At 61.4% G+C, this 57523-nt stretch carries 48 protein-coding genes, 2 tRNA genes and 2 riboswitches (2 of these 52 cut by a window edge); of the genes, 31 read left to right on the top strand and 19 right to left on the bottom strand.

What is annotated here, in order from left to right; translation table 11 throughout:
- Positions 1 to 613 carry the 3' portion of an alpha/beta fold hydrolase gene (locus tag Q9290_RS03905; protein ID WP_306078332.1) on the top strand. The gene continues 239 nt to the left of window position 1, outside the view, so only the last 613 of its 852 coding nucleotides appear in the window; the start codon falls outside the window, past its left edge; it ends in the stop codon at positions 611 to 613.
- A 30-nt stretch (positions 614 to 643) separates the two neighbouring features.
- Here Q9290_RS03905 and Q9290_RS03900 read toward each other — a convergent pair whose 3' ends face one another.
- The 3 genes from Q9290_RS03900 to Q9290_RS03890 all read right to left on the bottom strand — a co-directional run bounded on the left by Q9290_RS03900 (position 644) and on the right by Q9290_RS03890 (position 3625).
- The gene (locus Q9290_RS03900) at positions 644 to 904 is read right to left on the bottom strand and encodes a DUF1289 domain-containing protein (protein WP_306078331.1); all 261 of its coding nucleotides are present in this window, start codon (positions 902 to 904) and stop codon (positions 644 to 646) included.
- Between the two features lie 82 nt (positions 905 to 986).
- Positions 987 to 2261, bottom strand: a complete 1275-nt coding sequence (locus tag Q9290_RS03895) for an NAD(P)/FAD-dependent oxidoreductase (protein ID WP_306078330.1) — start codon at positions 2259 to 2261, stop codon at positions 987 to 989.
- A gap of 8 nt (positions 2262 to 2269) precedes the next feature.
- Positions 2270 to 3625: a glutamine synthetase family protein gene (locus Q9290_RS03890; protein WP_306078329.1), complete on the bottom strand. Its 1356-nt coding sequence runs from the start codon at positions 3623 to 3625 to the stop codon at positions 2270 to 2272.
- Between the two features lie 205 nt (positions 3626 to 3830).
- On the opposite strand from Q9290_RS03890, the gene Q9290_RS03885 reads away from it, so the two are divergent.
- The 7 genes from Q9290_RS03885 to Q9290_RS03855 all read left to right on the top strand — a co-directional run bounded on the left by Q9290_RS03885 (position 3831) and on the right by Q9290_RS03855 (position 11395).
- Positions 3831 to 5189 carry a glutamine synthetase family protein gene (locus Q9290_RS03885; RefSeq protein ID WP_371930891.1) on the top strand — a complete coding sequence of 453 codons (1359 nt, stop codon included), beginning with the start codon at positions 3831 to 3833 and terminating at the stop codon, positions 5187 to 5189.
- Positions 5190 to 5247: 58 nt separating this feature from the next.
- Complete coding sequence (locus Q9290_RS03880; protein ID WP_306078328.1) at positions 5248 to 6621, top strand: aspartate aminotransferase family protein; 1374 nt, start codon at positions 5248 to 5250, stop codon at positions 6619 to 6621.
- A gap of 1 nt (position 6622) precedes the next feature.
- Positions 6623 to 7729 (top strand): extracellular solute-binding protein, encoded by a 1107-nt coding sequence (locus Q9290_RS03875; protein WP_306078327.1) that lies wholly within the window; start codon positions 6623 to 6625, stop codon positions 7727 to 7729.
- A gap of 239 nt (positions 7730 to 7968) precedes the next feature.
- Positions 7969 to 9090 carry a putrescine ABC transporter ATP-binding subunit PotG gene (gene potG / locus Q9290_RS03870; RefSeq protein WP_306078326.1) on the top strand — a complete coding sequence of 374 codons (1122 nt, stop codon included), beginning with the start codon at positions 7969 to 7971 and terminating at the stop codon, positions 9088 to 9090.
- 9 nt (positions 9091 to 9099) lie between these two features.
- Entirely contained in the window at positions 9100 to 9993 is an 894-nt protein-coding gene (gene potH / locus Q9290_RS03865) for a putrescine ABC transporter permease PotH (RefSeq protein WP_306078325.1), read from the top strand.
- Positions 9994 to 9996: 3 nt separating this feature from the next.
- Positions 9997 to 10842, top strand: a complete 846-nt coding sequence (gene potI, locus Q9290_RS03860; protein WP_306078324.1) for a putrescine ABC transporter permease PotI — start codon at positions 9997 to 9999, stop codon at positions 10840 to 10842.
- 10 nt (positions 10843 to 10852) lie between these two features.
- Positions 10853 to 11395 carry a cupin domain-containing protein gene (locus Q9290_RS03855; RefSeq protein ID WP_306078323.1) on the top strand — a complete coding sequence of 181 codons (543 nt, stop codon included), beginning with the start codon at positions 10853 to 10855 and terminating at the stop codon, positions 11393 to 11395.
- Positions 11396 to 11398: 3 nt separating this feature from the next.
- On the opposite strand, the gene Q9290_RS03850 is transcribed toward Q9290_RS03855, so the two are convergent.
- Positions 11399 to 11947 (bottom strand): cupin domain-containing protein, encoded by a 549-nt coding sequence (locus Q9290_RS03850; protein ID WP_306078322.1) that lies wholly within the window; start codon positions 11945 to 11947, stop codon positions 11399 to 11401.
- A 161-nt stretch (positions 11948 to 12108) separates the two neighbouring features.
- Between Q9290_RS03850 and ald the strand changes: the two genes are divergently transcribed.
- Positions 12109 to 13251 (top strand): alanine dehydrogenase, encoded by a 1143-nt coding sequence (gene ald / locus Q9290_RS03845; protein ID WP_306078321.1) that lies wholly within the window; start codon positions 12109 to 12111, stop codon positions 13249 to 13251.
- A complete protein-coding gene (locus Q9290_RS03840) occupies positions 13248 to 14534 on the top strand; it encodes an MgtC/SapB family protein (RefSeq protein ID WP_306078320.1) in 1287 nt (428 codons plus the stop codon). The genes ald and Q9290_RS03840 overlap by 4 nt, the downstream gene beginning before the upstream one ends.
- Before the next feature lie 78 nt (positions 14535 to 14612).
- Here Q9290_RS03840 and lysC read toward each other — a convergent pair whose 3' ends face one another.
- Both lysC and argA read right to left on the bottom strand, forming a co-directional pair.
- Complete coding sequence (gene lysC, locus Q9290_RS03835) at positions 14613 to 15950, bottom strand: lysine-sensitive aspartokinase 3 (RefSeq protein WP_306078319.1); 1338 nt, start codon at positions 15948 to 15950, stop codon at positions 14613 to 14615.
- 67 nt (positions 15951 to 16017) lie between these two features.
- A riboswitch (Lysine riboswitch) is annotated at positions 16018 to 16189 on the bottom strand.
- Between the two features lie 77 nt (positions 16190 to 16266).
- The gene (gene argA, locus Q9290_RS03830) at positions 16267 to 17595 is read right to left on the bottom strand and encodes an amino-acid N-acetyltransferase (RefSeq protein ID WP_306078318.1); all 1329 of its coding nucleotides are present in this window, start codon (positions 17593 to 17595) and stop codon (positions 16267 to 16269) included.
- Positions 17596 to 17845: 250 nt separating this feature from the next.
- On the opposite strand from argA, the gene nhaD reads away from it, so the two are divergent.
- Positions 17846 to 19291, top strand: coding sequence for a sodium:proton antiporter NhaD (gene nhaD / locus Q9290_RS03825; RefSeq protein WP_306078317.1), 1446 nt, complete (start codon positions 17846 to 17848; stop codon positions 19289 to 19291).
- 52 nt (positions 19292 to 19343) lie between these two features.
- On the opposite strand, the gene Q9290_RS03820 is transcribed toward nhaD, so the two are convergent.
- The 5 genes from Q9290_RS03820 to nagB all read right to left on the bottom strand — a co-directional run bounded on the left by Q9290_RS03820 (position 19344) and on the right by nagB (position 23624).
- The gene (locus tag Q9290_RS03820) at positions 19344 to 19907 is read right to left on the bottom strand and encodes a TMEM165/GDT1 family protein (RefSeq protein WP_306078316.1); all 564 of its coding nucleotides are present in this window, start codon (positions 19905 to 19907) and stop codon (positions 19344 to 19346) included.
- Positions 19908 to 19929: 22 nt separating this feature from the next.
- Positions 19930 to 20103: riboswitch (yybP-ykoY riboswitch) on the bottom strand.
- Between the two features lie 46 nt (positions 20104 to 20149).
- Positions 20150 to 20467 (bottom strand): translation initiation factor, encoded by a 318-nt coding sequence (locus Q9290_RS03815; RefSeq protein ID WP_306078315.1) that lies wholly within the window; start codon positions 20465 to 20467, stop codon positions 20150 to 20152.
- Positions 20464 to 21678 carry an ROK family transcriptional regulator gene (locus Q9290_RS03810; RefSeq protein WP_306078314.1) on the bottom strand — a complete coding sequence of 405 codons (1215 nt, stop codon included), beginning with the start codon at positions 21676 to 21678 and terminating at the stop codon, positions 20464 to 20466. The genes Q9290_RS03815 and Q9290_RS03810 overlap by 4 nt, the downstream gene beginning before the upstream one ends.
- Positions 21675 to 22817 carry an N-acetylglucosamine-6-phosphate deacetylase gene (gene nagA, locus Q9290_RS03805; RefSeq protein ID WP_306078313.1) on the bottom strand — a complete coding sequence of 381 codons (1143 nt, stop codon included), beginning with the start codon at positions 22815 to 22817 and terminating at the stop codon, positions 21675 to 21677. Before nagA ends, Q9290_RS03810 begins: the two co-directional genes overlap by 4 nt.
- A 3-nt stretch (positions 22818 to 22820) precedes the next feature.
- Positions 22821 to 23624 (bottom strand): glucosamine-6-phosphate deaminase, encoded by an 804-nt coding sequence (nagB, locus tag Q9290_RS03800; protein ID WP_306078312.1) that lies wholly within the window; start codon positions 23622 to 23624, stop codon positions 22821 to 22823.
- 100 nt (positions 23625 to 23724) lie between these two features.
- Here nagB and nagE point away from each other — a divergent pair, with 100 nt between their 5' ends.
- Positions 23725 to 25221 carry an N-acetylglucosamine-specific PTS transporter subunit IIBC gene (gene nagE, locus Q9290_RS03795; protein WP_306078311.1) on the top strand — a complete coding sequence of 499 codons (1497 nt, stop codon included), beginning with the start codon at positions 23725 to 23727 and terminating at the stop codon, positions 25219 to 25221.
- Between the two features lie 480 nt (positions 25222 to 25701).
- Here nagE and Q9290_RS03790 read toward each other — a convergent pair.
- Positions 25702 to 25777 (bottom strand) — tRNA-Asn (locus Q9290_RS03790).
- A gap of 151 nt (positions 25778 to 25928) precedes the next feature.
- On the opposite strand from Q9290_RS03790, the gene uvrB reads away from it, so the two are divergent.
- On the top strand, positions 25929 to 27929 hold the full coding sequence (gene uvrB / locus Q9290_RS03785; protein WP_306078310.1) for an excinuclease ABC subunit UvrB: 2001 nt from the start codon (positions 25929 to 25931) through the stop codon (positions 27927 to 27929).
- A 251-nt stretch (positions 27930 to 28180) separates the two neighbouring features.
- Here uvrB and Q9290_RS03780 read toward each other — a convergent pair whose 3' ends face one another.
- Positions 28181 to 28648, bottom strand: a complete 468-nt coding sequence (locus tag Q9290_RS03780; protein WP_306078309.1) for a CreA family protein — start codon at positions 28646 to 28648, stop codon at positions 28181 to 28183.
- A 185-nt stretch (positions 28649 to 28833) separates the two neighbouring features.
- Between Q9290_RS03780 and nrdG the strand changes: the two genes are divergently transcribed.
- Both nrdG and nrdD read left to right on the top strand, forming a co-directional pair.
- Positions 28834 to 29289: an anaerobic ribonucleoside-triphosphate reductase activating protein gene (gene nrdG / locus Q9290_RS03775; protein WP_306078308.1), complete on the top strand. Its 456-nt coding sequence runs from the start codon at positions 28834 to 28836 to the stop codon at positions 29287 to 29289.
- The gene (nrdD, locus tag Q9290_RS03770; protein WP_306078307.1) at positions 29286 to 31058 is read left to right on the top strand and encodes an anaerobic ribonucleoside-triphosphate reductase; all 1773 of its coding nucleotides are present in this window, start codon (positions 29286 to 29288) and stop codon (positions 31056 to 31058) included. Before nrdG ends, nrdD begins: the two co-directional genes overlap by 4 nt.
- 86 nt (positions 31059 to 31144) lie before the next feature.
- On the opposite strand, the gene corA is transcribed toward nrdD, so the two are convergent.
- Positions 31145 to 32092 carry a magnesium/cobalt transporter CorA gene (gene corA, locus Q9290_RS03765; protein ID WP_306078306.1) on the bottom strand — a complete coding sequence of 316 codons (948 nt, stop codon included), beginning with the start codon at positions 32090 to 32092 and terminating at the stop codon, positions 31145 to 31147.
- A 180-nt stretch (positions 32093 to 32272) separates the two neighbouring features.
- Between corA and Q9290_RS03760 the strand changes: the two genes are divergently transcribed.
- A complete protein-coding gene (locus Q9290_RS03760; protein ID WP_306078305.1) occupies positions 32273 to 32770 on the top strand; it encodes a DUF922 domain-containing protein in 498 nt (165 codons plus the stop codon).
- A gap of 97 nt (positions 32771 to 32867) precedes the next feature.
- On the opposite strand, the gene mnmC is transcribed toward Q9290_RS03760, so the two are convergent.
- Positions 32868 to 34862 (bottom strand): bifunctional tRNA (5-methylaminomethyl-2-thiouridine)(34)-methyltransferase MnmC2/FAD-dependent 5-carboxymethylaminomethyl-2-thiouridine(34) oxidoreductase MnmC1, encoded by a 1995-nt coding sequence (mnmC, locus tag Q9290_RS03755; RefSeq protein ID WP_371930890.1) that lies wholly within the window; start codon positions 34860 to 34862, stop codon positions 32868 to 32870.
- 106 nt (positions 34863 to 34968) lie between these two features.
- On the opposite strand from mnmC, the gene fabB reads away from it, so the two are divergent.
- Positions 34969 to 36183: a beta-ketoacyl-ACP synthase I gene (gene fabB / locus Q9290_RS03750; protein ID WP_306078303.1), complete on the top strand. Its 1215-nt coding sequence runs from the start codon at positions 34969 to 34971 to the stop codon at positions 36181 to 36183.
- Positions 36184 to 36675: 492 nt separating this feature from the next.
- Here the strand turns inward: fabB and Q9290_RS03745 are convergent, their stop codons facing one another.
- Positions 36676 to 37416: a phosphatase PAP2 family protein gene (locus Q9290_RS03745; RefSeq protein ID WP_306078302.1), complete on the bottom strand. Its 741-nt coding sequence runs from the start codon at positions 37414 to 37416 to the stop codon at positions 36676 to 36678.
- 113 nt (positions 37417 to 37529) lie between these two features.
- Here Q9290_RS03745 and Q9290_RS03740 point away from each other — a divergent pair, with 113 nt between their 5' ends.
- The 6 genes from Q9290_RS03740 (at position 37530) to dedD (ending at position 44688) form a co-directional block, all read left to right on the top strand.
- A complete protein-coding gene (locus Q9290_RS03740; RefSeq protein ID WP_306078301.1) occupies positions 37530 to 38639 on the top strand; it encodes a 4-phosphoerythronate dehydrogenase in 1110 nt (369 codons plus the stop codon).
- 142 nt (positions 38640 to 38781) lie between these two features.
- The gene (locus Q9290_RS03735) at positions 38782 to 40971 is read left to right on the top strand and encodes a FimV/HubP family polar landmark protein (RefSeq protein ID WP_306078300.1); all 2190 of its coding nucleotides are present in this window, start codon (positions 38782 to 38784) and stop codon (positions 40969 to 40971) included.
- Positions 40972 to 41084: 113 nt separating this feature from the next.
- Positions 41085 to 41876, top strand: coding sequence for a tRNA pseudouridine(38-40) synthase TruA (gene truA / locus Q9290_RS03730; protein WP_306078299.1), 792 nt, complete (start codon positions 41085 to 41087; stop codon positions 41874 to 41876).
- 106 nt (positions 41877 to 41982) lie between these two features.
- Positions 41983 to 42846, top strand: coding sequence for an acetyl-CoA carboxylase, carboxyltransferase subunit beta (accD, locus tag Q9290_RS03725; RefSeq protein WP_306078298.1), 864 nt, complete (start codon positions 41983 to 41985; stop codon positions 42844 to 42846).
- Positions 42846 to 44099: a bifunctional tetrahydrofolate synthase/dihydrofolate synthase gene (gene folC / locus Q9290_RS03720; RefSeq protein ID WP_306078297.1), complete on the top strand. Its 1254-nt coding sequence runs from the start codon at positions 42846 to 42848 to the stop codon at positions 44097 to 44099. The genes accD and folC overlap by 1 nt, the downstream gene beginning before the upstream one ends.
- A gap of 1 nt (position 44100) precedes the next feature.
- A complete protein-coding gene (gene dedD, locus Q9290_RS03715) occupies positions 44101 to 44688 on the top strand; it encodes a cell division protein DedD (RefSeq protein WP_306078296.1) in 588 nt (195 codons plus the stop codon).
- Between the two features lie 31 nt (positions 44689 to 44719).
- Here dedD and Q9290_RS03710 read toward each other — a convergent pair whose 3' ends face one another.
- From Q9290_RS03710 to Q9290_RS03700, 3 genes are all read right to left on the bottom strand, one after another.
- The gene (locus Q9290_RS03710) at positions 44720 to 45049 is read right to left on the bottom strand and encodes a TusE/DsrC/DsvC family sulfur relay protein (protein ID WP_306078295.1); all 330 of its coding nucleotides are present in this window, start codon (positions 45047 to 45049) and stop codon (positions 44720 to 44722) included.
- Between the two features lie 26 nt (positions 45050 to 45075).
- Positions 45076 to 47208, bottom strand: a complete 2133-nt coding sequence (yccS, locus tag Q9290_RS03705) for a YccS family putative transporter (protein WP_306078294.1) — start codon at positions 47206 to 47208, stop codon at positions 45076 to 45078.
- A gap of 105 nt (positions 47209 to 47313) precedes the next feature.
- Positions 47314 to 47973: a Bax inhibitor-1/YccA family protein gene (locus Q9290_RS03700; protein ID WP_306078293.1), complete on the bottom strand. Its 660-nt coding sequence runs from the start codon at positions 47971 to 47973 to the stop codon at positions 47314 to 47316.
- Positions 47974 to 48168: 195 nt separating this feature from the next.
- Between Q9290_RS03700 and Q9290_RS03695 the strand changes: the two genes are divergently transcribed.
- The 8 genes from Q9290_RS03695 to hypF form a co-directional block, all read left to right on the top strand.
- Positions 48169 to 48259: transfer RNA gene (locus Q9290_RS03695), tRNA-Ser, on the top strand.
- Positions 48260 to 48337: 78 nt separating this feature from the next.
- Positions 48338 to 48985 (top strand): TIGR01621 family pseudouridine synthase, encoded by a 648-nt coding sequence (locus Q9290_RS03690; protein WP_306078292.1) that lies wholly within the window; start codon positions 48338 to 48340, stop codon positions 48983 to 48985.
- 182 nt (positions 48986 to 49167) lie between these two features.
- Positions 49168 to 49857, top strand: coding sequence for an SDR family NAD(P)-dependent oxidoreductase (locus Q9290_RS03685; RefSeq protein WP_306078291.1), 690 nt, complete (start codon positions 49168 to 49170; stop codon positions 49855 to 49857).
- A 251-nt stretch (positions 49858 to 50108) separates the two neighbouring features.
- The gene (ptsP, locus tag Q9290_RS03680) at positions 50109 to 52925 is read left to right on the top strand and encodes a phosphoenolpyruvate--protein phosphotransferase (RefSeq protein WP_371930889.1); all 2817 of its coding nucleotides are present in this window, start codon (positions 50109 to 50111) and stop codon (positions 52923 to 52925) included.
- The gene (gene pfkB / locus Q9290_RS03675) at positions 52922 to 53863 is read left to right on the top strand and encodes a 1-phosphofructokinase (RefSeq protein ID WP_306078289.1); all 942 of its coding nucleotides are present in this window, start codon (positions 52922 to 52924) and stop codon (positions 53861 to 53863) included. Before ptsP ends, pfkB begins: the two co-directional genes overlap by 4 nt.
- A gap of 4 nt (positions 53864 to 53867) precedes the next feature.
- Positions 53868 to 55607, top strand: coding sequence for a PTS fructose-like transporter subunit IIB (locus Q9290_RS03670; RefSeq protein WP_306078288.1), 1740 nt, complete (start codon positions 53868 to 53870; stop codon positions 55605 to 55607).
- A 167-nt stretch (positions 55608 to 55774) separates the two neighbouring features.
- The gene (locus tag Q9290_RS03665; RefSeq protein WP_306078287.1) at positions 55775 to 57076 is read left to right on the top strand and encodes a dicarboxylate/amino acid:cation symporter; all 1302 of its coding nucleotides are present in this window, start codon (positions 55775 to 55777) and stop codon (positions 57074 to 57076) included.
- 124 nt (positions 57077 to 57200) lie between these two features.
- Positions 57201 to 57523 carry the 5' end (the start) of a carbamoyltransferase HypF gene (hypF, locus tag Q9290_RS03660; protein WP_306078286.1) on the top strand. The gene runs 2488 nt beyond the window's last position, so the window shows 323 of its 2811 coding nt (coding positions 1–323); its start codon is at positions 57201 to 57203; its stop codon lies beyond the right edge, outside the window.

Genomic DNA, 57523 nt, shown 5'->3' with positions numbered 1-57523 from the left:
CGATGTGCTGGCCCTGCTGGATGCCCTTGAACTTGAACAGGTGGCTCTGCTCGGCCATTCCATGGGCGCCAGTGTCGCCACCCTGCTGGCGGGGGCTTTTCACGAGCGGGTCAGCCAGTTAATGCTGCTCGATGGTCTGGCGCCGCGCACTTATTCCGCCGACAGCCTGCCCGAGCAAATGGCGGCGGCGCTGAACAAGGGCAAGCGCATTCGCCGTCGCGGCTGGCGGCCCTATGCCAGCCTTGAGGATGCTCTGCAGGCGCGCATGGGCGGCCGTTATCCGGTGAGCCGGGAGGCGGCGGCCTGGTTGCTGGCCCGTAGCCTTGAAGAAACCGAGGATGGCTGGTGCTGGCGGCACGACATTGCGCTGTCCCAGCCTTCCGTGGTGCGCCTGTGCGATGAGCAGGTGGCGGCGTTTTTACAACGTTTGTCCATGCCGGTGCTGCTGATGATGGCCGAGCACGGCAATGAAATTGACGGCGTGCAGCCGCTGCTTGAGCTGGTGCCCGAGCTGACGCTGAAAGTGCTTGATGGCGGCCACCATATGCATCTTGAAAGTGCGCCGGCGGTGTTGATTGCCGGGCTGATCAGTGAAAGGCTGTCTGACGTCTGACGTCTGACGTCTGACGTCTGACGTTGGACGCTACAGCGGCAGGGTATCCTGAGGCGGGGTGTGTTGCTGTTCGAGCTCCAGTTCCAGTTGTTTCTTGCGGGCGGCGGCCAGCACCCGGCGCTTGCGATCCTGACACAGACGGATCACGTCCCGGCGCTGGGCAGGGGTAAACTTCAGCCAGTTAAAGCGTTCGTCCCGGCTGCGAAAGCAGCCCTTGCAGTAACCCCTGTTATTGACCTGACAGACGCCGATGCAGGGGCTGGGGACATCAAAAAACTCCAGTTGCTCCATAAAGCCGACTCCCACTCAATCCGAACTAAAGGCCAGTTCTACAGGCCTTTATGCCCTTCACTGGAGCATATCCTGCTTATTTTTACAACAGATCCCGCAGCCGGTACCAGGTCATGGCCAGTACCAGGGCCGGGGTTCGCAACAAGCGGCCACCGGGAAAGTCACGATGGGGAATGCGGGAAAACAGATCAAACTGTTCGGCACTGCCGGCGATGGCGTCCGCCATCAGGCTGCCGGCCATGCCGGTCAGCGCAATGCCGTGGCCGGAGAACCCCTGGGCAAAATACACATTGCCGTTGAGCCGGCCGAAGTGGGGGGCCCGGTTCATGGTGATGCCCACATAGCCGCCCCAGGTGTACTCTTGCTTGACGCCTTCCAGCTGGGGGAACACATGGCGCAGGCGCTTGCCCATGGACGCCGCCAGGTTCACCGGATCCAGCCCGGAGTAACTGACGCGGCCACCAAACAGCAGCCGGTGATCGGCGCTCAGGCGAAAATAGTCGAGCACAAAGTTGATGTCGGCCACCGCCATGTTGTTGGCAATCAGGGATTTTGCCCGTTCCTCACCCAGGGGCTCGGTGGCGGTAATGTAGGTGCCCACCGGCATGATCTTGCGTTCAATGTCCGGAGCAATGCCCTCCAGATAGGCGTTGCCGCACAGCAGCAGGTGGCGGCAGCGCACCACGCCGTGGGGAGTGTGCACCACCGGGTGTTCGCCCTGCTCAATGCGGGTGGCGGGAGTGTATTCAAAAAAACGCGCGCCGGCCCCGGCGGCGGCCCCGGCCAGCCCCAGGGTGTAATTAAGCGGATGCACATGGCCGCTGGCGGCGTCATACAGCCCCCCAAGATAGGCCTCGCTGCTCATCTGTTCACGTACCTGCTCCCGGCTCCACATCTCCAGTGAGTCGTAGCCGTAGTCCTGGCGCAGACTGTCGGCCCAGTGTTCCAGCTCCTTCATGTGCCTTGGCTTGACTGCCGCATGCAAATGACCGTTGGCAAGATCGCAGCGAATATCATGCTGGTCGATGCGCTGGCGCATTTGCTGTAGAGCTTCTACCGAAATATCCCACAATTGCCGGCTCAGCTTGTCGCCCACCAGTTTGGTCAGGGTGGGCTGCTCGCAGGCATAGCCGAAAATCATCTGGCCGCCGCTGCGCCCGGAAGCGCCCCAGCCCACTCGCCGGCTTTCCAGTACCGCCACCTTGTAGCCTTTTTCGGAAAGGGCGAGGGCGGCGGCACAGCCGGTGATGCCGGCGCCCACAATGCACACGTCCACCTCCAGGTTTTCGTGCAGGGCGGGGTGCTCCGGCGCCGGATTGGCGGACGCGGCGTAATAGGAATCGGCGTGTGGCTGCATAACGGCTCCTAAACCAGGTGTTGATACCACTGGTATTCCAGTGGTGTCACATGTTGATCGAATTCGGCCAGCTCAAAACGCTTGTTGATAAGGTAGGCCCGGTGAAATGCCTTGCCCAGATATTGCGACAGCCGGTGCGATTGGGCAAACCTGTCCAGGGCGTTTTGCCAGCGGTAGGGCAGCAGGGGCAGGTCCAGCTTGTTGGCGTCCCCCTGAATGGGCGCGGGCGGGTGCAGTTGCTCGGTCAGGCCGTGATCCACGGCGGCGAGAATGGCGGCCACCACCAGATAGGGATTGGCATCGGCGCCGGCGACCCTGTGCTCCAGCCGGGTGTTGGCCGGGTCGCCCGAGGGAATGCGCACCGCCACGGTGCGGTTGTCAAAACCCCAGCTGGCGTGCAGGGGCACGAACATATGGGGCTGCAGCCGGCGAAAGGAATTGGCATTGGGCGCGAACAGCGCCATGGACTCGGGCAGCATGCTGAGGGTACCGGCAATGGCCTGGCGCAACAGCTCGTGATCCTCGGCAAACACATTATTGCCCTCGTCGTCGAGCAGGCTCACATGAATATGCATGCCCGAGCCGGCCTGGCCGTTGTAGGGCTTGGCCATAAAGGTGGCGTACATGCCCTGTTTGATGGCGATGGCCTTGATCGCCCGCTTGAGCAAAATGGCCTGATCACAGGCGGCCACGGCATCGTGCTGGTGAGCCAGGTTGATTTCGAACTGGCCGGGGGCGTATTCGGCCACGGCATTGTCGGCGGGAATCTGCTGCAGTTTGCATACCTCGGCCACCTGCACCAGAAAATCCTCCCAGCTGTCGAGATCGTCGAGGGAATACACCTGGGTGTCATGCATGCGCTCATCGGTGCCGGGCAAAATGGGCGGTTGGGGCAGGCCGTCGGCGCCTTCCTTCTGATCCACCAGATAGAATTCCAGCTCCACCGCCACACAGGGGTGCAGGCCCTTGTCCTTGAGCCGGTCGATCACCTGTTGCAACACATGACGGGGATCGGCAAAAAACGGGCTGCCGTCGATGTCTTCCATGGTCATTAAAATCTGCCCGGACGGGGTCTTGTGCCAGGGCACGGGGGCCAGGGTGTGGGGCAGCAGCCGGCACACCCGATCGCTGTCGCCCTGGGCCAGGCCCATGCCGGTTTCTTCCACCGTCTGGCCGGTGATGTCGAGGGCGAACACCGAAGCGGGCAGGCTGATGCCCTGCTCCAGGGCCTTGGCAAAGGCGCTGGTCTGAATGCGCTTGCCGCGGATCACGCCATTGATGTCGCACAGCATGAGATCAATGGACTGAAAGGCCGACCAGGGCGCGTCGGCGGGGCTTTTTGCGGTATCACGGGCCTTGTGCATGGGGGCTTCCTTCAGGGCATGGTTCGGGGCATACCGTCGGGCCGGCTGTTTAATATCCACGAACTTTTGTTAAAAGTTAATGCCGTTTGGTTAACATACCTGATAGCGATGATTTTGCTTGCTCGTTGGCTATGTCTATGTCTAGCATACTTTTACACCAATATGGACTATGCTGACGAGTGTGTTTTTCACCCAGAGCTTCACTATGAGTGTTCAAGATCCTGAAAACCGCAACATGGAATGGCTGCGCCAGTGGATGCAGCAGCACGCCATTACCGAGGTGGAGTGTCTGTTGCCCGACTTTACCGGCAACGCCCGGGGCAAGATACTGCCCGCCAGCAAGTTTCTGAAAGAGGGCGGCATGCGCCTGCCCGACAATATCTTTTTGCAGACCGTGAACGGCGACTGGCCTGATGACGACAACATCGACTGGACCGAGCGCGACATGGAACTGCATGCCGACATCAATACGCCCCGGCTGGTGCCCTGGGCCAGCGAGCCCACCGCCCAGGTGATCCACGACTGTTTTGACGCCGACGGCGAGCCGGTGGAAATTGCGCCCCGCAGCGTACTGCGCCGGGTGCTGAAGCTCTATGAGCAGGAAGGCTGCCGCCCGGTGGTGGCGCCGGAGCTGGAGTTTTTTCTGGTCAAGAAAAACGAGGACTGGGATTACCCGCTGGAGCCGCCCATCGGCCGCAACGGCCGGCCCGAGACCGCACGGCAGTCGTTCAGCATAGACGCGGTCAACGAATTCGATCCCATCTTTGAGGAAATGTACGACTTCTGTGAGGCCCAGGAGCTGGAGGTGGACACCCTGATCCACGAGTCGGGGGCGGCCCAGATGGAGGTGAACTTTATTCACGGCGACGCCCTGGATCTGGCGGATCAGGTGTTTCTGTTCAAGCGCACCATGCGCGAGGCGGCCATGCGCCACCAGGTATACGCCACCTTTATGGCCAAACCGATGAAAAACGAGCCGGGCAGCTCCATGCACATTCACCAGAGCCTGGTGGATGCAGACGGCAACAACCTGTTTGCCAACCCCGATGGCAGCCACAGCGAGCGGTTTCTGCACTTTATCGGCGGCATGCAGCGCTACATTCCCAGCGCGGTGGCGCTGTTTGCCCCCAACGTCAATTCTTACCGCCGGCTGGCCTTTGGTGACTCGGCGCCGCGCAACATGGCCTGGGGGGAAGACAACCGTACCGTGGGCCTGCGGGTGCCGCGTTCCGGGCTGGCCGACCGGCGCATAGAAAACCGCTTTGCCGGCGCCGATGCCAACCCCTACCTGGCGCTGGCGGCCAGTCTGGCCTGTGGTTATCTTGGCATGAAACACCGTATTGCGCCTACCGAGCAGGTGGAAGGCAGCGCCTACGACATGCCCTTTGGCCTGGCCCGCAGCCTGGAAGAAGCACTGCTGGAGCTGGAGCAGTGCGAGGAGCTGCGCGAGATCCTGGGGCCGCATTTTGTGCGCGCCTTTATCGCGGTCAAGCGCAAGGAATACGAGGCCTTTTTCACGGTGATCAGCGCCTGGGAACGGGAGTTTTTACTGCTGAACGTGTAACAGTCTGCATATGGACTCCCGCCTTCGCGGGAGTGACGGTATCGACAGGGAGTTGAGCATGCCGGAGTTTGATAAGGAGTCATTGCAACAGCTGGATGCGAGTCATCACCTGCACCCGTTCACCGACCCCCACGCCTTGCAGCAAAAGGGGACCCGGGTGATTGAGCGGGGTGAAGGGGTCTATCTGTGGGATGCAGACGGCCACCGTCTTCTCGACGGCATGGCCGGGCTCTGGTGTGTGAACCTGGGCTACGGCCGGGAAGAGCTGATCGAGGCGGCCAATGCCCAGCTGCGCCGGCTGCCCTATTACAATCTGTTTTTTCAGACCACCCACCCGCCGGCCGCCGAGCTTGCCGCCACCCTGGCGGGCATTCTGCCCGGCGACATGCAGCACCTGTTTTTTACCGGCTCCGGCTCCGAGTGTAACGACACAGTCGTGCGCATGGTGCGCCATTTCTGGGCCGAGCAGGGCCAGCTCGAACGTACAGTTATTATCAGCCGCCACAATGCCTACCATGGCTCCACCCTGGCCGGCGCCTCTCTTGGCGGTATGAAGCCCATGCACAGTCAGGGCGGACTGCCGTTGCCCGACATGGTGCACATTGACCAGCCTTATCATTTTGATGAAGGGCAGGGCACCGACCCCCATGCCTTTGGTCTGGAGCGGGCTCGGCAGTTGGAGCAAAAAATTCTCGAGCTCGGCCCCGAGCGGGTGGCGGCCTTTATCGGCGAGCCCATTCAGGGCGCCGGCGGCGTGATTATTCCCCCCGACAGTTACTGGCCGGAAATTCAGCGCATCTGCCGCCAGTACGACATTTTGCTGGTGGTGGACGAGGTGATCTGCGGCTTTGGCCGCACCGGCCACTGGTTTGCCTGTGAGCACTACGGCCTTGAGCCGGATCTGTTGTGCATGGCCAAGGGCATTACCTCCGGCTATATCCCCCTGGGCGCGGTGGCGGTGGGGGCCAGAGTGGCCAGGGGGCTGATTGCCGGCGGCGAGTTCTTTCACGGCTTTACCTATTCCGGTCACCCGGTGGCCTGTGCCGTGGCCCAGGCCGCCATTGAGGTGATGAAAAACGAGCACATCGTCGAACGGGTACATGACGATATCGGCCCTTACCTGCAACGGCGCTGGGCCAGTCTGAGTGATCACCCCCTGGTGGGGGAAACCCGGGGCCTGGGGCTGGTGGCTGCGCTGGAGCTGGTGGCGGACAAAACCACTCATGCCCGCTACCCGGAAGACGCCGGCGCCGGCTTGGTGTGCCGGGAGCACAGCCTGAATGTCGGCCTGGTGATGCGGGCGGTGGGCGACACCATGATCATCTCGCCGCCCTTGGTGATTACCCACAAGCAGGTGGACGAGCTGGTGGACAAGGCCCGTCAGGCCCTTGATTTGACCCTTCACACTCTGAGCAACCAACAAGGAAAGTAGCATGATGCATAACCGTGTTTTTCAGACCGGCCTGCTGGCCGCCGGTATTACGCTGGCGCTCCATGCCCAGGCCCAGGAGCCGGCCCAGGTCAATTTCTACAACTGGTCTGACTATATTGCCGAAGACACCCTGGCCAGTTTCACCAAAGAGACCGGCATTGACGTCACCTACGATGTGTTCGACTCCAACGAGGTGCTGGAAGCCAAGCTGCTGGCGGGCAACACCGGTTTTGATGTGGTGGTGCCCACCGGTGACTTTATGGGGCGGCAAATTCAGGCCGGCGCCTTTTTGCCATTGGACAAGGCCAAGCTGACCCATTACGAGAACCTGGACCCGCGCATCATGGCGCTGCTGGAGGAAAAGGATCCGGGCAACCAGTATGGCGTGCCCTACCTGTGGGGCACCACCGGCATTGGCTTTAATGTCGACAAGGTGAAGGAAGTACTGGGCGAGGACGCCCCGGTGGACTCCTGGGATCTGGTAATGAAGCCCGAGAACCTGGAAAAACTCAGACAGTGCGGCGTGGCCTTCCTCGACGCACCCACCGAGATCTTTGCCGCCGCCCTCAACTATCAGGGAATGGATCCGAACAGCACCAATGTCAGCGACTACAAGGGCCCGGCCACCGAGCTGATGATGCAGCTTCGGCCCCATATCACCTATTTCCATTCCTCCAAGTACATCAACGATCTGGCCAACGGTGATATCTGTGTGGCGGTGGGCTGGTCCGGCGATATCCTGCAGGCGCGGGATCGGGCCGACGAGGCGGACAGAGGCGTGACCGTGGCCTACCGCATCCCCAGGGAAGGCGCCCTGATGTGGGTGGACATGCTCACCATTCCCAGGGACGCCAGGCACCCGGACAACGCCCACAAGCTGATTAACTACCTGCTGAGGCCGGAAGTGATCGGCGAGATTTCCAATTACGTGGCCTACGCCAACCCCAATAAAAAAGCGAATGAGTTTGTGGATGCGGACATCCTTAATGATCCGGGCATTTACCCCAGCCAGGAAACAGCGGAAAAGCTGTACACCGCCAAGCTGTTGCCGCAAAAGGTGAACCGGGCCATTACCCGCGCCTGGACTAGGGTCAAGACCGGCAGGTAAGCAGCTTTGAAGTGACAAGGCAGGCGCAGGAATGTCTACCCTCGTCTGCCCGTATTTTTCCTCGTCATGCCCGCGAAGTGAGTATCCAGTAGCAGACGGCACCCGGATGATAGTCTGAGTTGTGTGCTGAATGGACTCCCGCCTGCGCGGGAGTGACGGGAGTATAGCTTTGGTGTCACTCCCGCGTAGGCGGGAGTCCAGTGCAGAAAGCGCAGGATCTTCATTACACGGAGGTAAGCATGCCGGAACAGCAACAACCGGTGAGCACGGAGCAGGCGCCCTTTCTTGATATTCGCGGGGTCAGCAAGTTGTACGACGGCCAGCCGGCGGTGGATGATGTCAGCCTGCGTGTACAGCGGGGGGAAATTTTTGCCCTGCTCGGTGCCTCGGGCTGCGGCAAGTCAACCCTGCTGCGTATGCTGGCCGGCTTTGAGCCGCCCAGCCGGGGCGAGATTTTTCTCGATGGCGTCGATATCGCCGAGGTGCCGCCCTATGACAGACCCATCAACATGATGTTTCAGTCCTACGCGCTGTTTCCCCACATGACGGTGGAAGCCAACATCGCCTTTGGACTGAAACAGGACAAGCTGCCTAGGGATGAGGTTGCCGGCAGGGTGGCGGAGATGCTCAAACTGGTGCACATGGAAGACTATGCCAAACGCAAGCCCCATCAGCTGTCCGGTGGCCAGCGCCAGCGGGTGGCGCTGGCGCGCAGCCTGGCCAAACGGCCCAAGTTGCTGCTGCTCGACGAGCCCATGGGGGCGCTCGACAAAAAGCTGCGGGAAGAGATGCAGCTGGAGCTGGTCAACATCATTGAAGAGGTGGGCGTGACCTGTGTAATGGTGACCCACGATCAGGAAGAAGCCATGACCATGGCCGGGCGCATCGCCATCATGAACAAGGGCCGGCTGGTGCAGGTGGGGGAACCGCTGGATGTATACGAGTACCCCAACTGCCGTTTCAGCGCCGAGTTTATCGGCTCGGTCAATGTGTTTGAAGGCGAGCTCGAAAGCAACGAAGCCGACAGTGCGCTGATCCGCTGCGGCGATCTGGACCGCCCGTTGCAGATAAACCATGGTGTGTCCATTGGCGAGGGGCTGCCCATCATGATAGCGGTACGCCCGGAAAAGATGCACCTGTCGGTACAGGAGCCCGAGCAGAACGCCAACCGGCTGCAAGGCACGGTGGACGAAATTGCTTATCTTGGCGATGTGTCCATTTACCATGTGCGCCTGCCCTCGGGTAAACGCATTCTGGCCACCCTGCCCAATGTGGATCGGCACAGACGCAACAGCCCCACCTGGGGCGACCAGGTGCATCTGCGCTGGGACGCGGACAGCTGCGCCGTGCTGCTGATCTAGGAGGTGACGATGAAGGCAAAGGCTCGAACCGCCACCGGCCAGCGGCTGGTGATCGCGCTGCCCTATACCTGGCTGCTGCTGTTTTTCCTGGTGCCCTTTCTGATCGTGTTCAAGATCAGCCTGTCGGAAGCGGCGCTGGCCATTCCGCCCTACAGCCAGGTGCTGAGTTTTGCCGACGAGCAGCTGCAAATCGTGCTCAATTTCGGCAATTACCTGTTTCTGCTGAGCGACAGTCTTTATATTCAGTCCTACCTGCAGTCGCTGCAGGTGGCGACCGTTTCCACCTTGTTGTGCCTGTTGATTGGCTTTCCCATGGCCTGGGCCATTGTTCACTCGAAACCGTCTACCCGTAATGTGCTGCTGATGCTGGTGATTTTGCCGTCCTGGACCTCGTTTCTTATTCGGGTGTACGCCTGGATGGGCATTCTCGGCAACACCGGCTTTCTTAATAATGCCCTGATCTGGCTGGGGGCCATCGACGAGCCACTGCAGATCCTCAATACCAACACCGCCGTCTATATCGGCATTGTCTACGCCTACCTGCCCTTTATGGTGCTGCCCCTGTATACCGCCCTGATGCGGCTGGATTATTCCCTGGTGGAAGCGGCGGCGGATCTGGGGGCGCGGCCCTTCACCACCCTGTTTACGGTGATCGTGCCCCTGGTGAAGGGCGGCATCATTGCCGGCGCCATGCTGGTGTTTATTCCGGCGGTGGGCGAGTTCGTGATCCCCGAGCTGCTGGGCGGCCCGGATACCCTGCTGATCGGCCGGGTGCTGTGGCAGGAGTTCTTCAATAACCGGGACTGGCCGGTGGCGGCGGCGGTGGCCAGCGTCATGCTGTTGCTGCTGATGGTGCCCATCATGTGGTTCCACCGCATTCAGCGCAGAGAAATGGAGGGCTGAGCCATGAACAATATTCCCGTCAGTCGCTCCTGGGCACGCCCGCTGATTCTGTGGCTGGGGTTTGGCTTTCTTTATGCCCCCATGCTGTTGCTGATCATTTACTCCTTTAACAGCTCCCGGCTGGTGACGGTATGGGCCGGCTGGTCCACCAAGTGGTATGGCGAGCTGCTGGCCGACGACATGATGATGCAGGCGGTGGGGCTCAGCCTGACCATCGCCTTCTTTGCCGCCAGCACCGCCGTGGTGCTGGGCACGGTGGCGGGCTTTGTGCTCACCCGCATTGGCCGGTTTCGCGGCGAAAGCGGCTTTGCCTTTATGATCACCGCCCCCCTGGTGATGCCCGAGGTGATCACCGGCTTGTCGTTGCTGCTGTTGTTTGTGGCCATGGGCGATTTGCTGGGCTGGCCGGCCCAGCGGGGTATGAGCACCATCTGGATTGCCCACGTCACCTTCTGTACCGCCTATGTGGCGGTGGTGGTGAGCTCCCGGCTGCGGGAGCTGGACCGCTCCCTGGAAGAAGCCGCCATGGATTTGGGCGCGCGGCCGCTCAGGGTGTTTTTTGTGATCACCCTGCCGATCATCGCGCCGGCCATTATCGCCGGCTGGCTGCTGGCCTTTACCCTGTCGCTGGACGATTTGGTGATCGCCAGTTTTGTGTCCGGACCCAACGCCACCACCCTGCCCATGGTGGTGTTTTCCAGCGTGCGTCTGGGGGTGAGCCCCAAAATCAACGCCCTGGCCACCATCATTATTGTGATTGTGTCATTGGTGACCTTTGTGGGCTGGTGGCTGATGGCCCGGGCCGAGAAGCGCCGGGCTCAGGAAGCCGCCGCCGCCCGGGCCGGCTGAGGAGCGCGCCATGGACTTGCCCGAGCGCCTGAAGTGGCTTCGACACCAGCATGGCCTGACCCAGCGGGAGCTGGCTCGTCGCGCAGGGGTCAGCAACAGTCTGATTTCGCAGATTGAGCAGGCCGCGGTGAACCCGTCGGTGGCTACCCTCAAGCGGGTGCTGGACGGCTTTCCCATCTCCATGGGCGCCTTTTTCAGCCTGGAGAATGACGCCGGCCGGCGTGTGTTTTTTCGTGCCGACGAGCTGGTGGAATTTGGCAGCAATGGCGTCACCATGTGGCTGGTGGGGCCGCTTGGTGGCGATCGCAAGCTGGCGCTGCTTCGGGAGTGCTACCCGCCCGGTGCCGACACCGGCCCGGAAATGCTCAGTAACGAAGCGGAAGAAGCGGGTCTGGTGCTGAGCGGTGAAATCGAAATTACCGTGGGGGAGGAGTCTCGAGTACTGCGTGCCGGCGATGGCTATTATTTCGATACCCGCCAGCCCCACCGTTTTCGCAACCTGAGTACCGAGGTGTGCGAGCTGGTGTCGGCGGCGACACCGCCAACGTTTTGAGGCTTACATCGTCTGGGGCTGGCTGGCGGAGACGATGTGCAGTTCATCGTCGCCGATATTCACAAAGCGGTGGGGCTCGGTGCTGTCAAAGTAGTAGCCGTCACCCGGGCCCAGTTCAAAGCGGCGCTCGCCCACGATCAGCAAGAGTTGTCCTTCTATTACCACGCCACATTCCTGGCCCGGGTGGTTCAGCATGTCGGGGCCGGTATCGGCGCCGGCGGGCATGGTTTCCCGCAGCAGGGTGATATTGCGATCGGGAAAGCGGCTGCCAATCAGGCGATAGCTGATGTCGCCGGTGCCTCGCTCGGGTTGATCCTCGGCCCGGTATACCACCGGCTTGGTGGCTTCGCAGTTTTCTTCTTCGGCAAAGAATTCCGCCAGGGTCATGGGAAAGCCGTCCAGCAGCTTTTTGAGTGAGCCGATGGACGGACTGACCTGGTTTTTTTCGACCTGGGAAATAAAGCCGTTGGTCACACCGGAGCGCTTGGCCAGCTCGCGCTGGGACAGTTTGGCTTGCAGGCGAATGGTTTTGAGGCGAAGGCCTATGTCCATAACGGCGATTTTCTCCCTGGTTTCAATTGAATCTTTATGGGCGCGCAAGCAGAATACCGCTCCAGCTTCTATAACAGAAGAAGTGGCACTCATTTTAATACCAGCGGCCGTGTTGTGAGCTGCATTCTACTCTAAAACACCAAGGCACACAGGGGTTGAACATGGATATCGCAGTACCCAAGGAAATCAAGAACAACGAATACCGGGTGGGCATGACGCCCGCCGGTGTGCGCGAACTGATCCGGGCCGGACACCGAGTACGGGTGCAAACCGGAGCGGGCGAGGGCGTGGGCTTTTGTGACGACCAGTATGCCGCCGCCGGTGCCGAGCTGGTGGCGGACGTAGCGGCCCTGTTTGCCGGAGCGGAGCTGATCGTCAAGGTCAAGGAGCCCCAGCCCGAGGAATACCGTCGGCTTAAGCCCGGCCAGGTGTTGTTTACCTACCTGCACCTCGCTCCGGATGAAGCTCAGACCAAGGGGTTGCTGGCCTCGGGCTGCACCGCCATTGCCTATGAAACCGTCACCGACGCTCACGGCGGCCTGCCGTTGCTGGCGCCCATGAGTGAGGTGGCCGGGCGCATGGCGGTGCAGGCCGGTGCCCATTGCCTGGAGAAAGCTCAAGGGGGGCGGGGTGTGTTGCTGGGGGGCGTGCCCGGCGTAGCCCCGGCCCGGGTGCTGGTGCTGGGGGGCGGTGTGGTCGGCATCAACGCCGCGCGCATGGCCATGGGGCTGGGCGCCGATGTCACCATTTTCGACAAGTCACTGCCCCGGCTCACCCAGCTCGATGCCATCTATGGTCCGGGGATCAAGACCCAGTATTCCACCGCCGATGCCATCGAGGCCGAGCTGCCCCACGCCGATCTGGTGATTGGCGCCGTGCTCATCCCCGGCGCATCGGCGCCCAAGCTGGTCACCCGGGAGATGCTGAAAAAGCTGCCTCAGGGCGCCGTGCTGGTGGATGTGGCCATCGATCAGGGCGGCTGCTTTGAAACCAGCAAGCCCACGACTCATCAGCAGCCTACCTTTGAAGTGGATGGGGTGGTGCACTACTGCGTGGCCAACATGCCCGGCGGTGTGGCCCGAACGTCCACCCTGGCGCTGACCAACGCCACCTTGCCCTTTGTGCAGGCCCTGGCCAACAAGGGCTGGCGCGGTGCGCTGAACGACGATGCCCACCTGGCCCGTGGTCTTAACGTGCATAATGGCAAGGTGGTGTACCAGGCGGTGGCCGAGGCCCATGGTCTGGAGCATGAGCCTCTGGAGCGAGTACTGAAAGGCGGGGTTGAGGGTGGCAGCGATATATGAGTGAGCTGGCCGCCGAACTCTGGAGTGGCCATCAGACCCTGGTGCGTCTGGGCATTGCCCTCTTGCTGGGGGCGCTTATCGGCATTCAGCGTGGCTGGCAATGGCGGGATGCCGAGTCCGGCCAGCGCATTGCCGGCATTCGCACCCATGCCCTGGTAGGGCTGCTGGGGGGCCTGATCGCCCTGCTGGGTTTTACCGTGGGGCACTGGCTGATTGCCGTGGGCCTGCTGGGGGTGGTGGCCATCAATCTGGTGGCCTACCGGGCGCAGGCCCGAACCCTTAACGACTTCAGCATTACCGGCAGCATTGGCCTGCTGCTGACGTTCTGTTTTGGCGCCCTGGCGGTGGTCGACAGCCCGGCCATTGCCGCCACCGCCGCGGTGATCACCGCCTTTATTCTCGACAACAAGCGGGAAATTCACGGCCTGTTGCGCAAGCTTCGGGAGCACGAGCTGGATGCCGGCCTCAAGCTGTTGCTGATCACTGTGGTGATGCTGCCGTTATTGCCCAACCAGCAAATGGGCCCGGGGGGCGTGGTCAACCCGTTCGAGATCTGGTGGATGGTAGTGTTGATCGCCTCCATTTCCTTTCTGGGTTATTTCGCCATTCGCGTGGGCGGTACCGAAAAGGGCATTCTGTTTACCAGCCTGTTTGCCGGACTGAGTTCATCCACCGCTCTGACCCTGCATTACTCCCGACTGTCAAAGGAGTCGCCGGTGCTGTCGCCGCTGCTGGCCGCCGGTGTGCTGCTGGCCTGCGGCACCATGTTTCCCCGCATACTGGTGTATTGCGCCCTGATCAATCCGGCCTTGTTGGCCACGCTCTGGTGGCCGGTGCTGGTGATGACGCTGCTGCTCTATGGCCCCGCTGCCATCATCTGGCGCCGGCACCGGGCCGGTGGCTGTGTGGAGCAGCCCAGCCTTAACATGAACCCGCTGGATCTCAAGTCAGCGCTGCTGTTTGGTGGGCTGATATTGTTGATCATGGTAGTGGGGGAGTGGCTCAAGCAGGCGATGGGCAATGCCGGTGTGCTGCTGCTGGCGCTGGCGTCCGGGGTGACCGATGTGGATGCCATTACCCTGTCGTTAACCCGTATGTCCCAGGGTAGTCTGGCACCTGGCACGGCGGTGCTGGGCATAGTGCTGGCGGCCTCGGTCAACAACCTGGTAAAGGCGGGCATGGCGGTCAGCCTGGGGGACAGGGCGCTGGGCCGGCGCGTGGCCTGGGCCATGGGCATCTCCCTGCTGGCGGGGTTGTTCACCGCCTGGCTTCTGAACGGCTAGTCGGCGAGTTCCATCTACCTAAAATAAAAAACGGCGCTGTATTCCACAGCGCCGTTATCATTTGCTTCCAGCTGATTTTTACGCCGGCAGCAGTTCCTTGTGCAGATCGGCAATCACCTGATTGGCATTGCCTTCATCCACCAGGAAGCAGAAGTTGTGGGGGCTGGCGCCGTAGCAGATCATGCGAATATTTACTTCATCAATGGCCTGGAACACCCGGGTGGCGGTACCGCCGGCCTCACTCATGCGGTTGCCGATCAGCGCCACCAGTGCCAGGCCGTCTTCCACCTTGAGATGGCAGTGTTTGGCCAGCTCGTCCTGTACTTCCTGGGTCAGCAACTCGGCACCGGCGTCCAGAGTCAGGGACACGCTGATCTCGGAGGTGGTGATGAGATCCACCGAAATCTTGTGCTTGGCCAGAATACCAAACACCTCGGCCAGAAAACCGTGGGCCTGAAACATGCTCTGGCTGGTCAGGGTCAGCAGCACCTGGTTACGGCGCAGGGCCAGGGCCCGGAATAGCGGCTGGCTGGGAGTGGTGTTGCGAATCCAGGTGCCCCCTTCTTCCGGTGCCCGGCTGGAGCCGACAAACACCGGGATCTGGCAGCGTACCGCCGGCTGCAGGGTGGCCGGGTGCAGCACCTTGGCACCAAAGGTGGCCATTTCGGACGCTTCGCTGAAGCTGATTTCGGGAATGGCGCGGGCCTCGCTCACCAGGCGCGGATCCGTGGTGTAAATGCCGGGCACATCGGTCCAGATTTCCACCGCGGCCGCGCTCAGCGCCTCGCCCAGCAGGGCGGCGGAGTAATCGCTGCCGCCTCGTCCCAGCGTGGTGGTACGGCCGTCGGGGGCACCGCCAATAAAGCCCTGAGTGACCACCAGCTGCTTGTCGCACAGGGGCTTGAGCTCCTTTTCCACTTCCGCCTTGAGGCTGGCCAGATCCGGGGTGGCACGACCGAAGCGATCGTCGGTGCGCATCACCTTGCGTACGTCAAACCAGACCGCGTCGGTGCCACGGCGGCGCAGCAGCTCCACGAACAGCCGGGTCGACATCAGCTCGCCTTGAGCCACGATTTCGTCGGCAATGGCCTTGGTGGGGCTGATCGCGGCGCTGTCGGCCAGTTCACGAATATGACCGAGAATGTCTTCGATGTGCCGGGTCAGCATCTCCGGGCGTTCTAGGCTGTCGAGAATGCCGTGCTCAATGGCGGCCAGCTTCTGCAGCAGCTCTTCCCGCTCTTCGGGGCCATGGGCGCCCGAGGCCAGCGCTACCAGCAGGTTGGTGACGCCGGAGCTGGCGCTCAGTACCGCCAGCCGGGTACCGGGGTTTTGTTCGAGAATGGCGGCGCAACGGCTCATGGCATCGGCGTCGGCAACACTGGTTCCACCGAATTTGGCTACAACGGGTTGGTTCAAGGCAAGCTCCTTGCTTTGCTAGGTAAATTCAAATTACGGGGGGAACGACTGCGAAGACATGGAAAGGTCATCAGGAAGCACTCCACCCAACAGGTGACAGCCCGAAGGATTCAGCCTTCGCAGCCGACAACGACCGTTATGCCACCGGTCGTCGTCTCGGCGTTGTTCCCCTGACCGGCGATCATCGGAGTGGCGACTCCTGCTGCCGGCTGCCTGAACAACGCGCCTCTTCTCGTTGTCTCAGCACATTGTACTGAGGCGGCCCTATAACTACTGGCTTAAGACACAACTGTCAATGGTGACGTGGTGAAATCGTTCAGTTGAGCTCTTTAATCATGATTCGGGAACGACGCTGAAAGTTATAGAGCTTTTGTTTGCCCATGGGCAGGGCGTTGACGTCGTCCGGTTTGAACCCCCGCTCCTGGAACCAGTGAATGGAGCGGGTGGTGAGAATGAACAGCCGGCTCATACCACGCTTGCGGGCCTGCTCTTCGATCTTGTTCAGCAACATGTCACCCCGGCTGCCCTTGCGGTAGTCCGGATGAATGGCCACACAGGCCATTTCGGCCATGCCTTCCTCGGGAAAGGGGTAGAGGGCGGCGCAGCCGATAATGGCGCCGTCTTTCTCGATGATGGTGAACTGATCGATTTCCATTTCCAGCTGCTCCCGGGAGCGGCGCACCAGCACGCCTTCTTCTTCCATGGGCCGGATCAGATCCAGAATACCGCCAATGTCGTCGATGTGGGCCTGACGGGCCTGCTCGGCGCTCAGGCTGACGATCTGGGTGCCCAGGCCGTCACGGGTAAACAGCTCCTGGATCAGGGCGCCGTCTTCCTTGTAGCTCACCAGGTGGCTGCGGGGCACGCCGCCCCGGCAGCTGGAGATGGCCGCGCGCAGGTAACGGGCGGTGCCCGACAGGCTTTCGCCTTCTTCCAGCAGCTTTTGCAGGTGTTCTTCCGCCTGCTCGGGAAACAGCTCGGCAATGGCCACGCCGTTTTCGTTGAGCACGCCGCGCTGAGAACAAAAGCCGATCAGCTTGTCGGCCTTGAGTTCAATGGCCAGCCGCCGGGCCAGCTCTTCCGACGACAGGTTGAAACTCTCGCCGGTGACCGAAAAGCCGATGGGAGAGATCAGCACGGTGGCACCGTTGGCGAGCTGGTGATGAATGGTGTCGGTATGAATGCGGCGAACCCGGCCCGAGTGAACATAGTCGACGCCGTCGTCCACGCCCAGGGGTTGGGCAATCACGAAGTTGCCGGTGACCACGTTGATGCGGGCATTCTGCATGGGGGTATTAATCAGCCCCATGGACAGCCGGGCGGTAATGTCCATCTGCAGACCGCCGCAGACGTCCTTGATCACGCGAAAGCTGGGCTCGTCGGTGACCCGGGTATGTTTGTGAAACACGCCGGAGAGGCCGGCTTCGGTCAGTCCGCGGTCAATCTGGGGGCGGGCGCCGAACACGATGACCAGCCGCACGCCCAGACTGGTAAGCAGCGCGATGTCGCTGATGATGTTGGGAAAGTTTTCCTGATCGATGGCTTCGCCACCCAGCATGATGACAAAGGTGGAGCCGCGATGCAGATTCACATAGGGGCTGGATTGACGAAACGCCTTGACCAGGGCGGCATCATTTTCGCGCACGGGCTTGTCCTTGATAGCCAGAAAAACACCGGCTTATCATCATGAAAATTAATGCAAAAAACAAGACTAAATATTTATTTTGTTTTTGGCCTGCCCTCTGGCCCGGTTACCTGCATTTATCAAAATTGAGAGCCGCGTCGGGAAACCGACCTGCGGGTGCCACCGGCTTTGTGATAGCCTTTTCAAGGGCTTTGCCCGTACGCGGGAAAAGCCGGTAACTATAGCCAAAACAATAAAAGCGAGAATAACAATGACAAGGAAACTGTGCCTGTTAATGGGCGGCCTGGCGGCGTTATCAAGCGCGCCAGCGCTGGCAGCCACCACCGGACAACTGGACCTCACCGCCACCGGGGTGGGCGTGTTTGCGGTGGCCATCTTTGTGGTCGCCTACCTGCTGGTGATGGGAGAAGAATACCTGCACCTGCGCAAGTCCAAACCCGTGCTGATCGCCGCCGGTATTATCTGGACCGCCATTGGCTGGACCTACATGAATAACGGCATACCCGGCGTGACGGAAGAAGCGTTTCGCCTAAATCTGCTTGAATATGCAGAATTGCTGCTGTTCCTGCTGGTGGCCATGACCTACATCAACGCCATGGAAGAGCGGCGGCTGTTCGATGCTCTGCGGGCCTGGATGATTCGCCGGGGCTTCAGTTACAAGTCACTGTTCTGGCTCACCGGCTTTCTGGCCTTTTTTATCTCGCCCATCGCCGACAACCTGACCACGGCCCTGCTGATGTGCGCCGTGGTCACCAAGGTGGCGGAAGGCGACAACCGCTTTATCAACCTCTGTTGTGTCAATATCGTGATTGCCGCCAACGCCGGCGGTGCCTTCAGTCCCTTTGGCGATATCACCACCCTTATGGTATGGCAGGCGGGCATCGTCAAGTTCAACGAATTCTTCATTCTGTTTATTCCGTCGCTGGTCAACTACCTGGTGCCGGCATTGGCGATGAACTTCTTTATCGAAAATCGCAAGCCCGCCGCCCAGTATGAAGAGGTGGAGCTCAAGCGCGGTGCCATTCGCATTGTGATGCTATTTTTGCTGACCATCGCCTCCGCCGTGGCCTGCCACAGCCTGCTGCACCTGCCGCCGGTACTGGGCATGATGACCGGTCTGGGCTATCTGCAATTCTTTGGCTATTACCTGCGTCAGACCCTGCCGGGGTCACTGGCACGCAAACGGGCCATGGCCCGCAAGCGGGGCGATGACGAAGCCCTGAAGCGCCTCGGCAGCGTGGTGCCCTTTGATGTATTTAACCGGGTGGCGCGGGCCGAGTGGGATACCCTGCTGTTCTTCTACGGCGTGGTGATGTGCGTGGGGGGCCTGGGCTACATGGGCTACCTGGCGCTGGTCTCCGATCTGCTTTACACCAGCTGGGATGCGGTTTACGCCAACATTACCCTCGGGGTGCTGTCGGCCATCGTCGATAACATTCCGGTGATGTTCGCGGTGCTGACCATGCAGCCGGAAATGTCTCACGGCAACTGGCTGCTGATCACCCTGACTGCCGGTGTGGGCGGCAGCCTGTTGTCCATCGGCTCCGCCGCCGGGGTTGCCCTGATGGGCCAGGCCAGAGGCATGTATACCTTTGCCGGCCACCTTAAGTGGGCCCCGGTGATCGCCCTGGGCTACGTGGCCAGCATCATGGTGCACCTGTGGCTGAACGCAGAGAGCTTTAATATCTACGGGTGATGGAAAAGGGCCCCGCAATGCGGGGCCTTTTTCATTGCTGTCAAAGTACCGCTTAAATCGGCCACCACAGGGTGGTGATGCCCAGTGCCACAAAAATAATGGCACTGACGCCATGCACCCAGTGCATGGGAATACGTCCTGCACCCTTGTGCCCCACCAGTACCGCGGGCAGGTTGGCCACCATCATGCCGAGGGTGGTGCCGGCCACCACCAGCCAGAACTCATCCACAAAGCGCGCCGCCAGCAGGGTGGTGGCGATTTGGGTCTTGTCTCCGATTTCCGCCAGGAAAAACAGCACAAAGGTGGCCACAAAGGGGCCCAGGCGGTAAAAACGGCTGTCTTCGTCATCGGCCTTGTCGGGGATCATCATCCAGGCTGCCATGGCGAAGAAGGATACCGCCAACAGCCAGCGCAGCCATTGTGGATCAAGCCAGGACTGGATCCAGAGACCTACCGAGCCGGCCAGGGCATGATTGAGAATGGTGGCGAAAAAAATACCCAGCACAATGGGCATGGGCTTTCTGAACCGGCAGGCCAGCAGCAGGGCCAGCAGTTGCGTTTTATCGCCGATTTCGGCGATGGAAACCGCCAGGGTAGAGGTGGTGAGTGCTTCCAAGAGTCATACCAAAGGGGACAGGGTTATTGTTACCAATGAACAGACGCCTGCCGCCCGTCCCCGGTATCGGCACTCGTCTGTCAAAGGTCTCGTCAAACCCCTAAAGGTCACGGCCACCATGGTGATTTTGCACCAACTATGTTGACGACCGTCTTCGGAATGGCTCCGATAGCGACTACTCCCCCTTGAGCAGGGAAAGCGGTATTTTATTCATTTGGCTCGCAAGTTCAAGGCCCTTGTGCTCAGCCACCCACCTGCTTCACGGTAAAGCCGGCTTTTTCCAGCCATTGCCTGATCTGCTCGAGGCGATCACCCTGAATTTCGATTACGCCCTTTTTCACGGCACCACCGGTACCCAGCTGCTTCTTGAGCTTCTTGGCTACCTCGCCGACCCGGTCGGAGCCGATGCCATACACGCAAATGACACCGGCACCCTTGCGGCCCTTGGTTTCCCGGCGCAGGCGCACAATGCCATCGTCGGGAAACAGCCCTGAGTCTGACTGGCCGCCGTTTTGCTGCGGTTGCCAGTCGGGATCGGTACTGAAAACGATATTGCTCATGATTTTGGCTCCATAATGCGTTGCAACAGCTCGCCTTCCAGCAGGGCGCGCTTGACCAGGGCCAGACCGCCAATGGTCTGATCATCCTGAAAGCGAGCACGAATAATGGGCTGACCCTGATGAAAGCCGGGCAGGGACTGATGGGTAATGGCCCGGTTGATGATGGGGAATACGATCTCCTCGGCCTCACACAGGGCGCCGCTCAGCAGCACCTGTTGCGGGTTGAACAGGTTCACCACTATGGCCACCGCCTGTCCCAGGCGCTCGGCGGCCCGGCGCAGAATGGTGAGCGCCAGCCGGTCGTCGGCCAGCGCCGCCTGGCACAGTGCGCTCATGGTCAGCGCCTGGCCGGCCAGGCTGCTGTCGTAGCCCTGGGCCAGCATGCGGCTGGCCTGATGCAACAGGGCGGCATCGGCCACCATGGTTTCCAGGCAGCCGACATTGCCGCAATCGCAGCGATCCCCCAATGGGTCCATGTGAATATGGCCGATTTCCGCCACGTCCCGGCCCTGACTCTTGAAGATGCGGCCTTCGGTAATGATGCCGGCCCCCACGCCGTGATGCACGCTCACCAGCACCGAATCCAGACTGTCTTTTGAGGCGCCGTAATAATGCTCGGCCAGGGCCTGAGCGCGAATGTCGTTGCCGATAAATACCGGCAGCCCCAGGGCATCGCCAAGGGCCTGGGCCAGCGGTACGCCGGCCAGCGGGTAGCTGGGGTGGTGGATCACCCGGCCGGCCTGGGCGTCGGTGAGCCCGGGCATGATCACGGCCACGGCCATCAGCCGGTGAGTGCCGGCATGGCGCTGCATAAAGTCGGCAATGTGCCGGTGCAGGGCGGCCAGCAGCACGTCGCGCTCCCGGCGGGGAAAAGGCAGTACCTGATGGGCATGGTGCTGACCGGCCAGATCGTACAGGGTCAGTTGCAGCTCCTCCCGGCCCAGCTTGACCGACACCAGATAAAAATCCCGGGTCACCGTCGTCAGCGAGATGGCGCGCCGGCCGCCGGTGGAGGCCTGATGCTCAAGCTCCTGGATCAGTCCCTGCTCCAGCAGGGCGCGGGTGATCTTGGTCACGCTGGCCGGCGCCAGATGACTGAGCTCGGCGATGCGTACCCGGGAAATGGGGCCCCTGCTGTCGATAAGCCGATACACGGCCGAGCTGTTGACCTGTTTGACCAGATCGACGTTGGCGATTTGTCCGTGGGTCATGATGAAAATTGTCCGTTGACGACAGTGGTAACCACATTGAAATGTGCGTCGAATGCTACCAGATTGGCGACCCGGCCGGGAGAGGCCATGCCGATATGCCGTTCCAGCCCAAGCACCCGGGCCGGGTTGCGGCTGGCCATGGCGAGTGCATTTTCCAGGCTCAGGCCCGCCTGCTGCACCAGGTTTTTCACCCCCTCGATCATGGTCAGCGCCGAGCCGCCCAAGGTGCCGTGTTCATCCACGCACTTGCCGTCGCGCAGAAACACGGTGGCGCCGCAAAAGTCGAAGTGCGTAAAGCCCGCCGGTGCGCCGGCGGCGGCGGTGGCGTCGGTCACCAGGCACAGCCTTTTCCCCAGCACTCGGTGGGCCAGGCGCACATTGGCGTAATGCACATGATGGCCGTCGACGATAATGCCGGCGCCCACATTGGGGGCGTCAAACACCGCGCCCACGGCGCCGGGCTGGCGGCCGTTGGCGGTGGGCGTCATGGCATTGTAGAGATGAGTGGCAAAGCCGATGCCGGCCTCAAAGCCCGCCATGGCCTGGTCGTAGTCGGCGCCGGTGTGACCCATGGCCAGCCGAATGCCGGCGGCCTTCAGCCGTGCCAGATGGCCTGAATCGTTCACCTCGGGCGCCAGGGTCAGCATGGCAATGGTGGCGGCGTGGTCACACAAAAATGCCAGCATGTCTGTGTCGAGCGCCCGGATCTGTGCCGCCGGATGAATGCCTCGCCGGGCCAGATTGGTGTAGGGGCCTTCCAGGTGCAGGCCTGGCACCCGGTCAGGGTGGCGCGTCATGTAGTCTCGCACCACGGCCACCGCCCGGCGCATATGGTCGTCGGGGCAGGTAATAAGGGTCGGCAGAAAGGTGGTGGTGCCCGCCTTGAGGTTGGCGGCGTGCATGGTGTCGAGGGTGTCGGCGCTGATGTCGCTGTTGAACATGACGCCGCCGCAGCCGTTGAGCTGCAGATCAATAAAGCCGGCGCTGAGCACGGCACCGTGCAGGCTGATTTGCTCAAGCTCGGTATCCAGTTGCTCTTCGGGCACCAGGGCGGCAATGCGCTCCCCCTCGATCACCAGGGCGGTGTTGCTGTGCAGGCGATTACCATCAAACAGGGTGCAGTGGGTCAGGGCGTACATGGCTTACTCCGGGCAGCAAAGCCGCTCGGCTTCGCGTTGCTGAAAATGGCGCAGGGTGTTGGGGTGAAGCGCGGACGTGGCATCGGCATCACAGAAAATCAGGGTATTGGGGTGGCGTTGCAGTGCCGACACCGGCCATTGCGGGCTTGCCGGACCCTCTGTCACTGCCTGCAGGGCGCGCGCCTTGTGGGCACCGGTGATCAGTAACACGATTTCCTCGGCATCCAGCAGGGTGCCCAGGCCCACGGTCAGGGCCCGGGCAGGCACGAGCGCCGGGTCGTCGTCAAAAAAGCGGGCATTGGCCCGGCGGGTGTCCTCGGTGAGCTCAACCACCCGGGTGCGCGAGGTCGGTGAGGAGCCGGGCTCGTTAAAGGCCAGATGGCCATTGCTTCCCACGCCCGCCAGAAACAGCCGTACCGGACCGTATTGCGCGAGCCGGGCTTCGTAGCGGTGGCATTCGGCCTGCAGATCGCCGGCCATGCCCTCGGGCAGATGAATGTGATCCGCAGGAATATCAATGTGGCTGAACAGCTGTTCGTGCATAAAGGCACGGTAGCGTTGAGGGTGCGTTTGGGGCAGACCCACGTATTCATCCATATTAAAGGTCACCACGTAACGAAAGCTGAGCTCGCCCGCCTGGTATAACCGGATCAGGGCCCGGTAGGTTGGCAGGGGCGTGCTGCCGGTGGGCAGGCCGAGTACAAAGGGGCGTTTTGCGCTGGGCGCGAACACCCGAATACGGCTGGCAATGTGGCGGGCGGCCCGTCGGCCAACCTGTTCGGCGTCGGCCAGGGGGAGCAGGCGCATGTCTGAAACCTTTAGGGGCAATGTTGTTTTTTATAATAAAAAAAGTGTCGTTTTCTTACCATGGGCCAGCGGACTGGCTCGCCAGCACAGGGAGAACACCGTGAACCTGTTGGGATACCTGCAAACCCTGGGCAAGGCCCTGATGCTGCCCATTGCCACCCTGCCGGTGGCGGCCCTGTTGTTGCGTCTCGGGCAGCCGGATCTGCTCAGTATACCTTTTATGGCGGCGGCGGGGGCCGCCATTTTCGATCAACTGCCACTGCTGTTTGCCCTTGGCATTGCCGTGGGGCTGGCCAGGGACGATGCGGGGGCGGCGGCCCTGGCCGGCGCTGTGGGCTATCTGGTGCTGACCGGCGCCGTGGTTACCCTGAATGCCGGTATTGAGCTGTCGTTTTTTGGCGGCATTATCGCCGGCATCATCGCCGGTCACAGCTACAACCGCTTTCACGCCGTGCGGCTGCCCGACTATCTCGGCTTCTTCGGCGGCAAACGGCTGGTGCCGATCATGACCGGGCTGTTTTGCCTGCTGGCGGCCGTGGTGGTGGGGCTGGTATGGCCGGCCATACAGCAGGCCATCGACGCCTTTGGCCAGGCCGTGGCCAGCTCCGGCTCATGGGGGCAGTTTGCCTATGGTGTGCTTAACCGGGCGCTGATCCCGGTGGGGCTGCACCATGTGCTCAATTCCCTGTTCTGGTTTGGTCTGGGCGAGTGTATCAAGGTGAGTTATGAAGCGGCGGGTCTGTTGCAGAATATCTGCCTGTCACCGGCGCTGGCAGGTACCCTCAGCCCGGGCGGGGCCGTGCCCGGGGTGGACGGCGCCAGCATTACCCGGATTGCCGACGAGGTGACCCGGGGGGATCTGAACCGGTTTTTTGCCGGCGATCCCACCGCCGGGGCCTTTATGGCGGGCTTTTTTCCGGTGATGATGTTTGGGCTGCCGGCAGCGGCGCTGGCCATGGTATTGGCGGCACCCAAAGGCCGGCGTGCCGGGGTAGGCGGTTTGTTGCTGTCGGTGGCGCTGACCTCCTTGCTTACCGGCATTACCGAGCCGCTGGAATTCACCTTTATGTTTCTGGCGCCGCTGTTGTACGTGCTGCATGCCCTGCTGACCGGGCTGACGCTGGTGGCGGCCAACGGTCTGGGCGTGCTGCACGGTTTTGGCTTTTCCGCCGGCCTGTTTGATCTGGTGCTGAACTGGGGGCTGGCCACTCACCCCTGGCGGCTGGTGGGGCTGGGTCTGGTGGTGGCCTCGATTTATTTCACGGTATTTTATGGCCTGATCCGCGTCCTGAATCTGCCCACGCCCGGCCGGGATGCCGAGGCCAGCGTGAAGAAAGAGACCGGTAGCGCCGAAGGGAATGCCGATGCCTTTATTGCCGCCCTGGGGGGAGCCGGCAACATCGAACACATAGATGCCTGTATTACCCGGTTGCGGCTTGTTCTGAAAAATACCGCCCTGGCAGACGACGCCCGGCTCAGAACGCTGGGCGCTAGGGGAGTGGTACGCCTGGGTGAACGCCACCTGCAGGTAGTGCTGGGTGCCCGCGCCGAGGCGGTGGCCAGGGCCATGCGTGCGCGGCAAGCGTCATCACAATGAGGCTTTTCACGCTTTGGTGATGTATTCAGTGCCAAAGGGAATAAAAAACACATCGAGTGAGCCCTTTTCATGGCTTTGCCGCCATTCTGTCTGTAATCATTCGATCAAATCCGGGGCCTGAAAACATACCGGTCGTTTGGTGTTTCGTTCGGCACTTAAACTGCTCCCGGTTATACACAGCCGCCGAAAGCCTTGTTGGGAAAGGGGTGGGGCAGGTTATCCACCATTTCTGTGGATAAGGGTGTGGATTGCGTGAGCGGAACCGGTGAGAAGCCAGACAGGGCGCGGCTTTCAATTAAGGCGGTAAAAAAACAGCCAATAAATAAACCCTGAAAAATCAGTTATTTATAAATTGCAACGAAAAAATCCCGCTCGGTTTATGAACACCGGCGAGGGATGGAGCAAAAGCACTAACTTGTGAATTTTTGCTGAATGAAATTGTTGACGAAGTGGATAAGTCAAGGGCCGAAAGGCGAAAAGTGGCTCCCCCTGCTGGACTCGAACCAGCGACATACGGATTAACAGTCCGCCGTTCTACCGACTGAACTAAGGGGGAATCTCGTGAAGAGGCCGCGAATAATACGTGCCTTGCTCAGGCGGGTCAAGCCCCAAATGGCTTTTCATTAACTAAAGCCATCCGCGTCGTTTTTTGCCTAAAAACACCGGTCGGGGGTACACTGGCTTCGCATAGCGAGGAGGCAGGGTACATGAGCAAAACGTTTGAACTGGTGAGCGATTATCAACCCGGCGGCGATCAGCCCACCGCCATTGCGCAGTTGCTGGACGGTATAGAATCCGGGCTGGCGCACCAGACCCTGCTGGGGGTGACCGGCTCGGGCAAGACCTTCACCATGGCCAACGTCATTGCCACCCTTGACCGGCCCACCATGGTGCTGGCGCCCAACAAGACGCTGGCGGCCCAGCTTTATGGCGAGATGAAGGAATTCTTTCCCCATAACGCGGTGGAATATTTCGTTTCCTACTACGACTATTACCAGCCCGAAGCCTATGTACCCACCACCGATACCTTTATTGAAAAGGATGCCTCCATCAACGATCACATCGAGCAGATGCGACTGTCGGCCACCAAGGCGCTGATGGAGCGGCGTGATGTGATTATTGTGGCATCGGTGTCGGCCATCTATGGCCTGGGGGATCCCCAGTCCTACCTCAGCATGATGCTGCACCTGCGCACCGGTGATGTGCTGGAGCAGCGGGACATGCTGCGCCGGCTGGCGGAGCTACAATACACCCGCAATGACGCTGCCTTTCAGCGTGGTACCTTTCGCGTGCGCGGCGAGGTGATCGATATCTTTCCCGCCGAATCGGATGATCAGGCGGTGCGGGTGGAGTTGTTCGACGATGAAATCGAGCGCCTCAGCCTGTTCGACCCGCTGACCGGCGCCGTGCTGCAAACCCTGGCGCGCTTTACCATCTACCCCAAGACTCACTATGTGACCCCGCGGGAAACCCTGATGGAGGCCATTGAGCACATTAAAGTGGAGCTTCAGGAGCGCAAGGCCCAGCTGCTCTCGGCCAACAAGCTGCTGGAAGAGCAGCGCATCAGCCAGCGCACCCAGTTCGACATCGAGATGATCCAGGAGCTGGGTTATTGCTCCGGCATTGAAAACTACTCCCGCTACCTTTCCGGCCGGGCGGAAGGTGAGCCGCCGCCCACCCTGTTTGACTACCTGCCTGGCGATGGTCTGCTGATCATCGACGAATCCCACGTCACCGTGCCCCAGATAGGGGGCATGTACAAGGGCGACCGTTCGCGCAAGGAAACCCTGGTGGAATACGGATTCCGCCTGCCCTCGGCGCTCGATAACAGACCCCTGCGCTTTGAGGAGTTCGAGGCGCTGATGCCGCAGACGGTGTTTGTGTCGGCCACCCCCGGCCCTTATGAGCTCGACAAATCCGGTGACGACATCGCCGAGCAGGTGGTGCGCCCCACCGGCCTGCTCGATCCGGAACTGGAAGTGCGGCCGGTGGCCACCCAGGTGGACGATCTGTTGTCGGAAGCCAGGCTGCGAGTGGAGAAAGGCGAGCGGGTACTGGTAACCACGCTCACCAAGCGCATGGCGGAGGATCTGACCGAGTACCTCAACGAGCACGGCGTCAAGGTGCGCTATCTGCACTCCGACATCGACACCGTGGAACGCATGGAGATCATTCGCGATCTGCGCCTGGGCGAGTTTGATGTGCTGGTGGGCATCAACCTGCTGCGGGAAGGCCTGGACATGCCGGAAGTGTCCCTGGTGGCCATTCTCGATGCCGACAAGGAAGGCTTTTTGCGCTCCGAGCGTTCGCTGATCCAGACCATTGGCCGGGCGGCGCGAAACCTTAACGGCAAGGCCATTCTCTACGCCGACCGGGTGACCCGCTCCATGGCCGCCGCCATGGGGGAAACCGAAAGGCGCCGGGCCAAACAGCAGGCCTTTAACGAGGAGCACGGCATAGTGCCGCGCGGCCTTAACAAGCGCATTACCGATGTGATGGATCTGGACGGCACCAAACGAGTGGGTTCAAAACGGGCCAAGGAGAAAACGCCGCTGCCGGAACACCTGCCCAGCGCCAAAGAGCTCAGCCATCAGATTGACGAGCTGGAGCAACAAATGCTGGCCCACGCCCAGAACCTGGAATTCGAGCAGGCCGCCGAGGTGCGGGACCGCATTCATGCCCTCAGGGAGCAACTGATCCGCAGTTGATGCACAGGGAGCGCGGGCAGCCTGCCCGCAACTTGCCGCGCAGCGGCAATCTGTCTGCCTGTCTCGTAGTCAGAAGTCGACAGAAAGGACGCAACGCGAAGCATCAGCGCAGTTGCACTCCGCCGACACGCTTCGAGTACTTCCTTGTAACGCTCGAAAATGCCATCCATGGCATTTTATGGTCGGCTCCGGCAATCCCCACTGCTGCTTCGGGCAACACCGGCGTTGTCTGCTTGCTGTCTGCCTTAGACTCAGGGCTTGCCTGGTGCCTGATAGGCCGCCGTGCCCCACAAGGGTACCGTCGACATGGAGTGTTTGTAGCTGCCGCTGGTTTCCTTGGTGCTGTAGGCGATATAGAGCAGGCTCTGACTGGTTTCATCAAAGATGCGCCGAATTTTCAGGCTCTTGAGAAAGATGCTCTTGGATTTTTTGAACACGATGTCGCCGCTTTTGGAACGGTCGATGTGAGCCAGCATGGCCGGGGTGATCTCGCCGGTCTGGCGACAGCTGATGGACATGTCGGACGGATCGGCCAGATCCAGATCCGCCACTATGTTGGACATGTGGCAGGTCACGCCGGGCACCTCCGGATCCGTCAGTACCTCGATTTTGATGTCCTTGGTGGTGAACAGCCCCAGGGATACATCACCCACCTCATTGTTATCGCAGCCGGCCAGCCCCAGGGCTGCCAGCAGCACCGCCATGCACTTGTTTTTCATGCCATTCCTTGTTGGTGAAGTTACCGGTTGTGATAACACAAAGCCGGCCCCGAGGCCAATTGCAGCGACCGTTACACAAAGCTGATCCAGATCAGTGAAAGCGCAAATCACCCAACCACACCGTTACAATATGTTGTGTATCGATCTAGCATATACACACAACATATAGTGATTCGAGTGTCGTTATGCTGAATGCCTTTGACCCCCGTGTGGTGTTGCAGGAAGTGCCGGGAGAAGTCAGTCTGGCCTGGCTGATCACCGGTTGTCCCCTGGCCTGCCCGGGTTGCCACAGCCAGGACAGCTGGAACCCGAATGCGGGCACGCCACTGACCGAAGCGCGGCTGGAACAATGGTTGGCACACTATAACGGGCTGGTGAGCTGTGTGTTGTTTTTTGGTGGAGAATGGGATCGCCACGGCCTGCTGGCGCTGCTGCGCCACTGCCGCAGGCGGGGTCTGAAAACCTGTCTTTATACCGGCCGCGAACGGATTCCGGGCCTGCTGATGGCGGAGCTGGATTACCTGAAAACCGGCCCCTGGCGGGCGAACCTCGGCGGACTCGATTCTCCTCATACTAACCAGCGACTGCGCTGCCTGAGCACCGGCGAGTCGCTTAACCACCATTTTCGGAGAGCACCATGATTCGTCTGCACCCGGAGCAGCTGACTGCTAAGCTGGACAGTTTTCATCGCTACATGATGGCAGCCAATGCCGCCGATGGCTCCAGTATGGATCCCAACGCTAACGTCACCCACAAGAACATCGCCACCGCCGAAGCCGAACTGATGAAGGATTTCTTTGTGCAGGTGAACCGGGGCTTGGTGAAAAACAAGATTGCCGAACTGTTCGGTGACGCGCTGGCGGCGGAGTATGAACGCCAGATTGAGGCCCACGAAATTTATGTGCATGACGAAACCAGCCTCAAGCCCTATTGCGTGTCCATGACCATGTATCCGTTTCTGCTGGACGGCCTCACCCGGCTGGGCGGAGAGAGCCGGGCGCCCCGACATCTGGAATCCTTCTGCGGTGCCTTCGTCAATCTGGTGTTTGCGGTCAGCAGCCAGTTCGCCGGCGCCGTGGCCACGGTGGAGTTTCTGACCTACTTCGATTATTTCGCCCGGCGGGATTACGGCGATGACTACCTGACCACCCAGGCTGAAGCCATTAACAATCATCTGCAGCACGTGGTATATGCCATTAACCAGCCGGCGGCGGCCCGGGGCTATCAGAGCGTGTTCTGGAATATCTCCCTGTTTGACCGGGACTATTTTGCCAGCCTGTTCGAGCACTTTGTGTTTCCCGATGGCAGTGCGCCCAAAGCCGACTCGGTACGCCTGCTGCAGGCACACTTTCTCAACTGGTTTAACGAAGAGCGGCGCAAGGCGGTGCTGACCTTTCCGGTGGTGACCGCCGCCATGCTCACCAAAAACGGTGCCCCCGCCGATGACGACTTTGCCGCCCTGTGCGCCGGGGAAATGAGCCGGGGCAACAGCTTTTTTGTGTATATGTCGGACAGCGCCGACTCCTTGGCGTCCTGCTGCCGGCTGCGCAACGAAATGACCGACAATACCTTTTCCTACACCCTGGGGGCCGGGGGCGTGGCCACCGGCTCCATCAACGTGATCACCCTGAACATGAACCGGCTGGAGCAGGATGGCCGGGATCTGCGTACCGAGGTGCAAAAAATTCAGCGCTATCAGGTGGCCTACCGCCGGCTGATGGAGGAGTTTCAGCAACAGGGGCTGCTGACCGTGTACGACGCCGGCTTTATCAGCCTCGACAAGCAATTTCTGACCATTGGAGTGAACGGCATGGTGGAAGCGGCGGAATCCCGGGGCATTTGCGCCGGTAACAACGCCGATTACCGGGCCTTTGTGCGGGCGCGGCTGAAAGTGATTTATGACGCCAACCGGGAAGCACGACAGGAATACGGCTATTTGTTCAATACCGAGTTTGTGCCCGCTGAGAACCTGGGAGTGAAAAACGCCAAGTGGGACAGAGCCGAGGGCTATGCGGTGCCGCGGGACTGTTACAACTCCTACTTTTATGTGGTGGAAGACGACGACACTCAGATGCTCGACAAGTTTGTGCTGCACGGCAGCGAGCTGGTGCAATATCTGGACGGCGGCTCGGCCCTGCACCTGAATCTGGATGAGCACCTGTCGGCGGCGGGGTATTTACAGCTTTATCGCATCGCTGCCCAAACCGGCTGTCATTACTTTACCGTGAATGTACGCAGCACCCTGTGTAACGACTGCGGCCATATCAGCAAGCACACCGACTGGCAGTGCATGGAGTGCGGCAGTGAAAATATCGATCATGCCACCCGCGTGATCGGCTATCTCAAACGGGTATCGGCGTTCAGCGCCGGCCGCCGCCACGAGCACGGCCGCCGTTTTTACCACGGTTAACGATAGGGAGTTGGGAATGGGGAATGGGGATTCGAGGAGCCGTATTAAGCTCTTCCCCCTAATCCCTAATCCCTAATCCCTCAAGCTCACAGCCAGCCTTTTCGCTTAAAGAAGTAATAGGTGCCGCAGGCGGACAACAGCATCAGCACCAGCGACATTGGATAGCCATATTTCAGCGCCAGTTCGGGCATAAAGGCAAAGTTCATGCCGTAGATACTGGCGATAAGGGTCGGGGGCAGGAACACCACGGCGGCCACCGAGAAGATCTTGATCACCTTGCTCTGCTCCAGGCTGGTAAAGCCCATGGCCGCTTCCAGCTGAAAGTTGATCTTGTCGAACAGAAACTGGGTGTGAGGCAGCAGCGACTCGATGTCGTACAGCAACTCGTCAATCCATTTGCGCTGCTCGTCAGTGGCCTGTTTGCGCAGGGTCCGGCGCATAAAGCGCAGGGCCCGACGGGTATCGTACAGGGCCAGGCGCACATGGCCGTTGCCGTCTTCCTGGTGCATCAGGTTCGACATGGTCTCGCGCAGGTCTTCCACCTGCAGCACTTCCTTGGCGGTGTCTTCCAGGGTCTTGTAGCCGTCTTCAATCAGATCCGAGATGTATTCGATCTTGAGCTGAAAGATTTCCAGCAGCAGATCCGGGGCATCTTCCACTTCCAGCCGGTCCTGACGCATGTAATGGCGCAGCAGCCGCATCAGGCCGAGATCGTCTTCCCTGAAACTGATCAGCATGTTGTTGCGCAGGGTGAACAGCACGTTGATGCCGTCGATCTCCTTGCCCATGCGCTGGGGAAACAGGGAATGAATGTGCAGGCCGTCCTTGTCCCGGTAAAAGCGGGCCGAGGCCTCGATGTCGTCCAGCTCATCGAGCTCGGGCACCTCTTCCACGAACAGTTGCTTCATCCAGCTCTGTTCCTGCTCGTCGGGCTTGTGTATGTCCAGCCACAGGGTGTTGTCGGGAATCTTGTCGCTCAGGCTAAGGGGATGAATGTCGAGTGATTTTCCGTTCAGGGTATAGGCTGTGATCATGCAGCGCTCCAACCAGTCATGCTTGATTGCACTATATAGAGCCGCGGTGTGCTTGTCAGGCGGGTGAAGGCGCGATCACCGCCAATTGCGGGCTTTTCGACCATAGACTCAAATGACTTGAGGCGGCGGCGGGTTTATAATCAGGGCATAGCGCCAGGCGCCGTTACCGGGAGATAAGTTGTGAAAGTGGTTTCTTGTGCGTTGCTTACATTGCTGGCCATGCCGGCCTTTGGCGCCATGGAGCTGAAGGCCCGGCAAACGGTAGACGTGTACGGCTCGTCGGCGCTGCAGCCCAACCTGGCGGATGTGGATTACCGCATGTCGTGGCAGCTGAGCGGCGAGCTGGTGGAAGACGGTTGTGTGCCATCCCAGGTGCTGGTGTCACTGACCGCCACCGTGACCGAGCCGCTGGAATGGCCGCAAACCCCCGAATGGCAGAACTACCGGCTGGCGCTCACCGCCTATGAGCGGCTGGTGCGTGAGCGCGCCCTGCTGGCCGCCGACTGGCTGGAGCGCTCCCTGTTTGACATCGCCCCCCAGGCCGATTGTCTGCAACTGCACCGGGTGGCCGACAACGTGGGCTACCACCAGCTCGGTATTGCTCAGACCCTGCTGAAAGACTTCCAGCGCGAGCAGGACTTCGGCCGCCAGCTCGGTCTTATTCGCCCCGCGCAATAGCCCGTGTAGGCCCTGTTTTAACGCGGTTGCAAACGGGGCAAATTTCATTGTGATTCACCTTTTCCCGGTTAAAACCGGGCCCACAAAATTTCCAGCTTTAAGTTGCGGGTTTTCCCTTCAGTAATTTACGCAGCCAGTGGCGGTTGGGGTTCAGCGCATCCAGCACATCACGACCCAGAGGCAGGGGCTCATTCAGCAGCTGGGAAGCCAGCAGCTCCGCCAGCAGGGGGGCCGAGCACATGCCCCGGGAGCCCAGTCCCGACAGTACATACAGGCCGGCATGATCGTCGGCCAGGGGAAAGGCCTGGCCGGCCCGCTTTGGCATGTCGGTGTAATCGGCCAGCTGAGAGGCTCTGTCGGGGGCGGCGCCGGCCAGGGGCAGGTGGTCCCGGCAGGCGGCGCGAATGCCCACCCGGCCTTCGCCCGGGCTGGCGTTCAGCTCCCCCAGCGCGGGCAGGGTAGCCTGCAGCTTGGCCAGATTATCGGTTTCGTCTGCTTCACGGTAGTCGAGCTGGTCGTCGCGCCGGTCGTAGCTGGCACCCACGCAATGCAGCCCCTGCCAGGCGGGGGTGAGGTAGCCTTCATAACAGACCACGGTGTTGAGGTATTCCAGTGCCGGCGTGGTGGGCTGGTGATTGACCTGGCCACGTACCGGATAGAGTGCCAGCCCCTGAGTTTGTTCAAGGGCGGTCAGGGCATGGCCATTGGCCAGTACCACATGGTCGGCGGCCAATTCCCGCTCACCGGTTTCGCTCCGTGCCTGTACACGCCAGCCTTCAGGGTGGCGTGCCAGGCCGGTGACGGTGGTATTGAAATGGCACTCAATATCACCGGCGTCCGCCAGCAGGGCGGCGGTGAGCTCAAAGGGGCAGACCCAGCCCCCCAGGGGGTAGGCCACGCCGCTCAGGTTGGCCTCAATGCCGGTTGTGTCATTCACTTCCTCGTCAGACAACGGCTGCACCAGCTCGGACGGAAAGGCGCCGGCAACCAGCTTGTCGATTTTGTTGCCGCTTTTGTCGTCGTGGGCCAGCTGCACCACCCCGCACCAGTCATGGGCAAAGGGCTGGCGCTGTACCAGCTGCTCCAGCTCGCGCCGGCCATACAGAAAGGCGGGCAGGTAAAACTGGCTGAGGATGTCGTGATCGCCGTTCAGCAGCGGGTAAATGGCGCCCTGGCGATTGCCGGAGGCTCCCCGGGCGGGAGCGCCTTGCTGTTCCACCAGGGTCACTCGCTGGCCACGGCGGGCAAGGGTGCGGGCCAGGGCGGCGCCGGCCACCCCGGCGCCGACGATCAGGGTATGTTTACCCTGGCCCGGCCGGCGCCAGTACCAGGGCGCCGGGCAGGGGGCACGGGTATCGGTGCGGCGGAAACCGGCCAGCATTTCCCGCTTGCGGCCAAAGCCCTTGACCCGTTTCACATCAAAGCCCGCTTCAATCAGCCCCCGGCGGACGAAACCGGCAGCGGTAAAGGTGGCCAGGGTGGCACCGTTGCGGGCCAGCCGGGCGAGCTGGGCAAACAGCTCGGGCGTCCACATCTCCGGGTTTTTGCCCGGGGCAAAGCCATCCAGAAACCAGGCATCCACTCGGCCGGACAGGCCCGCATCCATCTGTGGCAGCACCTCGGCCACGTCACCCAGCCACAAATCCAGACAGACATCCTCTGCAAGCTGTAATCTGTGACAGCCATCAACCAGTACCGGATATTCAGCTAACATATGTTCGCTTAAAATGGTAAGCTCTGGCCATTGGCGCAGGGCGAGTTGCAGATCATCGCGGGAGAGGGGATATTTCTCCACGCTGATAAAGTGCAGCCGGCGTGTTTTACCCTGAGGATGATGCCGTTTGTAGTCGGTAAAGGCCTTCCAGGTTGCCAGAAAATTCAGGCCGGTCCCGAAGCCGGTTTCGGCCACCACGAACAGCTCACGATCGTGGTCGGCAAAGCGTTGTGGCAGGCCGTTGTTACCAAGAAACACGTAACGGGTTTCGGCCAGGCCGTTGTCGTTGGAAAAATAGACATCGTCAAAGGCGGTGGCGACCGGGGTTCCCTGGTCATTCCAGTCGAGACGGGCTGTGGTAATAAAACGGTGTGACACTTGTCGCTCCGGGGCCGCAAAAACGGTCATTTTATGTGAAAGCTGACCAGTTTGACCATGCTTTGTGGTTAGAATTGGCACCAAATCGAAACAGTAGGAACGATAGATGAGAAGAGCAGTCATTACCGGTATCGGTGTGGTCTCCAGCATAGGCAACAACAAGGAAGAGGTACTTGAGTCGCTCAAGGCCGGCCGTTCCGGCATTACCTTTTCCCAGCAGTTTGCCGATCACAAGCTGCGCAGCCAGGTATGGGGCGACATCAAGCTGAACCCGTCCGAACACATCGATCGTAAAGTGATGCGCTTTATGGGCGACGCTGCCGCGTTTGCCTATCTGTCCATGGAGCAGGCCATTGCCGACGCCGGTCTGGACGAATCCCAGGTGTCGAACGAACGTACCGGTCTGGTCACCGGCTCCGGCGGCGCATCCTCCAAGAACCAGATTGAAGCCTGCGATATTCTGCGGGAAAAAGGCGTGCGTCGCGTAGGCCCCTACATGGTACCGCGTACCATGTCGTCCACCACCTCTGCCTGTCTGGCCACTCCCTTCAAGATCAAGGGCATCAACTACACCATCAGCTCCGCCTGTGCCACGTCCGCGCATTGCATCGGTCATGCCCTGGAGCAAATTCAGCTGGGCAAGCAGGACATCGTCTTTGCCGGCGGCGGTGAAGAAGTGGACTGGACCCTGGCCCTGCAGTTTGACGCCATGGGTGCGCTGTCCAGCAAATATAACGACACCCCCGAGCTGGCTTCCCGCACCTACGATGCCGGCCGTGACGGTTTTGTTATCTCCGGTGGCGGTGGCATTGTGGTGGTGGAAGAGCTGGAGCATGCGCTGGCCCGCGGTGCCCATATCTATGCCGAAATCACCGGTTACGGTGCCACTTCCGACGGCTACGACATGGTTGCTCCGTCCGGCGAAGGCGCCGTGCGCTGCATGAAACAGGCCATGGCCACGGCACCTCACGCGGTGCAGTACATCAATACCCACGGCACCTCCACCCCGGTCGGTGATGTGAAAGAGCTGGAAGCCATCAACAGCCTGTTTGGCGACAATGCTCCCTACATCTCTGCCACCAAGGCCATGACCGGCCATGCCCTGGGTGCTGCCGGTGTGCACGAGGCCGTTTACTCTCTGCTGATGCTGGAGCATGGCTTTATCGCCCCCAGCATCAACATTACCGAGCTGGACGAAAAGGCCCAGAACCTGCCCATCGTTACCGAGTGCAAAGAAGCCGAGCTGGACACCGTCATGTCCAACAGCTTTGGCTTTGGCGGCACCAACGCCAGCCTGGTGTTCAGCAAGTACAAGGCCTGAACCGCCCGGTAATCAAATAACAAAGCGCCTCAGGGCGCTTTTTTTATTACTTGAATTCATACACCGTGCACCGTCGTCGGTCAAAGGGCACTGCTTCTCCGGCACGCCGTGATGACATGCCACTCAATGTTTCAAACCGCTGCGAACATACTGAATGTTCGGTCGGCTTGAAACATTTCGTTACGGCGAGCAAGCTCGCCCCATGTATGCTCCATTGCGCATCTGACCGCCATGGATGGCGGGAATGCCGAAAATGCAGGAGCAATTTTCGGCCCTGGCGCAAAGGGCACGGCGAAGCAGACACCCTTTGCCCTCCTAAGCACGCTCGGCGCTGACTGGCAGCACGCAGACAATGCCGAAATTACTCGAAGTAGCAGTGGGGATTGCCGGAGCCGACCATTAAATGCCATGGATGGCATCTTCGAGCGCCCCAAGAATGGGCTGGAAGCGTGTCGGCGTAGTGCAACCGCGCTGATTCTTCGCATATATGAGTCAATCGGCCAATCGCCGGTCCAGTACCACAAATCCCCAGGCGCCGGCACCGCCAAACAGCAGTCCCAGCACGCTGCTGGCGAGAATATCCGCCGGCCAGTTCAGGCCGAGCAGCAGGCGCGAGTAACACACCGCCACCGCCCAGCCGGCCGGGGCCGCCATGTGCCAGACGGGCTGGCGGCGATACCCCAGCAGCAGACAGAAAAAGCCGGCAATGGTCATGGCCGCAATGGAATGACCGGACGGAAAGGAGTAGTTGACCTCTTCCTGCCAGTGGTGTTTCAGCCAGCCGGGTATCTGGGCGTCGTTCACCTTGACCAGGCTTTGGGCCAGCTGTGCTTCGCGCACTGTCTCGGTATTGGCATAAAAACTGGTACTGTCGGCCAGCTTGCCCTGCTGTACCAGCCAGAGCACATAGGGTCTGGGCTCCTTGAAATAGGCCTTGGCCACGGTTTTGGTGACAAAGGCGCCGCCCAGTGCGGCAAACAGGCAGAAAAAGAACACCAGCAACTGGCCGGGCTGCCGACGCCAGCGATGCAGGATGAGCATGCTCAATGCCAGCAGAGTCAGGCCGATACCCAGTTTGCCCACGGTGAGGGTCAGGCCGTAGGCCAGCAGGGCTGGTGGCTCATGCAAGTCCAGCAGCGGAAACCAGTACCACTGCCAGTGCCAGGCCAGGCTCGCCAGGGCCACGGGAAAAATCAGCAACAAGGATACAACTATCAACAAACGCAGAGTCATGGTGAACCTCGACAACGGCAAGGCCGGCAGTCTAGCAGAAAGCCGACCACGGCGGCAGTGAACACCGGCTCAAGTCGGAGTACACTAGTGGCCGTTATAACAAGGAGATAGCGATGAAAGTGCTGGCCGATGAAAACATGCCCTTTGTGCGCGAGCTGTTTGCCGGCCGGGCCGAGGTGATCACCCGCCCGGGACGGGCACTGAACCCGGTGGAGTTGCGTGACATCGATGCCCTGCTAGTCCGTTCCGTCACCCGCGTGGATGAGACCCTGCTGAGCGAGGCCAACCGGCTGAGTTTTGTCGGCACCGCCACCATTGGCTGCGACCATGTCGACACTGGCCTGCTGGCACGGCGCGGCATTACCTTTGCCAGCGCCCCCGGCTGCAACAAGGTGGCGGTGGGGGACTATATGCTGGCGGCGCTGCTGCGGGTGGCCAGCCATAAAGGCTGGCGGCTGGCGGGCAAGACCCTGGCGGTGGTCGGGGCCGGCAACACCGGCAGTGAGGTAGCGCGCCGGGCCGAGGGCCTGGGCATGCGGGTGTTGCGCTGCGACCCGCTACTGGCCGAGGCCGGTCTGTCCGGGCTGGTCGATTATGATGACGCCCTCACCGCCGACATTGTCAGTTTTCATGTGCCCATCACTCACCAAGGTCCTTATGCCACCCATCATTTGCTGAGCCGGGAGCGGATAAAGCGGTTGCGTGAAAATCAGGTGCTGATCAATGCCTGCCGGGGCGATGTCTGGAATAATCAGGCGCTGCTGGAACGTCAGCAGGGCGAGCAGCCGCTGACCCTGGTGATGGATGTGTGGGAGCATGAGCCGGCCGTGCTGGCCGAGCTGGTGCCCCATGTGCTGATCGCCACGCCGCACATTGCCGGTTACAGTCTGGAAGGCAAGGCCAGGGGCACCTTTGCCCTGTACCGGGCGCTGTGCGCCCATGGCGGGCAACCGGAGCATCATACCCTGGCCGAGTTGTTGCCGCCTCCGGCGGTGGCCTCCGTTCACCTGAATGACACACCCGATCAGGCCCTGCTGGAGCGGCTGGTACGGCTGGTTTACGACATCGAACGGGATGATCGCGATTTTCGGCACGGCCTGGCCTCGGGTGAGCCTGGCTTTTTTGACCGGCTGCGCAAGGACTATTCAGAGCGCCGGGAGCTGGGCTCGCTGCAGTGGCGGGGCGTCAGCGAGGGGGCAGAAGCCCTGGGATTTAAAGCCTGAGCGCCGGCGGCCGATAAGCATGTATTCGACGTGCCAATAGACAAGTTCCTATTGGGACTCTTTTTTTCTACACTGGTGCCATGGTCAGCCGGGCGGCGGTGAATGCCGGTCTCGGGGCAAAACAAGGGATACCAACGACATAATGAGAACACGCCGACCACCGCTTTATTCCGTGCTGGCCCTGTGGCTGTCCTGTACCCTGTCGGCCACGGCACAGGAGTTTTATATCGAGTTGAGAGGCCCGGACACTCCGGCCGCGCTAAGCCCGGCAGCGCCCGAGCAACCGGCTCCGGTTCAGGCCAGTCGCTACGGTCCCATTACCTCCACCGACACCCTCTGGTCCATCGCGGCCCGGCACACACGGGCGCCGGCAACGGTGCAGCAGACCATGGTGGCGCTGTATTACCTCAACCCGACCGCCTTTGTGCGGGGCAACATCAATTATTTGCAACGGGGCGCCATGTTGCGGTTGCCGACCCTGAGTCAGGCCCGGCAACGAACTCCCCGGGAAGCCGAGAACGAGTTTCGCCGCCTGAGCCGCCAGGGTAACCGCAGCGTCACTCAGGCACCGGCCCGGCCTGCTGTCCGTGCGCCCGACACGCCGCAACCCTCACCGGCCCCGGCAGTGGCAACGCCGCCGGCGGTGAAAGCCGAGCCGGCGCCGGTGACCCCTCCCGCCGCCGAGCCCAAGCCCGAGCCGGCGCCCGAGGTGGCACCAACGCCGGCAACACCCCCGGAAAACGTGGCTCAGGCGCCCGGCCTGAGCGAGCCCCGGGCGGCCAGACCGGCCCCGGCGCCCGTTTCCCGCCCCGAGCCCGAGACCGCGCAAACCGACCCTGCGCCACCGGTACCTGCCACCGGCCCGGAACGGGCCGAACAGGCGGCACTGGAGCGCCTGCAGGCCCGGCTGCTGGATGAGCTGCGTGAGCAGGTGGCCATGTCCAACGAACAACTGGCGCAACTGGCCGACAACAACCAGGCCCTGCGCCGCCGGCTGGGTCAGCTCACCGCCGAAGTCAACGAATTGAAAATGGTGCGCGCCCAGCAGGCCACACCCGAGGCCAATGCCGCCGTCGAGCGGGGCGGCTGGTTCAGCCAGCTGCTCGAGCAACCCCTTAATCTGGCCCTGTTGCTGACCCTGCCGGCCCTGTTGCTGCTGGCCTTGTTCACCCTGTGGTGGCGCAAACGGCTCAGGGAAGACATGGCCGAGCAGGACGCGGATTCTTCCCAGCTGATGATGGAAGACGAGCAAAACGACTTTGACGATCTCTTCGCCACCGAGCTCAGTGCGGTGGACGAGGTACCACCGACGGCAACCGCCGAGGAAGAGGTGGAAATAGATGAAGATGCCTTTGCCCGTTTCCTGGAAGAGCAGGAACGTCAGGAGCAGGAAGACGCCGAGCCGGCCGCCGCCGAAGTGGCGCTCGACGAGGCCCTGTTTGATGATCAGGCCAAGGCCGAGCCTTCTGATGAAGATATCCTGTTTGACGACGAGGCCGCCGGCACCAATGCACAGCCGGCCGCGGATCCCGACGAGCTGTTGTTTGACGACGAAGCCGCCGGCGCCAACCCGCAGCCGGCCGCGGATCCCGACGAGCTGCTGTTTGATGACGAAGCCGCCGGCGCCAACCCGCAGCCGGCCGCGGATGCCGACGAGCTGCTGTTTGATGACGAAGCCGCCGGCGCCAATGCGCAGCCGACCGCCGATGTCGACGAGTTGCTGTTTGATGATGAAGCCGCCGGTGCCAATGCGCAGGCGACGGCCGATGCCGATGATGTGCTGTTTGACGATGCGGTCAATAACCCGAATGCGGATCTGTCCCTTGACGAGACGCCGGATCAACCGCTGTTTGGCAATAACAGCGGCGAGGCCGATCTGGCATTTGACGACAGCCTGTTTGATCTGGACGCCCCGGAAGAGGCGACCCCGCAGACAGACGCGGCCGAAGAGCCGGTGTCTCTGGCGGAACAGGGGGCTTTTGACGAGGATCTCTCCAGCCGCTTTGATGATGTGCTGGCCGATTCCATGGCGGAGCAAAGCGCCGAGCCTGCCGCGGCGGGTCCCGATGAGTCTTCGTCTTTTCTGGGCGAACGCGAGCCGGTCGCCCGCCACGAGCTGGACGATTACGCCGAACTGCTGGGTAACGGCCAGGAAGTGGATATCGATCTGGACGAAGGCGGCATGGGCGCCAAGCTGGATCTGGCCCGGGCCTATATCGAAATTGATGATCTCGACAGTGCCCGGGAACTGCTCAACGAGGCCCTGGAAAAAGGCAATGAGCAGCAGCAGAACGATGCCCGCAAGCTGTTGCAACGGCTTGGCAAGCGCTGAGCACGCATCTTGCCATTTTGCATGCCATGCCCACCGGCCGCTCTTGCGGCCGGTTCTTCATTTTGCCGTGGCAACGGGTATAATTGCCCTCCTTTTTTTTCTTGGAACTGAATATGCGCATCGCCCTTGGCATAGAGTATGACGGCAGCCGCTATTACGGCTGGCAACGGCAGCGGGAGGTCCCCAGTGTCCAGGAAGAGGTGGAAAAAGCCCTTTCAAAAATTGCCGATCACCCGGTAGAAGTGCAATGCGCCGGCCGTACCGACGCCGGCGTGCACGGCACCGGCCAGGTGGTGCATTTCGACACCCATGCAACCCGTCCCGACGGCGCCTGGACCTTAGGGATGAACGCCAACCTGCCCCCGGACATCGCGGTGCGCTGGGTGAAGGCGGTGCCCGACGAGTTTCATGCCCGTTTCAGCGCCACCGCCCGTCGTTATCGCTACATTATTTTCAATCACAACATGCGGCCGGCCATTCACGGCGCCGGCGTCAGCCACTACGCCGGCCATATCGACGCCGACCGCATGCACGAGGCCGGTCAGTGTCTGCTGGGTGAACGCGACTTCAGTGCCTTTCGTGCCGTGCAGTGCCAGTCGAAAAGCCCGTTTCGCAACATCATGCACCTTAACGTGCAGCGCTTTGGCCACTATATTGTGCTCGATATCAAGGCCAATGCCTTTCTGCACCACATGGTGCGCAACATTACCGGCACCCTGCTCAAGGTGGGCATGGGTGAGGCCGACGGCGCCTGGGTCAGGGAAGTGCTGGAAGGCCGGGATCGCAACCTGGCCGGAGTGACCGCCAAGGCGGGGGGGCTATACCTGGTGGGGGTGGATTACCCGGACGAGTTTGGCCTGCCCGTGACCATTCCCGGCCCCTTGTGGCTGCCGGACCAATTGTGACAGGCGGCAGGCTCTGACCTGCGGCCTTAATTTTTATCAACCCGCAGCCGGATATATGATTTAATGACCGCTGCGTGACAACCACGAACAATGATTAAGGATTTCCATGAGCTGGCTTGAGAAAATTCTCCCCAAGAACAAGAACATCGGCGTTCGCCGTCACAATATTCCGGAAGGAGTCTGGACCAAGTGCACCCAGTGCGAGCAGGTGCTGTACCGTGCCGAGCTTGAGCGTAACCTGGAAGTCTGCCCCAAGTGCGACCACCACATGCGCATCAGCGCCCGTAACCGCCTCGACAAGTTCCTGGATCAGGACGGTCGCGAAGAGCTGGGCGGTGAGCTGGAGCCGCAGGACATTCTCAAGTTCAAGGACTCCAAGCGCTACAAGGATCGCATCAGTGCGGCCCAGAAGAACAGTAATGAAAAAGACGCCATTGTGGTGATGAAGGGCACCCTGCGCGGCCTGCCGGTGGTGGCCTGCTCCTTTGAATTTTCCTTTATGGGCGGCTCCATGGCCTCCGTGGTGGGTGCCCGTTTCGTCAAGGCGGTGGAAGCCTGCCTGGAAGAAAACCGTGCCCTGGTGTGTTTTTCCGCCTCCGGCGGTGCCCGCATGCAGGAAGCCCTGTTCTCCCTGATGCAGATGGCCAAGACCAGCGCGGCCCTGAATCGTCTGTCCGAAGCCGGCCTGCCCTACATTTCCGTGCTCACCGATCCCACCATGGGCGGTGTGTCCGCCAGTCTGGCGATGCTGGGCGACGTCAACGTGGGTGAGCCCAAGGCCCTGATCGGCTTTGCCGGCCCCCGTGTAATTGAGCAGACCGTGCGTGAAAAGCTGCCGGAAGGCTTTCAGCGCAGCGAATTCCTGCTGGAGCATGGCGCCATCGACATGATCATCAATCGCCGCGAAATGCGTGACCGGCTGGCCGGCCTGATTGGCAAGCTGATGAACCAGGAGCCGCTGGACATCTGATGCAAAGCCCCGCATCCACCGCCCCGGACCGCTCGCTGGCCGACTGGCTGACCGTGCTGGAAGGCCTGAACATGGCCCATATCGAGCTGGGCCTGGAGCGCATGCAGCATGTGGCCGGCCGGCTTGGCTTGCTGAGCCTGCCGTCCCATGTGATCACCGTGGGTGGCACCAACGGCAAGGGCACCACCTGTGCCCTGCTTGAAAGCATGTTGCGTGCCGGCGGTCACACGGTGGGCGTCTATTCCTCGCCTCATCTGCTCGATTACCGGGAGCGGGTACGTATCAACGGCCATTTCCCCGATGAACGAGCCTTTTGTGAGGCCTTTGCGGCCGTGGACGCGGCCCGGGGCGATACAGCGCTCACCTATTTCGAGTTCGGTACCCTGGCCGCACTCTGGCTGTTCCGGGCCCTGCGGCCCGACGTGGTGCTGCTGGAAGTGGGCCTGGGCGGCCGGCTCGATGCCACCAATGTGGTGGACTCGGATCAGGCGGTGATCACCACCATTGCCCTCGATCATACCGACTGGCTGGGCGACGACCGCGAGGTTATCGGTTTTGAAAAGGCGGGCATTCTGCGTCCGGGCAAGCCGGCGGTGTGCGGCGATCTCAACCCGCCTGCGAGCATTGGCGAGCAGGCCGGCAGGCTGGGTACCCCGGTGGCGTTCAGCGGCAGGGATTTTCACTGGCAGCAACAGGGTGACACCTGGTCCTTTAACGGATCGGGCCTGGCGCTCGAACAGCTGCCGGTGCCAGCCCTGCCGTTGATGAACGCCGCCACGGCTCTGGCCACCCTGGCTGCCTCGCCCTTTACGCTGTCTTTTGATGCCATTGCCACCGGCCTGCGCGAGGCCCGGCTCGCCGGCCGCTTGCAGCAGCTCGAGCCCAACCTCTGGGTGGACGTGGCCCACAATCCCGAATCGGCGGCCTATCTGGCTTCCCGGTTGCAGCAGGGCGAGGGCACGATTCATGCCGTGGTGGGCATGCTCAAGGACAAGGACATCGCCGCCACCCTGGCGCCGCTGTTGCCTCTGGTGGAGCACTGGTACCCGGCGACCCTGAGTGGTCCCAGAGGGGCCGAGGGCGTGATGTTGGCAAAGCAGCTGGGGGCCGAGCCGCATTTTGCTTCGGTCACCGAAGCCCTGCTGGCGGCCCGCGAGGCCGCCGGGCCGCAGGACAGGGTGCTGGTGTTTGGCTCCTTCTTTACCGTGGCCGAGGCCCTGGCCTGGCACGGCGCTCAACAAGGGGAGAACTGAGATGGCAACCCAATTTCAGCATCGCCTGGTGGGCACCATATTGCTGGTGGCGCTGGGCGTGATTTTTCTGCCTGACCTGCTGGATGGCAAGCAGCCACCCATGCCGGATGAGGCCGTCAGCATTCCGTTGCGCCCCGAGCTGGAGCCCCCACGGCCGGCACCGGCCATGCCCGAGGCTACGGCTGAGCCGGCCGCCAGCGCCGAAAACTGGAGCCTGGAAACGGTAAGGGAAGCGCCTCCCGAGCCGCCGCAACCCGAGCCGCAAGTAGTCACGGTGCCGGCCCCCAAACCAGAGCCGGCACCCGAGGTTAAGCCGGTGGCTCCCGCCCCCGAACCTGCTCCTGCGGTGCAGCCGACCGGTGGCGATTTTATCGTCCAGCTGGGGGCATTTCGCAATGCGGACAACGTCAATGCCCTGGTGAAAAAGCTGCAGGCGGCGGGCTACCGGGTACAGACCACGCCGTCGGTGCCGCGTCAGGGGCAGCTAAACCGGGTGTGGGTCGGCCCCGATGCCAAACCCCGTCTGGAACAGCAACTGGCGGCACTGGAGCGCCTTACCGGTCTCAAGGGCCGTGTGATGGCCAAATAAAAATTCCGGCGAAAGCCGGAATTTTTTTGCCTTAAATACACTTCACCGGTTTGGGCAGGCCTGCCAGCTTGGTGGCCTGTTTGGCCGGCCCCTTGGGAAACAGCCGGTAAAGATAACGGCTGTTTCCCTTGTCTTCCCCCAGCTCCTTGGCCATGGCCTTGACCAGGGCCCGAATGGCCGGCGAGGTGTTGTATTTCAGATAAAACGCCCGCACAAACTGGATCACCTCCCGGTGCTCGGCCGTCAGCGTAATACCTTCTTCTTCGGCCAGCCGCTCGGCCATGGCCGGCTGCCAGTCCAGATGGTTTTTCAGATAGCCCTGGGCATCGGTGTCGATGGGGCGGCCTTCAAATTCAAACATGGGCTCTCCTCGGTTGCCCGCATATTTTACCCAAGCTGCGCTCCTTGTGCATCCCGGCCCACGCCCCCGGCCAGCTGGTAAAGATCATTGACCAGCAAGGCCATGTTGTTGTGCAGCTGGCGAGTGAGAATTTGCCACTCGTCCTCGCCATCGGTGGTCATGGCCGGCAGCGGCGGCTGCTCCGTCAGGGGCTGCTCCCGGCGCAGGGCGTCGGCGGCGGCGCACAGTCGCTCGTTCAGACCGGTCACAAAGGAGGCGGGCAGTGTCAGTCCCTGCCGACGGTGCACGCCCAGGGCGGACAGGTAAGACAAGAGCGCATGATTGCGGTAGGCGATTTCAAAGCACAGGTTGAGCCAGTGAGTCGATACCGGCTCTACCCGAATATTCTGCCAGGCCTGGGCCAGCTGGTTGTCGGCCAGGTGGGCACGCTTGCGGGCAATGCGGTAGGGCAGGGTTTCATGATCCTGAAGACCGTCCTGGTGGCTGATGGCATTCAGGTAGGCGGCATTGGCTTCCATGGCATCCGCCAGCAGCCGGGGCAGGTGGCGGCGCTGCCAGTCGGGCCAGATACACCATACGGTAACAAACGCCAGTGCACAGCCGGCCAGAGTGTCGAGCAGGCGCGGCAGCAAAACGGGCGCCTGCCCGGCGCCGTGCAGGTTAAAAGCCAGTAATACAAACAGGGTAATGAAGCAGACCGCCCAGCTGTAGTGCACCCTGACCTGAGTAAAAAATACAAAGGCGCAGAGCAGCAGGATCACCAGCTGGCTTTCCACCGACGGAAACAGCCACAGCAGGGGGGCGCCGGCGGCGATGCCGGCCAGGGTACCGATGGTCCGCTCGGTCAGGCGCTGGCGGGTGGCGCTAAAGCTGGGCTGGCATACAAACAGTATGGTCAGCAATATCCAGTAGCCCCGCTCCAGCTCCAGGGCCGTGATCAGTCCGTAGCCCAGGGCAAAGCAGACACTCAGTCGCACGCCGTGGCGAAACAGAATGGCGTTGGGCGTCAGCAGGGCGCGCAGTCGCTCGCCTACGCCCTGGGGTGCCGGGCGGGCCAGCTCGGCCTGCGATACCGCTGCCTGATGGCCGTCGTCCGCAGTCAGCCGCTCTGCCTGCAACAGCGCCCGATGTACGTGTTCCATGTTGCGGGTGAGAAAACGCAGCGGGCTCATCAGCTCGGGGGAGTAGTGACGGCGCAGATGGCTGTAGTCGAGCTGATCCCTGAGCGCCGACAACTCCCAGGCAATGCGTCTGCCGGGGCGGTAGGGATGGTGAGTGAGAATGGCCAGACCCAGCCGGTAACAGGCCTCGCCCAGCTCTTCCAGCAGCACCTGGTAGCCGGCCAGTACCTCGGCCTTATCCAGGGCATGATTGAGCTGGCGGTAGGAATAGTGGCTGGAGGCGGCCCGTTCATGCATGCTCTGCACCAGTAAATGCAGTTCCAGCAACCGGGCGAGCTCGGGGTCTTTGGTATTGCCGCTCAGGCGGCGGTTCAGTATCTGCTTGCTCAGCTCCAGACTGTTGACCAGCTGAATATTGAGCTGAGCCAGCTCATGGCGCAGGCCCCGGTGCAGCTCTTCCGGGCTGTCAAAGAAGCGGGATTTGGCCAGCAGGTAGCGGGACAGCGCAAAATAACACTGGGCCAGCTGCTCGTGTACCGGTTTGTAGGGCCAGGCCAGCAGCACCAGCCATGAACAGAGTCCGTACCAGGCAGCGCCGGCGGTGAGCAACAGGGGCTGATACCAGAACCCGGGGCTGTCGGCGTGGCCCTGCATGGCGTAAATGGACACCAGCAGGGTACCAAAACCGAGTTTGCCGGCGGCCTGGCCCCAGGCCCCGGCCAGGATCAACCCGAAGGTAGTGATCACCAGTACCGGGCCAAACAGCCAGGGGCTATCGATCAGGGCGGTGACCCCGGTAATGGCCACAAAAAAGCACACCAGTCCCAGCAGCATCTGGCCCAGCCGCCGGGCCGGGGGTTGATCGGTTTCGCTCAGGGCACCGGCCATGGCACCCAGGCAGAGGGTGACCGCTGCCGGCACTTGCTCCAGCCACCAGCCGGCCAGCAGCAAGCTGGCCATGGCAAGCAGCACCTTGAGGGCGAAGAAAAAATGGCTGTCGGTAAAAATGCGTCTCAGCCACTGGCTGGCAGGGGGCATGGTGTGTCTCGTTAAATCGGGGGCTTGCTGCCATGATACCGAAACACCGCTACCGCGGGCACAAAAAAGGGCGGCTCAAGGCCGCCCCTATGGTGTTTTGCCAGCTTAGTCGCGGCTCATGCCCAGCAGCTGCAGCAGGCTCAGGAAGATATTGAAGATGGACACATACAGGGTCACGGTGGCGGAGATGTAATTTTGCTCGCCGCCGTGAATGATGGCGCTGGTCTGCATCAGGATGGCACCGGACGAGAACAGAATGAACAGGGCGCTCAGGGCCAGGCTCAGGGCCGGCAGGGCCAGGAAGATATTGGCCACAAAGCCCACCAGGATCACCACGAAACCGGCCATCATCATGCCGCCCAGGAAAGACATGTCCTTCTTGGTGGTCAGCACATAGGCAGACAGCGACAGGAAGGTGAGGGCGGTGCCTCCCAGGGCGAGCATCACGGTCTCGGTACCGGAGCTGGTGCTCAGGTAATAGTTGAGAATGGGCCCTATGGTGTAGCCGGTAAAGGCGGTAAAGGCGAAAATAAACAGCAGGCCCAGGCCGCTGTTGCGGTTACGCTCGGTCAGAAACATCAGGCCGTAAAAGCCGACCAGGGTAATAATCAGGCCCGGGTGGGGCAGGTTCAGCATGGCACTCACCCCGGCAGACAGGGCGGCCACCACCAAGGTCATGCCCAGCAGCATATAGGTATTGCGCAGTACCTTGTTGGTTTCCAGCGCACCGCTCTGAGTACGTGAAAGGGTGTTGTTGTAACGCATGATCCAGACTCCTTACGTATCTGACTCAAATTGACTCGAATGAATTTACTCTATTCTGGACATAATATGACCCGGTTGTCGAGTATTGTGTTTCGCGCTTGTGTGCCGGGGTGGCGGTTTCTTGTTCATTTGAACCGTAGACGGCATTTAACGGTTTACAAGGTTTGCCGGCCTCAGTAGTATTGGCGCCCGTCAGGAGGGGTGGCAGAGTGGTTGAATGCACCGGTCTTGAAAACCGGCGTAGGTTAATAGCCTACCGTGGGTTCAAATCCCACCTCCTCCGCCAGACACCAAAAAGCCCGCTGCATTTGCAGCGGGCTTTTTGCATTGGATTCTTTCGCTCACGCTCACGCCGGAGTTCGCCATGAACATTGTGCTCGACCACCCCGACTTTGTTGTCATCAACAAGCCCGCCGGCATTGGCATGCATCAGCAAGGGGATGAACCCGGTCTGGTGCGCCTGCTCAGTGAGCAACTGAACCAGCCGCTTTATCCGGTGCACCGGCTCGACAAAATGACCACGGGCGCCCTGTTGCTGGCCCGCCACCCCGAGGCCAACCGAATGCTCAGCGGCCAGTTTGCCGAGCGCACCACCGGCAAGTGTTACCTGGCGCTCAGTGATCGCAAACCCGCCAAAAAGCAGGGCTGGGTCAAGGGCGGCATGGAAAAGGCCCGTAACGGCAGCTGGAAGCTGACCCGCAACCAGAACAACCTCGCCATCACTCAGTTTTACAGCACCTCGCTGACCCCGGGCCTGAGAGGCTTTGTGCTGCATCCTCACACCGGGCGCACGCATCAGCTGCGAGTGGCGCTGAAGAGTTTGGGTTGCCCCATACTGGGCGACGCCCGCTACGGCGGCACTGCGGCCGATCGGGGCTACCTGCACGCCTGGCAACTGGCCTTTGACTGGCAAGGCGAGCGTATTGAGGTCACGGCCCCCGCCACCGAGGGCGAACTCTTTACCCAGTGGTATCAGCCTTTGAGTGAATGGGCACAGAGTTCAAAGCCATAAACGAACAGCCCTCACACTGTCTTTTGGTCACAAATCGCTGGGAAGGAGCGCCACGCGAAGCAGCAGTGCGCTTTGTCCGACGAAAGTGCACGGTACCGGAAAACCTCTCACCTCCCACCCGGCTGCAACCAAACTTCGCTTCTTACGGTCTCAATAGCGACTGTTATTAACCGGAGGTGTTTATGCGTTACTGGATCATGGGGGGCGGCGGCATTGGCCGGGCGCTGGCGGCGGCCTGTGTTGAGCGGGGCGACGAGGTGAATGTATTCAGCCGCTCCAACCCCGAGCTGGCGGACGTGCGGTGGCATGCCCTCGACATCACCGACGAAGACGCCATGAACACCGTCTGCGCCGGACTGCCCCTGCCGGAGCGGGTGATCAATACCGTGGGCATGTTGCACAGCGAGCAGTGGCAGCCGGAAAAACGCATTGAGCAATTTACTCAGGAAGCCCTGCTCGATCATATGCGGGTCAATACCTGGCCCACTCTGGCGCTGGCGCGGCTGTTGTCGGCGCGCATGGAGCGACGTCAGCCGCTGCTGTTGGCGGCGCTCTCCGCCCGGGTGGGCAGCATCAGCGACAATCGCGGCGGTGGCTGGTACAGCTATCGCATCAGCAAGGCGGCGCTTAACATGGCCATTAAAAACCTGGGGGTGGAATGGGCCCGGCGTTTTCCCGCCGCCTGCGTGGTGGGCCTGCATCCGGGCACGGTGGCCACCAACCTCTCGGCGCCCTTTCGTGCCGGTTTGCCCACGGGGCAGCTACAGTCCCCCGAAGCCGCGGCACAACATCTGCTGGCGGTCCTTGATGGGGTAACTCCCGAGCAGTCGGGCCGGCTGTTCGCCTGGGACGGCCAGGAAATTCAGCCCTGACGTTATCGTCAACCCGCATTGTGATCCATGAGCTGCACCCTGTACTCAACAGGGTCTGCACTCATCACGCTGCCGGGCTTTCCTTCTTGCTCACTCTGTCAAAACGATACAGCATTCATTCACAAGCAAAATCCGGCCTGTAATCAAGCAGATGTTCCCGACGTGGCTCCTATAATGAACATACTTCGACGTGCCGGTATTCCATTCAAACAGGTGATGTGATGCTTTCTCTGACCCCACAGGACATAAAAATGGGCCAGGCCCTGACCGACAAGGGCGAGGTCATTTCAGCCCTGGCCGACTGGCTGGAGCAGGACGGTAATGTCGATGCCGGTTACGGTGCCGGCATGCTGGAGCGGGAAGCCCAGACCGCCACCTACCTGGGCCAGGGCATTGCCATTCCTCACGGCACGCAGGCGTGCCGTCACCTGGTGAAAAAAACCGGCATCAAGGCCTTGCATCTGCCCGAGGGCGTGGACTGGGGCGAGGGCGAAAAGGCCTATCTGGTGCTGGGTATCGCCGCCGGCTCCGATGAGCACCTGGAATTACTGCGCCGGCTGGCCAGGGCCCTGTCCCGGGACGATCTGGCCGAGCGCGTACGGCAGGCGCAACACAAGGACGACATTCTGCGCCTGTTGCAAGTGGATGAGGACGAAACCGCGCCGCTGCTGGCATGGCGCGCCGTGGCCATGCGCACCGGCGTAACGGCCGGTAATCTGGACGAGTTGCAGCGTGCCGCCGCCGATGTGCTGCACGCCGGTGATGAACAGCTGGCGGGCCTGCAGCACAGCTGCCTGCACCTGGGGCAGGGCTGGTGGCTGAGCCAGACGCCAACCGGCGAGGCGCCCAGTGCAGCCCTGATCACCACGCCGGGCCTTGACCATGATGGTCAGCCGGTGCGTGCCCTGCTGGCGCTGGCGGTAAACGGCAACGCCCATAAACAGCTGCTGGCGCAACTGGCCGACTGGCTGGTGGCGGGAAAAGGCGAATACCTGGCCGGGCTGAGTGATGCCGGTGAACTGCAGCGGGCATTGAGCCGGGGGCCCGATGCGGATAGCACCCTTGCCGCCAATCAGCGGGTGGTGACGGTGCGCAACCATCAGGGCCTGCATGCCCGGCCGGGGGCCATGCTGGTGCAGATTGCCAAGCAGTTTGAGGCCGATATTCGCGTGCGTAATCTGGACGGTGACGGCCATGAGGTCAACGCCAAGAGCCTGATGAAACTCATCGGCCTGGGCGTTCGCCCGGGCCACCAGCTACTGTTTACCGCCGACGGCAGCGATGCCGGCCGGGCACTGGAGCAACTGGAAACGGCCGTTCACCAGGGGCTGGGAGAAGACATGGCGCCATTGGCCTGTGAGTCCGGCAGCCTGCACGCGGTGCATGATATTGCGGCCAACTCCGAAGTACGTGGGGTGGGGGCGGCTCCCGGCATTGCCATCGGCCCCGTATATGTGGAAACGCCGCTGCGCTTTGACTACCCGGATACCGCCTGCGACGCCGGGGCCGAGGAGGGGCGGCTCAACGCCGCTCTGGCGCGGGCCGACGAGGAGCTGGCCGATACCGCCGCTGCCGCCACCGAGCCTCAGGCCCGGGACATACTCACCATGCACCGGGAGCTGTTAAGCGACCCGGCCCTGCTGGAAGGCGCCGTTGCGCGGCTGCATCGGGGCGCCTCGGCGCCTGCCGCCTGGTGGGCGGAAATCGACGACGCCGCTACCGCCCAGGCGGCCAGTCCCAATGCCATGCTGGCGGAGCGGGCCGCCGACATTCGCGACATCGGCCGCCGGGTGATGGCCATTCTGTGTGATACGCCCTTGCCCAGCCCGCCCGATACGCCTTATGTGTGGGTGGCAGAAGACGTAGGCCCGTCCGAGGTGGTGAACATGAATGCCGAACGGGTGCTGGGGCTGGTTACCGCCGGCGGTGGACCTTCGTCTCACAGCGCCATTCTGGCCCGCACCCTGGGCATTCCCGCGCTGGTGGCCATGGGCGGCGCCGTGATGGGGCTGAAAACCGGCACTAAGGTGATTCTCAACGGCGATGCCGGCACCCTGCATGTGGATCCCGAGGCCGCCGTGCTGGCGCAGGCGACTGCGCAGCAACAACAGGAACGGCAGCTGGCCGAGGTGGCCTGGGCCCACCGCGAGCAGCCTGCCGTCACCACCGACGGCCATCGTCTGGAGGTGGGCGCCAACCTGGGGAATACCGCCAACACCGCCGCCGCGGTGGAGGCGGGGGCCGAAGGGGTGGGCTTGCTGCGTACCGAGTTTGTGTTTATGGGGCGCAGCCGGGCGCCGGATCTGGCACAGCAGGTAACGGAATACCGGGCGGCATTCTCGGCCCTCGATGGACGGCCCCTGGTGGCCCGGACCCTGGACGTGGGGGGCGACAAGCCGCTGCCTTACTGGCCGGTCCCCAAAGAAGACAACCCTTTTCTGGGCGTGCGCGGCATTCGTCTTTGCCGGCAGCAGCCCGAGCTGCTCGAAACCCAGCTCAGGGCCCTGCTTACCGCCGCCGAAGACCGGCCCCTGCGCATCATGTTTCCCATGGTGGCGGACTGGTCCGAGTGGCGCTTTGCCAGGAAGATGTTTGATCGGGTGCAGGCCGAGGTGAATGCCGCCAATGTGCAGGTGGGCATTATGGTGGAAGTGCCGTCCGCGGCGCTCAATGCCTCCTTGTTTGCCACTGAAGCCGACTTTTTCAGCATCGGCACCAACGACCTGACCCAGTACACCCTGGCCGCCGACCGGGGCAACGGCGAGCTGGCGGCCCTGTCCGATGGCCTGCATCCGGCGGTACTGAAGCTGATGGCCATGACGGTGGCCGCCGCTCATGCCCATGGCAAATGGGTAGGGGTCTGTGGCGAGTTGGGCTCGGATCCCCAGGCGTTGCCGCTGCTGCTGGGACTGGGGGTGGATGAAGTGTCGGTCAGCCCCAAACGGGTTCCACTGGTAAAGGCCAGAGTACGGGAATGCAACCTGGCCTACTGCAAAACCCTGGCCGAACGTGCCCTTGAGGCGCGGGACGCCCAAGCGGTACGGGCCCTGATCGGAGAGCAGCCATGAAGGTACTGACCCTGACCCTGAACCCGGCGCTGGATCTGACCGTGTCCCTGGCCAGCCTCTCTCCCGGTCAGGTCAACCTGGCCGATGCCGGCCATCTGGGAGCGGCGGGCAAGGGCATTAACGTGGCCCGGGTGCTGGCGGAGCTTGGCCATGCCCCGCGTGCCAGTGGGTTTCTCGGCGCGAACAACGAGGCTCCGTTTTGTGCCCTGTTTGAGGGCCTCGGCATTCATGACGATTTCGTGCGCCTGCCCGGCGATACCCGGATTAACGTCAAGGTCAGCGAGGACGGTGGCCGGGTCACCGACATCAACCTGCCCGGCCTGCGGGTGAGCGAGGGCGACTGGACCCGGCTGCAGGCCCGGCTGGAGTCCCTCTCCGATGGCTTTGATGTGCTGGTGGTGGCGGGCAGCCTGCCACCCGGGGTAAGCCCGGTCTGGCTGGAAAACCTGATCACCACCTGGCGGGAGCGGGGCAAAACCCTGTGGCTGGATGCCAGCGGCGAGGCGCTCAAGGCCGGCGTTCGCGGCCGGCCTCATCTTATCAAGCCCAATCTGCAAGAGCTGGAAAACCTGATGGGCCGGCCCATTACCAACGACGAGGCGCTGGTCACCTGTGCCGAGCAGCTGATGGCCAGCGGCATCGCGCAGGTGATGGTGTCGGCTGGTGCCGACGGCGTGGTCTGGTTTGGCCCTCATGGCCACTGGCGTGCCCGCGTTCCTGAGGTCAGGGTGATCAGCACGGTGGGCGCCGGCGACTCCCTGGTGGCGGGCCTGTGTGCCGGCCTGCTGGACGGGTTGAACGCGCCCGACACCCTGCGCCGGGCGGTGGCGCTGTCGCTGATGGCGGTCACTCAGGTCGGCGTGGGCATTTACGATCAGGCCACCTTTGCCGCCTTTCAGCGCGATATTCATATTGAACCCTTTTCGAGTGGGGAGTGAGCCCATGAATGTACTGATCATCACCGCCTGCCCCAGCGGCATGGCCAGCAGCTATCTGGCGGCACGGGTGCTGGAGCGGGCGGCGCAAACACTGGGCTGGACCGTGGCGGTGGAGTGTCATAGTGAGCTGGCGCCGGTGACCCCGTTCAGCGAACAGCAAATCGCACAGGCGGAGCTGGTGGTGGTGGCGGCCAGCCGCCCGCTGGATCTGTCCCGTTTTGCCGGCAAGCCCGGCGTGGTGGATGACATTCAGCCGGCGCTGAATCATCCGCAAGACTGGTTGCAGCAGGCGGCGGCGCGGGCCGTGCCCCTTGAGTCCGAACCGTCCGCGGCCAGGCCGGTGCGGCTGGTGGCGGTCACCGCCTGTCCCACCGGGGTGGCACACACCTTTATGTCGGCCGAGGCCCTTACCGAGACCGCCACCAGGCTGGGCCATCACATCAAGGTGGAAACGCAAGGATCGGTGGGCGCCCAGAATGCCCTCACCGCCGAGGACATCGCCGCTGCCGACTGTGTGATTGTGGCTGCCGACATTGAGGTCAACCTGAGCCGTTTTAACGGCAAACGGCTGTACCGTACCAGCACCGGTCAGGCCTTGAAAAAGCCGCAGCACACCATTGAAACGGCCCTTGCCGAGGCAAAGCCCTGGCACTATGAAGGCAGCGCCGCCACCGGCAGCGATGAGACCGACAAAAAAGCCCCCGGCCCCTACCAGCATCTGCTGACCGGGGTGTCCTTCATGTTGCCCATGGTGGTGGCCGGGGGCCTGATTATTGCGCTGTCGTTTATTTTCGGCATTGAAGCCTTCAAGGAGGAAGGCACCCTGGCCGCGGCGCTGATGCACATTGGCGGCGATTCCGCCTTTGCCCTGATGATTCCAGTGCTGTCGGGCTACATTGCCTACTCCATTGCCGATCGGCCGGGCATAGCGCCGGGCATGATCGGCGGCATGCTGGCCAGCACTCTGGGGGCCGGTTTTATCGGTGGCATCATCTCCGGTTTTCTCGCCGGTTACAGTGCACGCCTGCTGGCTCGTCGCATCCCCATGCCCACCAGTCTGGAGTCGCTCAAGCCGATTCTGATCATTCCGCTGTTTGGCAGTCTGTTTACCGGCCTGGTGATGATCTATGTGGTGGGCGGACCTGTGGCCGGCATTATGGCGGTGATGACCGAGTTTCTAAATAACATGGGTTCGGCCAATGCGGTGCTGCTGGGCATCATCATCGGCGCCATGATGTGTTTTGACATGGGGGGGCCGGTGAACAAGGCCGCTTATGCCTTTTCCGTGGGGCTGCTGGCGTCGCAAACCTATGGTCCCATGGCGGCGGCCATGGCCGCGGGCATGGTGCCGGCGCTGGGCATGGGTCTTGCCACCATGTTGGCCCGGCGCAAATTCAACCCCAATGAGCAGGAAGCGGGCAAGGCCTCGTTTGTACTGGGGCTATGCTTTATTTCCGAAGGGGCCATTCCCTTTGCGGCCCGGGATCCCCTCAGGGTGATTCCGTGCTGCATGGCCGGCGGAGCCCTGACCGGCGCCCTGTCGATGCTGTTTGGCGCCAAACTGCTGGCGCCCCATGGCGGTGTGTTTGTGTTGTTTATTCCCAATGCCATTCAGCAACTGGGCTGGTATGTGCTGGCCATTACCGCTGGCGCTGTGCTTACCGGCCTGGCCTATTCCGTGTTCAAACGCAGCGATGCGCAGATGCTGACGGCCGGTACCGATGTCGTCACCAATGAAACTTAATGTGATAAAAGTCACTTAAAGTAAAATGTAGATTTGGTTTTTAGCTAAAAAGTAGTCGAATATTCTTGTTTTTTGGAATTTATTGAGGTGTTTTGCGGTGTGTGCTGTTACCCTTGCGCCCCTTCATTGCAACCCCGAAAGGGATCTTGAATAAGGAGTATTCAGCCATGAATGCGAGCGAGAAAAAATGGTCGCTTACCACGCGCGTGTTGCTGGGCATGGGTTTGGGTGTGCTGACCGGGTTTATTATTCGCAGCTTCTTTGCCGATAGCGACCTGGTACAGGACGTTCTGGTCAATGGTCTGCTGCTGGTGGGGGGCAAGATTTTCATTGCCAGCCTCAACATGCTGGTGGTGCCGCTGATCTTCGTTTCTCTGGTGTGTGGCACCAGCTCCCTGAAAGACATCTCCACCCTGGGGCGGCTGGGGGGCAAAACCCTGGCGCTTTACCTGTTTACCACCGCCGTGGCCATTACCCTGGCACTGGTGATGGGCGAGTTGTTCCGGCCCGGCGACGGTGCCGATCTGGTCTCATCGAGCACCTTTGCCGCCCGGGAAGCGCCATCCCTGGCCGAGGTGATCATCAACATGTTCCCCACCAACCCCATTAACGCCATGGCCCAGGGCAATACCCTACAGATTATCGTGTTTGCGGTGTTGTTCGGCATTGCCATCAGTCTGGCGGGCAGGGCGGGAGAGCGGATTGCGGCGCTGTTTGTCGATCTTAACGAAGTGATCATGAAGCTGGTGGCGCTGCTGATGAACCTGGCTCCCTTTGGGGTGTTCTGCCTGATGGCCCAGCTGTTCACCAGCCTGGGGCTGGACGCCATTCTCAACCTCATCGGTTACTTCCTGGTGCTGGCGGGTACCCTGCTGCTGCACGCCCTGGTGACCTATACCAGCCTGTTCCGGGTGCTTACCGGTCTTAATCCGCTGGTGTTTCTCAAAAAGATGGAAGACGCGGTGATGTTTGCCTTTTCTACCGCCTCGTCCAACGCCACCATTCCCGTCACCCTCGAGACCACTACCCGTCGCATGGGCGTGGAAAACCGGGTGGCGTCCTTTACCGTGCCCCTGGGCGCCACCATTAATATGGACGGTACCGCCATCATGCAGGGGGTGGCCACCGCCTTTATCGCCCAGGCCTTTAACATTGATCTTACCTTCAATGATTACCTGATGGTGATCCTGACCGCGACCCTGGCATCGGTGGGTACCGCCGGTGTGCCCGGGGTGGGCATGGTGATGCTGGCCATGGTGCTGAACCAGGTGGGGCTGCCGGTGGAAGGCATTGCGCTGATCATCGGCGTGGACCGCCTGCTCGACATGATCCGCACCGCCGTCAACATTACCGGTGACGCCGTGGTCACCTGTATTGTCGGCAAAAGCGAAGGGGCCATGAACCTGATCCGCTTCCACGACCCTCATGCCGGTGAAAAGGAAGAAGACGTGCACTTTGGCAAGGAGTAAGGGGTCACCCCTGTGTCATAAAAACGGGCGCTGCGGCGCCCGTTTTCATTGGTGAAGGATTCTGAGCCATAGTTGAAGCATGGGCGTATCGGGAAAGCATGCCGGCCACAGGACGGGAGGCAGAATGACAGCGGACGCCGAAGTGCGGATTGTGTTTCTGGGAAATCCTCTGCGGGGGGACGATGCCGCCGGCATGGGCGCGCTGGCCCTGTGCCGGACCTTTTCCTGGCCCGATGAGGTCGAGCTGGTGGACGGCGGCACGGGGGGCGTGAGCCTGCTGCCGCTGTTTCGCCATTGCCGGCGCGTCATACTGGTGGATGCTTTTTTAACGGCGAAGCGCGCCGGCGGAATTAGCCTGTTGTGTAATGTGTCGGCACAGACGCTGGCGGGCAGCGACGCGCCTGAGCATGGCGGCGGCATCAAGGGGCTGCTGGCGCTGGTGCCGCC

The sequence above is a fragment of the Oceanimonas aquatica genome (genome assembly GCF_030732065.1).
In the GTDB taxonomy this organism is placed as follows: domain Bacteria; phylum Pseudomonadota; class Gammaproteobacteria; order Enterobacterales; family Aeromonadaceae; genus Oceanimonas.
The sequence above is the reverse complement of the archived record's forward strand: the minus strand, read 5'-3'. Positions and strand labels throughout refer to the sequence as shown.

Bases quoted from the DNA above. Each gene is read 5' to 3' on its own strand.
- Q9290_RS03855 (WP_306078323.1), top strand. From the start codon at position 10,853: ATGGACTTGCCCGAGCGCCTGAAGTGGCTTCGACACCAGCATGGCCTG.
- Q9290_RS03745 (WP_306078302.1), bottom strand. From the start codon at position 37,416: ATGACTCTGCGTTTGTTGATAGTTGTATCCTTGTTGCTGATTTTTCCC.
- Q9290_RS03690 (WP_306078292.1), top strand. From the start codon at position 48,338: ATGAACATTGTGCTCGACCACCCCGACTTTGTTGTCATCAACAAGCCC.
- dedD (WP_306078296.1), top strand. From the start codon at position 44,101: ATGGCAACCCAATTTCAGCATCGCCTGGTGGGCACCATATTGCTGGTG.
- Q9290_RS03900 (WP_306078331.1), bottom strand. From the start codon at position 904: ATGGAGCAACTGGAGTTTTTTGATGTCCCCAGCCCCTGCATCGGCGTC.
- corA (WP_306078306.1), bottom strand. From the start codon at position 32,092: ATGATCACAGCCTATACCCTGAACGGAAAATCACTCGACATTCATCCC.
- Q9290_RS03740 (WP_306078301.1), top strand. From the start codon at position 37,530: ATGAAAGTGCTGGCCGATGAAAACATGCCCTTTGTGCGCGAGCTGTTT.
- nagA (WP_306078313.1), bottom strand. From the start codon at position 22,817: ATGTACGCCCTGACCCACTGCACCCTGTTTGATGGTAATCGCCTGCAC.
- Q9290_RS03700 (WP_306078293.1), bottom strand. From the start codon at position 47,973: ATGCGTTACAACAACACCCTTTCACGTACTCAGAGCGGTGCGCTGGAA.
- pfkB (WP_306078289.1), top strand. From the start codon at position 52,922: ATGAAGGTACTGACCCTGACCCTGAACCCGGCGCTGGATCTGACCGTG.
- fabB (WP_306078303.1), top strand. From the start codon at position 34,969: ATGAGAAGAGCAGTCATTACCGGTATCGGTGTGGTCTCCAGCATAGGC.
- Q9290_RS03840 (WP_306078320.1), top strand. From the start codon at position 13,248: ATGAGTGAGCTGGCCGCCGAACTCTGGAGTGGCCATCAGACCCTGGTG.
- nrdG (WP_306078308.1), top strand. From the start codon at position 28,834: ATGCTGAATGCCTTTGACCCCCGTGTGGTGTTGCAGGAAGTGCCGGGA.
- nagB (WP_306078312.1), bottom strand. From the start codon at position 23,624: ATGCGCCTGCTCCCCCTGGCCGACGCCGAACAGGTTGGCCGACGGGCC.
- potH (WP_306078325.1), top strand. From the start codon at position 9,100: ATGAAGGCAAAGGCTCGAACCGCCACCGGCCAGCGGCTGGTGATCGCG.
- Q9290_RS03895 (WP_306078330.1), bottom strand. From the start codon at position 2,261: ATGCAGCCACACGCCGATTCCTATTACGCCGCGTCCGCCAATCCGGCG.
- potG (WP_306078326.1), top strand. From the start codon at position 7,969: ATGCCGGAACAGCAACAACCGGTGAGCACGGAGCAGGCGCCCTTTCTT.
- ald (WP_306078321.1), top strand. From the start codon at position 12,109: ATGGATATCGCAGTACCCAAGGAAATCAAGAACAACGAATACCGGGTG.
- ptsP (WP_371930889.1), top strand. From the start codon at position 50,109: ATGGGCCAGGCCCTGACCGACAAGGGCGAGGTCATTTCAGCCCTGGCC.
- truA (WP_306078299.1), top strand. From the start codon at position 41,085: ATGCGCATCGCCCTTGGCATAGAGTATGACGGCAGCCGCTATTACGGC.
- Q9290_RS03780 (WP_306078309.1), bottom strand. From the start codon at position 28,648: ATGAAAAACAAGTGCATGGCGGTGCTGCTGGCAGCCCTGGGGCTGGCC.
- Q9290_RS03735 (WP_306078300.1), top strand. From the start codon at position 38,782: ATGAGAACACGCCGACCACCGCTTTATTCCGTGCTGGCCCTGTGGCTG.
- Q9290_RS03815 (WP_306078315.1), bottom strand. From the start codon at position 20,467: ATGAGCAATATCGTTTTCAGTACCGATCCCGACTGGCAACCGCAGCAA.
- potI (WP_306078324.1), top strand. From the start codon at position 9,997: ATGAACAATATTCCCGTCAGTCGCTCCTGGGCACGCCCGCTGATTCTG.
- Q9290_RS03810 (WP_306078314.1), bottom strand. From the start codon at position 21,678: ATGACCCACGGACAAATCGCCAACGTCGATCTGGTCAAACAGGTCAAC.
- Q9290_RS03875 (WP_306078327.1), top strand. From the start codon at position 6,623: ATGATGCATAACCGTGTTTTTCAGACCGGCCTGCTGGCCGCCGGTATT.
- nhaD (WP_306078317.1), top strand. From the start codon at position 17,846: ATGACAAGGAAACTGTGCCTGTTAATGGGCGGCCTGGCGGCGTTATCA.
- accD (WP_306078298.1), top strand. From the start codon at position 41,983: ATGAGCTGGCTTGAGAAAATTCTCCCCAAGAACAAGAACATCGGCGTT.
- Q9290_RS03665 (WP_306078287.1), top strand. From the start codon at position 55,775: ATGAATGCGAGCGAGAAAAAATGGTCGCTTACCACGCGCGTGTTGCTG.
- folC (WP_306078297.1), top strand. From the start codon at position 42,846: ATGCAAAGCCCCGCATCCACCGCCCCGGACCGCTCGCTGGCCGACTGG.
- Q9290_RS03670 (WP_306078288.1), top strand. From the start codon at position 53,868: ATGAATGTACTGATCATCACCGCCTGCCCCAGCGGCATGGCCAGCAGC.
- Q9290_RS03710 (WP_306078295.1), bottom strand. From the start codon at position 45,049: ATGTTTGAATTTGAAGGCCGCCCCATCGACACCGATGCCCAGGGCTAT.
- nrdD (WP_306078307.1), top strand. From the start codon at position 29,286: ATGATTCGTCTGCACCCGGAGCAGCTGACTGCTAAGCTGGACAGTTTT.
- uvrB (WP_306078310.1), top strand. From the start codon at position 25,929: ATGAGCAAAACGTTTGAACTGGTGAGCGATTATCAACCCGGCGGCGAT.
- Q9290_RS03685 (WP_306078291.1), top strand. From the start codon at position 49,168: ATGCGTTACTGGATCATGGGGGGCGGCGGCATTGGCCGGGCGCTGGCG.
- Q9290_RS03880 (WP_306078328.1), top strand. From the start codon at position 5,248: ATGCCGGAGTTTGATAAGGAGTCATTGCAACAGCTGGATGCGAGTCAT.
- Q9290_RS03890 (WP_306078329.1), bottom strand. From the start codon at position 3,625: ATGCACAAGGCCCGTGATACCGCAAAAAGCCCCGCCGACGCGCCCTGG.
- Q9290_RS03885 (WP_371930891.1), top strand. From the start codon at position 3,831: ATGAGTGTTCAAGATCCTGAAAACCGCAACATGGAATGGCTGCGCCAG.
- yccS (WP_306078294.1), bottom strand. From the start codon at position 47,208: ATGCCCCCTGCCAGCCAGTGGCTGAGACGCATTTTTACCGACAGCCAT.
- Q9290_RS03850 (WP_306078322.1), bottom strand. From the start codon at position 11,947: ATGGACATAGGCCTTCGCCTCAAAACCATTCGCCTGCAAGCCAAACTG.